We start from the raw sequence: 57,671 nt of genomic DNA, 5'->3' as shown, positions 1-57,671 counted from the left end.
CCGCGCAGCACCATGACCAGGTCGCTGGGGTCGGGAAACTGGCGCCGTGCCTCTAGCAACAGCCACTCTAGGGATTTGCCGGCTTGCCCGGCCAACGCTTGAATGCCCAGTGCCTTGGGCAGGACGTTCTCCTCCAGCACCCGGTCAAAGCTGTCCGACAGGCTGTCGGCCTTTTCATTGAGCTCATTGCGCCTGCGAAACTGCGAGCGCAACGCAGCAGCCATTTCGTCACTGGTTTCTACAAAACGTGCGACTTGCGACGCTGGGCTACGATCAACTTGGCTGTCGTCCTCCACTGCCTGCTGCTGGCGCTCCTGGGCATTGAGTTCAGGCGCTCTGAACCTGCCCATGGCCTGTGCCCCTATGCCGTTGATGGCCATCTCAGTGCTCCAGCGCCCGGTAGACGGCTTTTTCAGGTTCGGTCAGGCTACGTGCGTTGAACAGGTCTTCGGCCAGCCGGCCACCGCCTTCGGGCTGGCTGCCGAAGATTTCACGGGGTTGAATCAAAAAGATCCGAGCGGTATTGCCCTTGCGGGTCTGCTTGTAACTAAAGAGCCTGCCCAAGTAAGGAATGCGCCCAAGTACAGGAATGCGCCGTACTTGCTCACTGCTTTCATCGCGAGTGAACCCTCCTACCAGCAGGCTCTTGCCGTGAGGTACGCGGGCAACTGTGCTGATGCGGGTTCGCCCCACCGTCGGTAGCAGGCTGGCTTCAGAATCGTCGTCGCGGGCCCTGGCGCTGTCGATCTCGCTGCCATCTTCGATGTTGAGCACCATCTCGATATCGTTGGCCGGCCCGATACGGGGCAGCACGCTGACCAATGTGCCGTAGGTCACCTCTTGGAGGTCCACCGCGCGCTCTCCCACCAGCGAGGCGTAGAACGTGCGACTGTTGTCAAAAATCGCCGGTACGTTTTCCTGGGTCAGTACCACGGGGCGGGACACCACATTAGCACGGTCCTTCTGCTCCAGTGCTGACACGGCCGCCAGGAACGACATCGTGTCCTGCGTGCTTACCGACCCGCGGTTGAGCGATACCTCGAACTTCCCGCCTACACCGACGCCACCCTGCCAGTTCACACCCAATTGGTTCAGGTCGTCCTGGCTGACGTCGATGATCCACAGGGACAGCTCCACATGGCGCTTGGATTCATCCAGGGCAGCCACTAGGTTTTCAATGAAACGCACCTGCTCCGGCAAGCCTTTGACCAGCAGGCTGTTGGTGTCCGGGTAGGCGACGATGCGGATGTTCCCCGCGCCTAGTTGCGACTCGACATTGGCGGCCAGCGACGGCGCCAGGTTGGCAGCCGCTTCTCCGGGAAATGCCGGCATCGCCAAAGGGCGGTCCTGGCGTACCGAGGGCGTTGCCCGATCTACCTGCACGTCGACACCCTGCTTTTCGCCGCTCAGCAATTGCTCAATGACAGTGGCCATGCCAGGGACTTTAACCACCTGATCACGCATGCTGAATTCGCGGTCGCCTACGAACGTATTGCGTACCTGAACCACACCAATACGTTGCTGGCCCAGTTGCAGCGCAGCCCCCTGGTTGTCCATGAAGGTGGCCGCCTGGGCAACGATGTCAACGAAAATAGGTGGCCCGGCCACATAGAGCGTGCGCAGGCCATCACCTCGCAAGGGATAGCGCGCATCAAGGAGCCCGGAACGCCGCAGGAAAGACTCCAGCCGAGGCACCGTCAGGGTCTTAAGCGATATGACAGCCTGCTTGGACTCATTGGCTTCATACAGGTAAATCGCCTGCCCGTCGCTGTACCAGATCAGGCCCAGCTGGCGTGCTAGGCGCTCTAGGGTCTTGCGGGGATTTTCAAGGGAAAAATTGCCATTGACTGTACGCTTGGCAGCCGCCTTGCTCACGATAATGGGCTGGCCGAGCGGTGCTGCCAGCACCTCGAAAAAGGTACGCAGGCTCTCTTGGCGAGCCACATAGCCTTCACCAGGCTGAGCAGGTGGGTTGGATTGCGAGAAGGCAACAGGCGGCAAGGCCACCCCCAGCAGCGTCACAAACAGACAGGTTCGCAGGGTAATCATTTTACGGTTTCTCATAAGCCAGGCAGACGGGTGATATCGTTCAAGCGACTGGGTACAACGCCCACCAGCTCTTTGATTTCCTTGGAAAAATGGGAGGAAGAGGCATAGCCCAGGCTAAGGGCAAGGTCGGTCAACGAGGTACCCCCTTCAGTAATGGCCAACAGCGCCCTGGCCGCGCGCCAGGCCCGAAGTTCGGTTTTCACCGTAGCGCCCATGGCCTGGCGACAGAGCCTTCGGAAATGCGAGACCGACACGCCATACCGCGCGGCCAGTTCATGGAGCTTGAGGTGTGAATTGGCTTCGTCATGGAGGAACGTCACCACACGGTAGCTTTCCAGGCTTCGCAAGGTGCAGGCAAAGCTCACGTAGTCGGCGTCGCCACGCATGGCGCGCTCCAGGTACCAGCGCTGGAGCTGCTTTTTACCGTTCGCTGAAAATGTGGGCTCGGCTAGCCCAGGGCAGGCAGCCGCCTGCTGGTAGGCCGTAGGCCAGGCCTTGTCCAGGAAATATTGCAGCCTGGCCAGGCCAGCATCGCGAATCGCAATGACTTGCGCGTCGCCTGTCATCACATGCCAACCCGCGGTCAGCATCACAAGGCCTTTCCAACCCTGCTCGACTGCCCACTGCGCGCCGGTTGTACGACAATGCATCTGGAGTTCGCCATTGACCTCGTACAGCCAGAATGCTTGCTCTGGCGGTCGCATGCCTTCGCACCAATGCGACAGGCCACTAAGGACGGATAACGATGACATGTGGGACACGCCTTACGCCGGTAATAATCTGCCAGCTATGATGCGTGCCGAGGCTGGGCCAATCCTGATGGAAACCTGATGACGACCTTGCAAGTACATAAAATGTAGCGATAGGGAAGCGTACCGATTCGAACCCATTGGGTGCTATGACACTCGTCACCTACTTCTACAACTGTCCAACCCGTGTGGTAGGCACTTGGAACATGCGGCCAAGTGCCTTGGCGTTGAGCAGACAACCGAGCGGCGATATTCGTCGGGGGGGCACTGCTGATATCACATCAGGGTGGTCTGTTCGGTGCGCTCGCTCAATAGGCATCTGGGGCCTCCCGCATCTTTCTTAAAAGCGCAGACCCTAGCGGTTGTTGGCCTTGAGTGCCTATCAAAAAGCGCTTTTTATTTTCATGGGTTTTTTGTGAGCGGTTTATGGAGGTATGGCCAGCAGACAAAGCTTTTAATCCGCACCGGCCTTCGTCGCACCCACGCCTAAATGCGTATACCCTTGGAGATAAAAATGTTTTTACATGTAGCCTTTAGATCGCTAATACATACAGTAATACCGAACGCTATGGAAATTTCTGGATCTTAGATTGCAAAGAAATTTACTAGCGCAAAAAATAGCGTAAACCCATTTGAAATTTTAGCCCATGAGACCAGCCAAAAATTACACGCATTCTCGCTCAGCTACGAAACACAACTATTTTAATTTCAAAAATATAGATAAGAATAGCTCCTTGGATATAGATGATAATATCGCCGCTTCGCGCGGACGATTATTCTATTTATTAAGCCCCAGCAAAATACCTGACAGAACCAAAGTACCAGGTAGTGATGAATCAGAAAAAAACCCAATACAGCCTTTGAAATATAACGCTCTGCACTCAAAGGACGCAAACGGTCCCGAGCGCAATATTCACGGCCTGGGATATAGCTATCAAAAATTGGATACCCTTTATTAAAATATTTGCGAATCGCTAAAGCCCAATAATATAGAGCCAACTAAAAAATGCACAGCCATGATATACAGCAGCACTCGTGAAGATACGATGAGCTACTCGCACTTAAAGCAGGTGCCCAATCCATAAGCGCTAAAATGCCAGCGAAATAATCTTAACCTGGCCAGAAACCGTTACAGCGAATTTCTATAAACCGTATCATATTCAACAGCCTTAAGTTTAATTATAGCGCGCTATTCTGCGGTCGATCTTTAATTAACCTAAAAATACTGGAAAATCATGGATATCAGTCCAGCTTCATTCCTCAAGCCCACCCAAATTGTAAGACTGGATGACATTATCCGCTTCCGCGCAGATAATAACGTGATACTTACAGCATTCAAAAAAACTGGCAACACACCAAATCAACCATCCTTGCAAGCACATCAGCCTGCTAAGGCCGGGCACTGTATTAGAAGATATATTTCCAGGCTTCTAGATCAAGTGATAGCTCATTCATCGGCAAGGACGCTGGACTGCTTCAATTTTCTAGATAGCGCGCCTTACAGCATAACCCCGCCCGACCAACCAAGTGCCAAATTGGACTACACTTGCAGCTTGATAAAAAAAGTAGAAGAATGCCTAAAAAGCCTGTCCAACGAACAGATCAGCGACTTGGTTATTGAGGTTAACGGCTCAGTAAAAGCCAATATAGGCCTAGGCTGCCCTGGTCTGTTTGACTTGATGACGCGCTGTGTCGCTGACCCTAATAAAACTTATAATGCTCTTCGATTTTATGAGGCCAAACTAGGGTCAAATGAGGCTTTAAAAATTACTAGCCTTGAGATTTTTAGAGAATGGAGTAAGCGCAAGGCTGTCTCCAGTTCAAATAACAGGACTGATTGATACCCGTTAAAAACCACGAGATTACACGTTTGTAAGCCATCGATTGGCCTTGTAAAAAGCTTTAGATACCTACTAACGACTTCTTTCAAATAGAAACTGACGAAAGAAAAAAACAAGCGAGGCAGCGGTTCAACCGCCGCCTCACATCGCTGCTTACTTCTGAGCGCGCGCCTGGTCACGCAAGGCCTTGACCTCGTCGTGGGTGCGCATTACGCCGTCGAATTGCTTCTGGATCAATGCACGGGCTTCGGTGGAGATTTCAGTGTTCTCCAGTGCTTTTTTGTAGCTCTTTTTCGCGACGTCTTCACCGCGCTCGGCTTCGTTGAGCAGGGCCGCGTCGTCCTTGCCAGTGATGGCGGACTTCAGGTCTACCCAGCGGCGGTGCAGGTCGCCGGCAACGCTGGTGGTAGTTTCCGGATCGCCGCCCAGGCTACGCACGTGTGCTTGCAGTTCAGCAGCAGCGCTGGCGGTTTCACCCGCCGCTTTGGTGAAGACTGCTTTGAGGTGGGCGTTGTTGGTGTTTTCAGCCAGGTCCTTGAAACCCGCTTCGCCGTCTTTGGAGGTTTCGATCAGGTCGTTCAGTACGCTAATGGTTTCTTTGTTCACGTCAGTCATCGTGTATCTCCTGAATGGACGGCCCTTAAGGGCCCTAGAGGCAGCCGTGTGCAAGCGCTTTTAAAGTACTCGTCAGGTTAGGGCGTACCGCTTGGCGCTGGTTCAGTTTTTTATAAGCACGATGGATGAAAAGAGTTACATCAGGCCGCAGGGGCCTGACCAGCTTCGGGATGGAAGGCCAGGGTGGCGTCCTCTTCCCCATGCAGGGAAATGCGGTAGGTTTCCGGCAAGGCCAGGCCGCCTGCCAGCGCCAGCAAGGCAATGGCTACCAGGTAGAACGCAGGGGCCAGGCTGCTGCCCGTGACATCGATAAGCCAGGTAGCAACCAGCGGCGCCGTACCGCCGAACAAGGTATAGGCCATGTTGTAGGTAATGGCCGAGGCCGTGTAGCGAGTGCGGGTGGGGAAGGTCTCAGCCAGCAGCGCCGCCGTTACCACGCCACACAGCAAAGCCCCCACAGCCAGCATCAGCACACCGGCAATGGCCGGGGCGACGGCACCCGAACCGGCCAGCCAGTAGGCCGGAAACACTGTGACCATGACCCACAAACAGGTGAAACCAACGGTTTTGCGCCGGCCCACACGGTCTGAAAAGGCGCCCGCCAATGGGCAAGCGGCAGCGGCGAATAACAGGGCAACGGTAGAGACCAGCAACGCTTGTGCACGACTCAGGTGGCCAGCTACTTGAAGGTAGGTGGCGAAGTACGTAGTGAACATGTAGAACGATAACGCGGTAAGTGAAATGAACGCCCCCAGGCAGCCAATCGCGCGGCCGTGGTGGCGCAAGGTGGCCTTGAGTGGCGAATGGGCATGCCCCTTGCCCTCCACTTGAACGGCTTTGAACGCTGGGGTTTCCTCCATGCGCCAGCGCAGGAACAAGCCCACGATGCCCAGAGGCGCCGCCACCAGGAACGGCACTCGCCAGCCCCAGCTTGCCATGGCATCGGGCGACAGGCTGGCCTCCAAGGCATAGGCCAATACCGCCGCCACGGCAAAAGCGGAAAAGGTAGACACCGGCACGAAGCTGCCGTACCAGGCCCGTTTATGCCGTGGGGCGTGTTCCATCAGGTAGGCCACAGCACCGGCGTACTCCCCACCGGCCGAGAACCCCTGGACACAGCGCGCCAGGGTTAGCAGCACCGGCGCCATTACCCCGATGCTGGCATAGGTGGGTAGCAGCCCGATCAAGGTTGTGGCGCCTGCCATCATCAAAATAGTGATCGACAGTATGCGCTTTCGCCCCAGCCGGTCGCCTAAGGCGCCGAATACAATGCCGCCCAAGGGGCGCAGGGCAAAAGCGACCGCAAACACCGCAAAGGTTTTCAGCAGGCCTACACTGGGGCTGCTCCCCGTAAAAAACTGGTTGGCTATGAGGGTGGCCAGAAAGCCATAGACGGCAAAGTCGAACCATTCCACAAAGTTGCCAATGGCCGCTGCCGCGATGACCTTGCGAAGCGTTGCGGGGGAAACCTGCTCAGGGGTTTGAGTGACCATGCACGCGCTCCAGATCATTGATCTGTAGGATTATCACCAACGAAGCGCACACGGCCCTGTTCAAGAAACGTCACCGGCATAGCCAGAAACGCGAAAACCGCTCTACACCGGCCCACAGGTCGCCTTTCGATACCCTCAGCCCAAAGGACACCGACGACTATGATCCATGGCACTACAGGTTTGGTTGCCATCGTGGGGAGCCCCATTGCCCAGGTCCAGTCCCCTACCAACTTCAACCGGTGGTTTCAGGCCCAGGGGCTGGACCTGGCCATGCTGCCTATTGATCTGCAGGCCGAGGCCATACCCGCCTTGATGTCTACCCTGCGAGGCTGGAACAACCTGCGCGGTTGCGTAATCACCGTACCCTATAAGCAGGCCGTGGTACCCCTGCTCGACGAAGTGAGTGCACGGGCGCGGCTGTTGCAGTCCGTGAACGTGATTCGGCGAACGGCACAAGGCCAGCTGCTGGGTGACAATGTAGACGGCGAAGGTTTCATAAAGGCTGCGGCGAGTCATGGCTTCAACCCTGCCGGCAAGCGTGCCCTGCTGCTGGGGGCCGGCGGCGCAGGCGCGGCTATTGCCTATAGCTTGCTAAGCGGGGGCCTGGCGGTGCTGGACATCATAGACCCTGACGCCGCCCGTGTTGCTCATCTGTCATCGGCTTTGGGCGAAGCCTTTGGCGAGGCAGTGCTAGATGCACAGGTGCAGCACCTGGCAACCTATGACCTGGTGATCAATGCCTCGGCCGTTGGCATGGGCGACACTGGAGAAACGCCTTTGCCGGCCGAACAGCTGGCTGACCTTGCTCCTCACACGCTAGTGGCGGACGTGGTCACCAAGCCCGCGAACACGGCGCTGTTGAAGCTCGCCAAGGCCAAAGGGTGCCGGGTTCAGGCAGGGCCTGAGATGGCCCTGGCCCAGATGGAAGACTTAGGCATGTTCATGGGCGTGATGCCCGAGCCGATGGCCGCAGGCGCCAACAGTGATTGAAACCCTGGTGGCCTGGTGAATCCAACGTTTTACCAATGCCTGCCTGTCAACACAGACTCACTGCACAGGAGCCCTTGCCGCCATGAATGGCTCGATGAAGCACTTATGGTTTGCCACGTTGTTCATGGCCGCTACTGCCCCCGTATGGGCCGAGAACGAGATTGAGGCGGTTACGGAAGAAATGCCGCCGTACAACATGACTGAGGACGGTGGCGTTACCGGTTTCAGCACTGAAATCGTCCGGGCGGTGATGAAGGAAGCCGGGATGGAAGTGCCGATTCAGGTCATGCCGTGGGCACGCGCCTACGATCGGGCGTTGAGCGTGCCGAACGTGCTGATCTACTCGATTGCACGTACGCCTGAGCGCGAGCAACGCTTTCAATGGATCGGCCCTATTGCCCCGACCAATTGGTATCTCTATAGCTTGGCCGAACGGCCTGTCCACTTGGACAGCCTGGAGCAGGCACACGGCCATCAGATCGCAACGGTCAACATGGACGTAGGCCAGCAATATCTGTTGGCCCACGGCTTCAAGCCTGGGGTTGAGCTGCAATCGAGCAACCGGTACGAGCACAACTACCGCATGCTCAAAGTGGAGCATGTGGAGCTGTGGATCTCCAACGAGCTCAATGCCAACTACCTGATGCGCAAGAACGGCGATGACCCTGCCAAGGCCTTGGTACGTTCGCTACCCCTGCCCGCCTTGAGCAGCCCCGTCGGGCTCAACATGGCCTTTAGCAACGGCACGCCTGCACCTACCGTGGCGCGCTTCCAGGCAGCACTGGCCCGGGTACGGGAAAATGGTACTTACGAGGCTGTGATGCGCAAATGGCTGGCCCCGGGCACGTGATGGAACCGCTTTTTAGCCCAGCCGCTGTTCCTTGGAGGGCGGGTGGCCGAAGAACGCGGTATAGCACTTGCTGAAATGGCTGGGCGACACGAATCCGCAGGCCACCGCGACTTGCACCACGCTCAGGCTGGAGTGCTGTAAAAGGCGACGGCCTTCGGTCACGCGCAGCTCCAGGTAATACCGCAAGGGTGTGGTATTGAGTTGCTGCTGGAACAGCCGCTCGATCTGCCGCCGCGAGCGGGTCACATAGGCAGCGATCTGGGTGAGGTCCAGGGGTTCTTCCAGATTGGCTTCCATCAGCTTGACCACTTCGCGCAGGGGAGCCGTAAGCTTGAGTTGCAGCTTGGGGTTAACCCGTTTGTAACGCGAAGCTTCAAAGGCCAGGATGTCCACGATGCCATCTACCAGTGCGGCGCCACTGCTCTGGCCGATCCATTCCAGCACCATGTTGAACGCGCCATTGGGGCTGGCGGCGGTGTAGCGGTTGCGGTCGGCGATGTAGCTTTCGCTGGTGACCTGGCTGTGCTGGGCAATTTCTGCCAGGGCCGGCCTGTGCTCGGGGTGAATCGCGCAGCGGTAACCGTCCAGCAGGCCGGCCTGCCCCAGGAACCAGGCACCGTTCCATAGCCCCGCCAAGGCTACACCTTTCTCGCAAGCGCGTTTAAGCGCGGCCCTAAGCGCAGCATCGCTCTGCAACAACGTGCGAAAGCCGCCACACACCACCAGCAGGTTCAGCGCTTCCAGGCGACACTGGGCCAAGCTGCTGTCCGGCCGGATCACCAGCCCTAAGTCGCTCACCACCTCCTCGCCTGTGAGCGTGAGGGTGCACGTGCTGAAGGCTTCGGGCTGCAGCAGGTTGGCCGTGACCAGCGTATCCAGCGCCTGGGTGAACGCAGGCAGTGAAAAATGCTCCAGCAGAATAAAGCCCACACGGGACTGCACCGGCTTGGCATTTCTGCTGTGCTGCACGTAGCGGAAATTCTTGCCTTGCATGGCGCCGCTGAAAAGCCGTCTGTCGCTCATTCGATGCTCGGTCAGGTGCTTCCGGGAAAGTGTGGGGCCAAGGGTAGGTGCTTACCTGCCACGTTTGCGCCTATTCATTACCCTGAGTGCGCGCCTTTGTATACACCTTGAGCACGCCATGCTGGGTGCGCGTGGCCAATAGGCCTTGTCAGGGGCATCGCTTCTCTCTATATTGTTACTGTATAACATTATGGAGAAAGGCATGAAACCTGACATTCACCCAGTCTACCGCCCCGTCCTGTTCCACGACGTCGGTGCCGACGCCTTTTGGCTCATCGGCTCCACCGTCAGCACGGACAAGACCTTCACTCATACCGATGGCAACACCTACCCCTATGTCACCCTGGACGTCTCCAGTGCTTCACATCCGGTGTATACCGGCCAGGAACGCAAGGCGAAAACCGAGGGCCGTGTGGCAGGGTTCAACAAGCGCTTCGCTGGCTTCGCCGGCCAACCCAAGTAAACGCTGATCACCTAGGTGGGGCAGGCACCGGTATGCACACATCGTTTATTGCCCGTTCTGCAGTGGAACGGGTACTGCTGGCCGGCGGCGTGCTGCTTGCGTTGTGGATGGTGGTCGGGTGGGCGGTGGCCGTCCCATGACGCCTCCAGCCGTTGTACTGTCCGACCTCACGTTGGCCTATGATCGCCATGCCGCCGTGCAAGGGCTTAGCGGTAGCTTCGCAATGGGCAGCCTCACTGCAATCGTTGGGCCCAATGGCGCTGGAAAATCCACCTTGGCCAAGGCCTTGGTGGGCCTGCTCCGCCCTGCCCGTGGCTGCATCAGCCTGGGTACGCTTAGCGCGCAGGCCATTGGCTACCTGCCCCAGGCGGCTGAAATAGACCGAGGGTTTCCACTCACCGTGGCCGATCTGGTGGCCATGGGTGCCTGGCGTACCTCAGGCGCCCTGCGTCGGCACAGCCGTGCTCAAGCACAGCAGGTGACCGACTGCCTGGCCACCGTAGGCCTGCCGGGTTTCGAACAGCGCAGCATCGCGGCTTTGTCTTCGGGGCAGCTGCAACGGGTATTGTTTGCCCGCCTGTTGCTGCAGGAGGCGCCCCTGATCGTACTGGACGAGCCATTCAACGCCATGGATGCGCGCACCACCGAGGACCTGCTACGTCTGGTGCAACAATGGCACCAACAAGGCCGTACTGTGATTGCCGTACTGCACGACCTGGAACAGGTTCGGCAGCATTTTCCCTCTACCCTGTTAATGGCGGGCCGCCTGGTAGCCTGGGGGCCAACCTCTACTGTGCTGGTTGCCGACCACCTGCGCCAGGCGCGCCACCTGGCCGCCGCCAGCACAGATAACGGCCCGTGGGTGTACTGCCCTGCCGGTGTAGCACCATGACGTTCTACAGCGTTGCCATTCAACCGTTCGTGGAGTTCGGCTTTATGCGGCGCGCGCTGGCGGCCTGCCTGGCCATGGGCGTAGGGTCTGGCCCGGTGGGCGTGCTGCTGGTACTGCGTCGCATGAGCCTGGTGGGCGATGCCATGAGCCATGCGGTGTTGCCGGGCGCGGCTGTGGGGTTCCTGTTGGGCGGGCTGTCCTTGCCCGCCATGGGCCTGGGCGGCCTGGTCGCCGGCTTGACTGTCGCCCTGCTCGCCGGGCTGGTGAGCCGCTTCACGCCCCTGCACGAAGACGCCAGCTTTGCCAGCTTCTACCTGACGTCGCTGGCGGCAGGGGTGATGATCGTGTCGCTGCACGGGTCCAGCGTGGACCTGCTCCACGTACTGTTCGGCACCATTCTGGCCATCGATGCACCTGCGCTAGTGCTGGTGGCCGGTATCGCCTCCTTCACGTTGCTGTTGCTGGCTGTGATCTACCGCCCGCTGGTATTCGAGTGCGTTGACCCGGCCTTCATGCGCGCGGTCGGCGGGCGTGGGTCGCTGTACCACGTGCTCTTCCTGCTGCTGGTGGTGATCAACCTGGTAGCAGGCTTTCAGACATTGGGCACCCTGATGGCCGTGGGCCTCATGATGCTGCCCGCCACCGCCGCCCGCTTCTGGGCCCGCTCCTTGGTCGGGTTGATGGCGGTCGCGACCTTGATTGCCAGCTTGTCGGGGTTTGTAGGCCTGGTCGTGTCCTATCACCTGGGCGTGGCCTCGGGCCCGGCCATCGTGTTGTCGGCCAGCGGGTGCTATGGCCTGTCTTTGCTCTGCGGCCCACGGGGCCTTCTGCGCCGCACACCTTCCCTTCCTGCATCACACCTGGAGCTTCACTGATGACGCTGACTGTTCTATGGCGGGGCCTGGTGGCCCTGATGGCCGGCCTGGGCGCCGTGACCGCGCACGCTCAACCCTTGCAGGCTGTGGCGTCCTTTACGGTGATTGCAGACATGGTGCGCACCGTGGGGGGCGATCATGTGGCGGTAACGTCGCTGATAGGGCCTGACGGTGACCCCCATGTGTACGAGCCCTCCCCAGCCGACGCCCAGGCGCTGCATGGCGCAGACATCGTATTCGTAAGCGGCTTGCACCTGGAGGGCTGGATGGACCGCCTGATTCAGGCCTCCGGCTATTCGAAGCCGCCGGTAGTGCTGTCCCAGGGTATTCATACCCGAGCCTTGCAGGAAGACGGTGTGACCGTTGTGGACCCCCATGCCTGGAACAGTGCCGTCAACGCGCAGGTGTACGTGACAAACATCATCACCGCCCTGCAACACCAAGACCCCACCCATGCCTCAGACTACGCCCGCAATGGCCAGGCCTACCTCACACAGCTCAAGGCGTTGGATGCCTACGCCCGCAGCCGGATCCAGGCCATACCCGCAGCCAGGCGCAAGGTGCTGACCTCCCACGACGCCTTCGGCTACTTTGGGGACGCCTATGGGGTGACGTTCCTCTCACCCCTGGGCTTTTCCACCGAGAACGAGGCCTCCGCAGCCGATGTGGCGGCGCTGATACAACAGATCAAGCGCGAACACGTGGCAGCCTATTTCTTCGAAAACGCCGCCGACCCGCGGCTGGTGCAGCAGATCGCCGCGGCCAGTGGCGCACGGCCCGGTGGTGCGCTCTATGTGGAGGCGCTGAGTGCTCCCAACGGCCCCGCGCCAACCTATGCCCGCATGTTCCGCTACAACGTGGACCACCTGGTGTCGGCCATGGGCACGCCACCGCCTGACGCTCGCTGATATCACGCCGGGCCCGCTAGCAGGCCTAGGCTACTGGCCAGAGCGCGCAACTGGTCTTTCTCTTCCTGCAGCATCAATGCGTGGTCGGCCCGCTTGAGCAGCAAGGCCGTATGGGCCCGGCACACCGAGGCGAAGGTGGACGGATCGATCTGCGCCAAGCTGGCTAAAGCCTTGACCAGGCGTATGTCGATTTCCAACAAACCCGCGCCGTCGCGAGCGATAAGGGTAAAGAAATCATCGAACAGGTCCGCCACCTTCAGCGGGTGCAGGTACACCCCTCGGCACTGCTCCTGGGGCGGCTGAGCATCGCCTTTGAGCATTGACCACTGGGTGAAACACCGCACGCCTCGGCCGATCACATCAATGGCCGTCCCTGAATCATTGGTGGCGGGTGACAAGGCTCGGGAGGCAATTTCGCCCAGCACCACCAGGCCAAAGCGAGGGTCCTGCTCAAACGTGCGGCGTACCGCAAGGCTGAGGGCCTCCAGAAGCTGAGTGCCCAGTGCTTCGACGTCTACGCGCGTGCCGGGCTTGCGGGGCGTGACCTGGGCGATGAGGGCGCCAACGTGCAGGAACGTGCCAGGCAATACGTCCATGTACAGGCTCACGTCGTGGGCCTGAGCGAGGGCACCCAGGGCTTCCACATCCATATGCTGCACATAGCCGGTAGTGGGGCTGGTGATCGTAAGCGTGCCTGGCGGCAACTGCACGTGTGTAGGGTAGTGCTCTCCCCCCAGGCAGGGCCAGTGGGCACGGCGCTCCATGGCCTGAAGGGCGGCGGCTTCGACGCGGTCGATGGTTTCGCCTACCCGCCCCAGCCGCGACAGGTGGTCGATCCAGCGCAGCAGGGTATACACGATCAGGATGACCATGATGATCGTCACAGCAAACAGCACGACCCTGCCCTGCGCCCCGTACGCGCCTGTGCTAAGCGCGATGATGCCCACCAGGCTGAACAGGAAGGACCCGATGAAGGTGGCCAAGGCGTTCTGAGTGGTGGTGTCCTCCATCACCAAGGTCGTCGCACGCGGGGTCACGCCACTGCTGGCCGCGCTGTAGGCGCTCACCATGGTGCTTAGGGAAAAGGTCGTGACGGCCAGCATACTGGAGGCAATGATGGACAGGATGTCGTCGACCGAATCCGCCCCTACCTTGGCTGGGAGGGACGGAGGTACGAAGTCCCTGAACAGGATCGCCAGCAGCGCAGTCGCCACCCCGACCAGGGAAAACAGGCTGGCCCGGAACCACAGCCGCTTGGTCAGTTGACGCGCGGCCCAGCGCCATCGAGCAATCATGAAGCGTACCTTGGTGTGGGGAGGCAGACACAGCAGGCAGGCATTGCGCCTTGAGCCGCTACCTGCCCATTGGGTACGCGCCGTGCAGGAAAGTTTCAGGCCCTGGTGATCACCCGCTTGAGCACCTGGCCAAGTTCCTCAGTGGAGTAAGGCTTGTGCAGCAGCTCGATGCCTTGAGCGCCACCTAGGGCCAGCGCATGGCTGTACCCGGTGGCCAGCACCACAGGGAGCTGTGGTAGGTTCAACGCCAGCCATTTGGCCAGCTCGATGCCGCCCATACCCGGCATCACCACATCGGAGAACACCACATCGAAGCCGGCACCGTTCTGCCCCAGTAGAGCCACTGCGTCTTCGGCATTCACGGCCCACGTAGGGCGGTACCCCAGGTCTTCAAGCATCTGAGTGGCAAAGCGGCCTACCTCGATATTGTCCTCCACCACGAGCACGCGCTGCCCTGTGCCCAGAGCCGCTTGCGTTACATTTGGCACATCGGTATACGGCGCCACCTGCGCCTGCACTTCCGGCAGGTACAGGCTGAACCGTGCCCCCTTGCCCACAGCGCTGGTCACCGTTACATCGCCGCCAGACTGTTTGGCGAACCCGAACACTTGGGAAAGGCCCAACCCAGTTCCCTTACCGACCTGCTTAGTGGTGAAAAACGGCTCGAAAATGCGTGCCACCGTATCGTCCGAAATGCCCTCACCCGTGTCCGTGAGGGCGATTTCGGCAAAGGGGCCGGCGGCCGGGGCATGGCCACGAATCGCCGGCAACGGAATGCCGTGGCGCAATTCCACAATAAGCGTACCCGCACCGTCCATGGCATCTCGGGCGTTGACCGCCAGGTTGATAAGGGCCGTTTCGAACTGATTGGTATCGGCCTCAATGAAACAGGCCGTGCCGGGCAGCTCAGTGATAACGGAAATACGGGCACCCATCAGGGTATTGAGCATGTCTGCCAAGGCACGCAACTTGGCGCCAACCTCGAACACTTCAGGTTTAAGCGCCTGCCGCCTGGCGAAGGCCAGCAACTGGGCCGTGAGCTTGCTGGCACGGTCAACGGTATCGGACACAGCGGTAAGGTAGCGCTGTCGCCGTTCTTCGCTCAACGCAGGGCGTTTGAGAAAGTCCACCGACGACCGAATAATGGTCAGCAGGTTGTTGAAGTCATGGGCTACACCACCGGTCAACTGGCCTACGGCTTCCATTTTCTGTGACTGCCGCATAGCGTCTTCGGCGGCGGCCAAGGCTTCGATGCGTTGCTTGTCCTGGGTGATGTCGCGGCCTACGGCGTTGATCACGCCATCACCCGCTCGGCTTGACCAACTGATCCAGCGGTAGCTGCCATCCTTATGCCAGTAGCGGTTGTCCAGGCGCGAGTATTCCATGCCATTGCCCAAGTCACGGGCTTCCTGGGCCGTGCTCACCTGGTCCAGGTCATGGATAAAGGCGAACAGGGTGTTGCCCAGCAGCTCGGCCTCTGTCCAGCCCAGCAGTTGGGTCCAGGCTGGGTTGACCGCCGTGATCACGCCCTCTACGGTGCAGCGCAGCATCAGGTCCTGGGACAGCTGCCACAAAGCGTTGCGGTCTTCGGTGCGTTCGGCCACCACCCCTTCAAGGTGAGCGTTCAGCTCCTTGAGGCGCCGCTCGGCCAGAATACCCCGTGTAGTTTCGGTCACTACCAGAAAGATGCCGGCGACCTTGCCGTTGTCATCCCACAGGGGGCTGTGGCAATGCGTGAAGAACGCCTCTTCGGCCACGCCGTCGCGGTCGGGCGTGTAGCGCGCGTCCTCCACATAAAACGCTTGCCCACCTAATACCTGGTCAAAAATGGGGGTGAGCTGGTCCCACATCTCGGCCCACCATTCCCGGGCGGGCTGCCCTAGGTGGCCAGGGTGCTTATGGCCCAGGCTGGGCGCGTAGGCGTCGTTGTAGAACGTAATAAGCGAAGGTCCCCAATGCACCATCATGGGAAACTGCGAGCTGAGCACGATCTGCACAGCCGTTTTCAGGGACAGCGGCCATTGAGCCACCGGGCCTAAGGCACTGTGTGCCCAGTCCAGGGCGCGCAGCCGCTCGCCACATTCCCCGCCGCCCTCAAGGCAGAAGTGCTGATGCATAACCGTCACTACCCTCATGCTTAATGCGTGCCGATATCGGCTGGGCCATGATACCGGTTTGGCCTCGGCTTTGTATGACCATTGGCCTCGCCGGGTTGCCAATACACCGCAATGGTTTACTATCCCCGCGCCGGTTTCCGAAAGGAACTAACAGGGAATCCGAAGGGCTCAGGCCCCAAACGGAACTGCCCCCGCAACTGTAGGCGCCGAGCCTGCTCCATACGTGCCACTGGGCTTTGCCTGGGAAGGCTGGGGCGGTGGGGACGCGCCAGTCAGGAGACCTGCCGGCCTTAGGCGCTGTATGAACACCGGCTACGCTCGCCGACTTTTCATCCAAACCCTAGTCAACCACTTACCGGCGGGGTGTCCGGAAAAGGCATCCCGTGCGCCAGGCCCTGGCCAGGCAGCGCTTGCGGGCAGGTCTTTTCTGCGCTGCGCCACCCTGCCCTTGCTGGAGCGTTCGCCTGTGAAACTGCCCCTCTACCCTGCCCTTGCCTTGTTGGTAAGCGTTGCCACATCCGCCCTGGCAGCCCCCACCCAGTACCCGCTTACTGTGCAGAACTGCGGCAAGGCCCTGACCTTCGAACAGGCACCGCAGCGCGTTGTCACCATTGGCCAGGCCGGTACGGAGATGTTCTACGCCTTGGGCCTGGGCGACCGTTTGGCGGCCACTTCCCTGTGGTTCGATGCAGTCAAGCCCGAATACGCCGCCCAGAATGCCAAGGTGGAACGCCTGGCCAACAACGAGCCCAGCTTCGAAGCCGTCATTGGCAAACGCCCCCAACTGGTAGCGGTTCAGTTCGAATGGATGGTAGGCCCGCAAGGCGCGGTAGGTACGCGGGAGCAGTTCCACGACCTCAATATCCCCACCTACCTGATGCCCTCCGACTGTGTAGGCAAGGACAACCTCACAGGGGCAGACGGCACGCGCCTGCAAGCCTTCGATATCAACACGCTCTACACCGGCGTGCTTGAGCTGGCAAAAATCTTTGACGTGGACGACCGTGGCCAAGCCTTGGTGGCGGACTACAAGGCACGCCTTGCGCGTGCGGCGGCGCGGGCCCAAGCCAGCCCGGTCAAGGCACCTACGGCGGTGGTGTGGTTCTCCAGCGCAGCCCTGGCCACCGACCCCTTCGTGGCAGGCCGGCAAGGCGTGGCCGATTACCTGCTCAATGCCGTGGGGATACGCAATGTGGTCACGTCCACTGAAGAATGGCCAACCGTGGGTTGGGAAACCCTGGCCAAGGCCAACCCTGACTTTATCGTGATCGCACGCATGGAGCGCCGGCGCTTCCCGGCAGACGATTACCAGAAGAAGCTGGCGTTTCTCCAAAGCGACCCGGTCACACGCAACATGGATGCGGTAAAGCATGGCCGCATCCTGATCGTAGACGCCGATGCGTTGCAGGCCAGCACCCGCCTGTTCGAGGGTATCGAACAACTGGCTGAGGCCCGGGAGCACTACCGCCCATGAGGCCAGGTTGGGGGTGGAGCCTTCTGCTGCTGGCCGGGGCGTTGCTGGCCGCCACGGCCATAGGCGAAACGGCCCTGCCTTTGGGCCAGGTGCTGAAAGTACTGGCCAATCAGTTGGCTGGGGCTCACTACCCGCTGGACCCCATCGACGTGGGCATTGTGTGGAATTACCGCCTGCCACGCGCCCTGGTAGCGGCCGCCTGTGGCGCAGGCCTGGCGATCTGCGGGCTGATCCTGCAAGCGCTGTTACGCAACCCCCTGGCCGAGCCCTACCTGCTGGGCATTTCGGCCGGTGCGTCTACCGGCGCGGTGCTGGTATCGGTGCTAGGGATCGGCGGCGGCTTGATCTCGCTGTCAGTGGGGTCGTTTTTGGGGGCGCTGCTGGCCTTTACCCTCGTCATCGTGCTGGCACGCGCTTCGCGCGCCAGTGGCAGCGCAGGGCTGATCATCCTGGCGGGCATCGCCAGTTCCCAGTTGTTCAACGCCCTCACGGCGTTTGTGATCGCCCGTTCAGCCAATGCCGAGCAAGCACGGGGCATTCTGTTCTGGCTGATGGGCAACCTGAGCGGAGTACGCTGGCCGGCAGTGGCACTGGCGGTGCCCGTCGCGCTGCTGGGGCTGGGTGTGTGCTGGTGGCAGCGGCGAGCACTGGATGCCTTCACCTTCGGCGCTGACTCGGCCGCGTCATTGGGCGTGTCGGTGCGACAACTGCAGGTGCTGTTGATGACCTGCGCCGCGCTGGTCACCGCAGTGATGGTGTCGCTGGTGGGGTCCATCGGGTTTGTGGGCCTGGTGATTCCCCATGCTGTGCGCTTGCGGGTAGGCCCAGGGCATGGCCGGCTGGTTCCGCTGTCTGCCTTGGCCGGTGCGGTGTTTCTAATGGCCGCAGACGTGCTGTCACGCCTATTGATCAAAGGCCAGGCATTGCCGATCGGCGTCATCACCGCACTGGTGGGTGCGCCCGTCTTCGCGGCCCTGCTGTTGCACGGGAGCCACCGCCGATGAACACCCCGGCACCGCTCCTGGCCTGTCACAACCTGGGGTTGACGGTGCGGGGGGCCTGCTTGCTCCAAGGGGTAAGCCTGGCCCTTCAGCCGGGTGAAAAGCTGGGCATTGTGGGCCCCAACGGGTCGGGCAAATCCACGCTGCTCAAGCTGTTGGCCGGTATCGCTTCACCTACGCAGGGCCGGGTTGAATTGGAAGGGCGCGACCTGCACCGTTTAAGCCGTCGGGACGTGGCCCGTACTCTGGCCGTGGTCCAGCAACAGGCCGATACCAGCGACCGCTTGCGAGTACACGACGCCGTGGCGCTAGGCCGTACCCCGTGGCTATCGCCCATGGCGCCGTGGCGCCCCGTGGATGAACAGCGGGTGCGCGAGGCGCTTGCAGCCGTGAGCCTGGAAAATCTGAGTGAACGCCTCTGGCACAGCCTGTCTGGGGGAGAACGCCAGCGCGCGCATATCGCCCGTGCGCTGGCCCAGCAGCCGCGCCTGCTGTTGCTGGACGAGCCCACCAACCACCTGGACATCCGCCAGCAGCTGGCGCTGTTGCGGCTGATCAACCAATTGCCGGTGACCACTGTGATTGCCTTGCACGACCTGAACCAGGCACTGACCTGCGACCGCCTGGCGGTGCTGGACAATGGCCGCCTGGTTGCGCTGGGCGTACCGGCACAGGTGCTGACCGACGAGTGCCTGGCTGACACCTTCGGTGTAAAAGGCCGCTGGTTGCAGGACCTGGAAGATGGGACCAGGGCGCTGGTGTTCAGCCCTCTCTAGGGCCTGTCTGAAATAAGCTGTGCATCGGTGATGCTGTGTTGAAAGCAGACTCGGAATGCTCATTTACAACCAGTAAACTCCGCTTCCTCGTCTGCTTTCGCCTTGCCTCGCCTTCGCACAGCTTATTTCAGCCAGACCCTAAGTCTCTTAAGCACAGTCACAACGTCCATTTAAGGCTGAACATTACATTGCGCGGGTCCCCATATACCCCTGCCCCGGTGGCCACAGGAATGCCCTGCCAGTAACGCTGGTCGAACACGTTGTTGAGGTTCACGCGGCCATCCCAGTGGTCGTTGAAGCGGTACCCTGCCATTAGCCCTACCACCGCATAGCGGTCCTGCACCGAATGGCTGCCATTGCCCAGCTTGTTATAGGTTTCGCTTTGCGCCAGCACATCCCCGCCTACACGCCATTGGCTCAAGGCACCGCTCAGCTGGTAGTTGGTGGCCACCTTGAACAGGTGCCGTGGCTGGTTGGGGGCGAACAGTTCGCCGTCGCGGTGGCTGGGGTCTTTCACGAACTGGCTCAACACCAACGTGTAAGACGCGCTCAGGTTCCAGTTGGGGGTAAGGGCGCCGGTGACTTCGGTGTCGATACCACGGCTGCGCACTTCACCCGCCGCCTCATAGCAACTACGGTTCTGGCTGGCGCAGCTGGTGGGCTGGTTTTCCAAAAGGTAGGCGCGGTTTTCCTGGGTCATGTCAAACAATGCCACCGAGGCGTTCAGGTCGCCTTCGAAATATTCTGCCTTAAGGCCAAGCTCGTAACTCTTTCCTGTGGTGGGCTGCAGCGCGCTACCGGCAGTGTCCTGTTCCGTCTGCGGCTTGAAGATTTCCGTATAGCTGGCGTACACCGAATAGGTGTCGTTCAGGTCGTAGACCACGCCGGCATAGGGCGTGACTTCCCGCGTGACCTTGTAGTCCCCCTCGCCGGACCGGTTGTCGTAGTCATACCAGCTCACCCGGCTGCCCAGGATCACGTGCAGTGGGTCGATGGGGTTGAAGCGCGCGGCGGCATAGACCGCTTCTTCCGTGGCCGTGAAGGTGCTTCGGTAAGGCTGGCGGGTGCCCAGCGAAGGCCGGGGAATCAGGTGCGGGTCGAATGTGGCCAGGTTGATCGGGGTATCGGGCCAGTAGCCACCGTCCTGGTCGAATTTCTCCTGGCGGCGGCTCACACCGAAGGTGAAGTCATGCTCACGCCCTAACAGTTGAAACGGGCCAGATAATTGGCCGTCCAGGTTGGTTTGCACATCGGTGGTGTTGTATTCGCCGGTGCCCTGGCCGAGCGCGCCTGTCCTGCTACGTGTGGGGTAGCTGGAGAACATGTCCGACTCGGCCCAGATACGGGCGGCGGATAGCTTGCCGGTCCAGCCGTTGTTGAACCGGTGAGTCACGTCGGTAAACGTCGTAACCACGTCCTTGTCCCAGTAGGCCCAGTCGTTGCTGAGGAAGGTCGAGCGCGGCAGGTGCAGGTCTTCACCGTTTACGCCGGACGGCAGTGCGCCCCAGTCCGAGGTGGCATCGTCGCGCTGCTTGGACGCGCCCACGCTCCAGGTGGTGGACTCATTCAGGTCCGCTTCCAGCACGCCATAGAAGGTTTGGCGCTCCTTGTCGCGTTCGTCGATGAAACTGTTGCCTTTCTCGTAGGCGGTCACCACGCGCCCGCGCAGGGTGCCGCTTTCGTTCAGCCGGTTGGAGGCGTCCACCTCGGTACGGTAGCGGTCCCAACTGCCAGCGCTGGTGGTCACACTTACCTGGGGCGTGGCGGTGGGGCGTTTGCGCACCAGGTTGAGGGTGGCAGACGGGCTGCCGGCACCTGTCATCAGGCCCGTTGCGCCGCGTACCACTTCCACGCGATCGTACAGTGCCAGGTCCGCCCCAGTGATGGTGTCCAACGTGAAGGTACTGACCATGGTCGGCAAGCCGTCGTACATGAGGTTGTCGATCACGAAGCCGCGTGCAAGGAACTGCTGGCGGTCCGTGCCGAACTTGCGCAATTGCACGCCGGGGGCGTACTTCACGATGTCGTTGAGGTCGTTCATGCCTTGGTCGTCCATGCGCTGCCGAGTGATGACGCTGACCGATTGCGGCGTCTCGCGGATGGACAAGGGCAGCCCTGCTGCCGTACTCATGCTGTGGGTGGTGTAGGCGCCACTGCCCTCGGTGGCCGCTGCGTCGGTTGTACGCTGGCCTGAGCCTTGGGCGGACACTTCGGTGGTACCCAATTCGACCGTTGCGCTGGTCGTCACCGGCGCGTCCGCCAGGGCCCAGCCTGCCGTAAGGGATGAAAGCGACAGTGCGAAGGCGCGCAGGGGAACGTGGTGCATGGAGCAATCCTCAGGCACACGCAAGCGCCCGTACCCCGGCGGCACGGTATCAGTTCAGGTAAAAGGCTGAGGCTTGCGAGGCTCGCCGTAGAGCGGGCGGCTCAGAGGCTATGAGAATGGTTAATTATTGTAAATAATAATTTATCTTATCTGATGCTAATTCGTAACTGAATCTTACACAGCCAAGGTGAGTGCTTCAGTGCGCCGCTTTGGACAAGGGCAGTGCCGTCGTGTGCTTGATACGCTCCATGGCAAAGCTGGAGCTGACGTCCGCAATACCGGGAATCTGTATCAACTGTTTATACACCGTGTCGTAGCCGGCGATATCCGGCACCGCAAGGCGCAATAGGTAGTCCGTAACGCCCGCCATGCGGTAGAACTCCACCACCTCCTCGATTTCACCTACCCGCCGGTGGAAGTCTGCCAGCCACTCCACGTTGTGCTGGCTGGTACGCACAAAGGCGAACACGGTGACAGGAAGGCCGATGCGTTGAGGGTTGAGCAACGCCACCCGCGCCGTGATCACGCCCTGCTCTTCCAACTTCTGAATCCGCCGCCAGCAGGCGGTATTGCTCAGCCCCACACGTTCCGCCACCACGCCCAGCGCCACGGTGCAGTCTTGCTGCAGCACCTCCAGGATGCCGCGGTCGAATTTGTCCATTAACCAGTGCCTTTTAGAAGCTGACGTTATAAAGAAAGCAGAAAGCGGACTAGGTTTGGAAATATATTCCTAAACACAACCCATAAAAGAAATTATTTTTACAATTAGGCCAAATTAGCTATGCATATATCAATATTTTTCACCTGCAAGTGCCATAACATTTTCACCACCTCAACTGCCTGCTCTGGATGTGCCCATGGCCGAGATATATTTTGATTACGCCGCCACTACCCCCATCGATGACCGCGTGATCACTGCCATGCTTGCGCACATGGGCCGCACGGCTCAGTTCGGCAACCCCGCCTCCAGCTCCCACGGCTTTGGCCAGGCGGCTCGCATTACCGTTGAACAGGCCCGTGAACAGGTGGCCGCCTTGGTAGGGGCCACGGCAGAAACGATCATATGGACCTCCGGCGCCACGGAATCCAACAACCTGGCCCTCAAAGGGGTTGCTGCCTGTGCTCCGGCTAACCGGCGGCATATCATCACCAGCCTGATCGAACACAAGGCCGTACTGGATACGGCCCGTCAGCTGGAAACTGAAGGCTTCGACGTCACGTGGCTGGCACCCCAAGCCGATGGCACCGTATCGCCTGCCGCCGTGTCAGCAGCGTTGCGAGAAGACACGCTGCTGGTGACCTTGATGTTGGTGAACAATGAGCTAGGCACCGTAACGGACGTGGCGGCCATTGGTGAAGCGGTATGTGGGCGGGGGGCGCTGCTGCATGTGGACGCTGCCCAGGCCACGGGCAAGGTGGCCATTGACCTGGCTCGCTGGCCGGTAGACCTGATGTCCTTTTCCGCCCACAAAACCTACGGCCCCAAAGGCATTGGCGCGCTGTACGTAGGCGAGCGCGCCTACCCGGTGCTAAAGGCGCAGATTCACGGCGGAGGTCACGAACGTGGGCTGCGCTCCGGCACCTTGGCCCCGCACCAGATCGCCGGCATGGGCAGTGCTTTCGCCCTGGCCAGCGAGCTGCAGGCCACGGAGCTGGCGCGCATTGCGGCCCTGTCCACACAGTTGCGCACCGCCCTGCTGGACTTGCCCGGCGTGACCCTCAATGGCCACACGAGCCAACGCATCCCTCACACCCTGAACCTGTGTATCGACCAACCTGGCTTCAATGCCGCACGGCTGGCCGGTACGTTGGCGTTGTCGTCCACCTCGGCCTGCAATTCGGCCAGCGCCTCGGCGTCCCATGTACTGCTGGCACTGGGGCTGGACACCACCCAGGCCCAGCGCTCCATTCGCTTGAGCCTTGGGCGGTATACCACCGAGGCAGACGTGGAGGCTGCGATAAAAGCCATTCGGGATTGCGTACTGGCGCCCGTGGCGGCTTTTGGATTGCCGGCTTGGTAAAACTACGGACGTTACAGCTGGCCACCTGAGCATTCGCCTGCTTGGGTAGCCAACGCCTAGACAGCGGTCAGGTTTTTTTGAACAGTTTGCCTAGGTTACTTAATGCGCCCAAGCCGCTTTTCGACGGCTTGACCGCTTTGCGAATGTGCTGCCCAGACCACTCCCCAACGCGCGCCTGCCCCTCCTCCAATACCTGAGCAAGCTCCCCTCTGGACCAACCATCCAGCCTGTTGGGGTCTTCAAACATGGTCAGAGGCAGCTTGTCGCGGGCCAGCAAATGATTGAGCAGCAGGATTGAAAACGTTCGCGCATTGGCGTCGGGAAACGGATGCAACTGCTCAAGGTTTTGGCATAACTCAATCGCCTGTGCCTGACGCTGCGCCGGGGTGGCCTTAGGTGTTTTGTTGCGTTGGGCCTGGTATTGCTGGAGAAAAACACTGATGTGTTCGCGCATGACTGAAAACGGTACCTCAGAGCGCACCAGCAGAGCATGCTCGGTGAATACGTCGTCGGGCTGCGAATCGGGCTGGCGTTTAAGCGTCTCGATAAACGCTTTATAGGCCTGTTCAGATGTCACCACGGCGTACCCAGGCAGCGTTTTGCGCAACGTTTTGGCGAACGCCCGAAGCTCCTTGGCCCCAGCAGGTGTCATGTTGGAACCCTTGTGCAACGGAAATTGGCAATTGAACGTTTGACGCTCGTAAGGTCGATCGGAGGCATAACACGCCCGATGCAGCGCACAGATCAGCCCTACGCTCAACCGGCTATTAAGGTTGGTCATGGAGGTTTGCCAGCCGTTGAGCACGCCGTGCAGGTACCCCGGCGTGCTGTCGAACATGAACGGCAACAGCGGGTTATCCCGGGCCCCCACTACATGGGTTTCCATAAAAGCCACTTTGTCGGGATCCAGGCACATGCGCCAGCGCTGGTGACGGGGGACATTCACGAACGGTGAGATCGGGTTATTGCTCAACCGATTTTGCAGGTGCTCGATGTCTTGAAGGTGCAGGCTCATCTGCGCAGGGTCAAAACTGTACTTCTCCGGCGGGATAGTGATTCCGCTCTGAGCAGGGCCGCCCTCAAGAATATGGTATCGATTACCAAGCTTGGCCAAGGTCATGGCCGCCGTGCGCTTGATAAGCTCCTCGACCCCAGCCGGCATGGCCTGGCGCTCTGACAGATGAATACCGGCTTCTTTGAGCGCGCCATTGGCTGCCTGAAGCGTGGCGACCATGCAGGCATTGGCCTCGCTGATACGCTGAGCGACCTTGCCCTCCTGCTGCAGTTGGGTGAACGTGGTTTCCATGTCCTGATCGAGCCGCTTGGTCACCCGCTGCATCAGGCTATCGACGCTGTGGCCGTTGATCTTGGTATCGGAAGGCCCTGCGCCGTGTACCGGCGGCGGCTCCACGCCCGGAGAAGATACAAGCGATGCAGTGGAGGAAGAAACGCTGATCATGCAGGCTCCAGGGGCAGAGGGCGAGAGGAAGATGCACGGCAAGGCGTGACGAGGTTCGTGGTGAGTGGCTTGCTGGGCGTGTGGGTTCCGCAAGGGTAGGGAGCGTTGAGCATTGGCCTGCTGTGTGGCGGGCTCTGTCAGCATCAGGGGGTGGCGTTCGCGCCTTCCTTATCAAGGCATCCGCTACTGGGGCGTTCGAGGGGTATCGGCTTAAGGGGGTCTCTGCTGCAGACGTCAAAAGCTCGACATTGACGGAGTTGAAGTCGAAAATACTCAGTGGAAACCCAATCAAGGAAGAGCCATGCAGTCTTCACTCAATCGCCTGATGCTCTACGTTAGAGATCTACAAACCGCCAGCGTGTTCTATGAGCGCCATTTTGGTTTTGTACCTACACACGATCCTGATGATCGTGTTGTCGAGCTTTTGCCATCTCACGGCGGAGTGACCTTGATGCTGCACCAAGCAGCCAAAAGCGTTAAGACCGGCCAGGTCACCGTCAAGCTTGTGTTTGATGTTGAAGAAATAGAGGAATTCAAGAACCAATGCTCCGCAAACGGGCTTGAGTTTGGGCCTACTCATCAAGCAGACGGCTACTGCTTTGCAAATGCCAAGGACCCTGACGGGAACTCAATCTCGATTTCCAATCGGGCATTTAGACAATGACAGATCGAGTTCGGCCTTAGCCTGCCTATGGGTTATATAGGGACGCGCTCAGAAGATATATGCAGCTCGTCAGCGGGGTGTATCAATAGGGTTTATCAACGATCTCAAAACGTGATCCTCCCATACGCCTGCAATGTTCAGGTAAGCGCGTGCGTACCCTTCCTTTTCAAAACCTAGCGATTCTAGCAAGCGTTCGCTACGCCTATTACGTGGCAGGTGGTTGGCCATGATCCGGTGAAGACCGATTTGCTCAAAGGAGTAGGCATTAGTGATCTTTAAAGCTTCCCCCATTATGCGTTTGCCTTGGGCAGGTGCTGCCAGCGAGAAACCAAGATTGCACGCCCAGAAGGCACCTTTCACTATATTTGTATAATTACACCGCCCAAGCACTTCTTCATTTTCAGGATTGAGTATCAGAAAAAACATGGAGCGCCCGGCTTCCATGTCTCCTACCTGCCGTGCAACCCTATCCCTGGCGTCGCCCAACGTGAAATAGTGGTCGTTTCGAAAAGGCTCCCATGGCTCAAGATGTAGACGGTTTGTGTTTTCATACACGCTAACAATCTCAAAGTCTTTGCGTACGAGCGGCCGAAGCAAAAAATCTTTGCACAGGTATTTCATATAGGGCCCCACCTTTGCCATTACTCATTGGCGCGAGCAGCAGCAACATGTTCGCAAACTGAAAACGGTAACCAGTCGCCGCTGCTCGACACCTACAATAGAAGGTTCAGCGTTCGCCCAGCCACTCACTCCGCGTTATCTCCCATAGCTCTACCTGCATGGGCCCCGAGACAAAATGCCCGTCTCGCACACCTACCCTGCGCATGCCTTCATGCTCTGACAGTCTGCGTGAAGCCTGGTTGGCTAAGGCTTTTGGAACCTGCATAACCGGGCGTGACAATACCTCGAACCAGTAGGCGTTGACGGCGGTGCACGCTTCACGCATGTAGCCCCTTCCCCACCACTTCGGCGCGAGCCAGAAGCCCCGGTTGTTGCCCTGCTGCTCATACAGGCTGATGCTTCCGATGCAGCACTCGGGCTCGCCCTTCAGGCGGATCATCCAATGCCATTCAGTACCCGCTGCCATGGCAGGTAGCGCCATATCGCGCACATATACCAATGCCCCATCAGCAGGATACGGCCAGGGCACGCGGTGGTCGAGGTAACGCACCACCTCCCATTGAGGGAACAGTTCCTGGATGGCAGGCACGTCTGCCAGTTGGAGAGGGGTGAGCACCAAGCGGTCTGTAACGAATGTAGGACGGCAATCCATGGCATTGGCTCCTGAGGCCTCATTGGGAAGATCTCAATGGTCTTCGATTGGCTTGCTAACGTCGAGCGCGCTTTGCTGGCCGAAACATTGCAATCTTAGGTGTCTGAGCGGTCCTAGCCTGGATAGGTCCACTTGGCCCAGTTTGCTATCCGCCACTCTCTGCTTAGCCCTGACATGCCGCCATTGCTTTCTGCAGGCAGATAAACCCCACCAACCCCTGATAATTGCATCGCAGGCCTAGCCTATTGGGCCTAAAGCGGAAGCCGGTACGACCGACATAGTGAAAACCTGGCCTGGAAAAGTGGTGCTAACAATGTGCTCGCTGAAATAGCAAGCCAACCTATTCAGGCCAGGATTATCTGCGCTACTACGGAAGAGCCTTAAGTGAAAAAGCGTTACCCCTTGATTTTCATTGCCCTCGCGCTGAGCGCCTGTACGGCGCAAGCACCTGATCCTGCGGCAGGCTCCCCGGCGATAGCTGACCAGGCAGCCCTATTGGGCATATGGGCGATGATTCCCTTACGTAACGGCATCGCTAACGTAGTGGAATACTCACCCGATGGGAAAGCTGCCCTTCACCCCTTCAACTGCGCCGAACCAGGCCCAACGCAAGAGGTTGAAATGTCCAGCTACACCCTTGCCAAAGACGGTAAGTCAATTCACATCGAGTCCCCGAAAAACGCCTTCGATCTTCAAGTGGTGACGGCCAAGCCCAACGCTATGGCCTTGGCGATGACGTTATCTGGTCAACAATTGGCATTCATTTACCTGAAGGTGAAAAAAGTCGTACCCTTGTGCTTTATGTACACACCGGCTGGAGAAGAACAAAAAAAGTCACCCTACCAGACAACAGACTTCGTTCCCGCCCCATCTGTGCCTTCCCATGCTGATCTGGGCCGATATCTTGGTCAGTGGGCAGACGACAAAGGGGAGGTTCAATTCGAAGTCCGCCAAGACAAGATGGGCAATGCCTATCTTTACCATTCAAGAGGCGAGAATTGGGTCTACATGTTCAACACTGTAGCGTGGGAGCAGGACGGGTTGCATTTCACCACCTTCGCCTACAGTGATAAACCAAATCTTTACAAGCACCCTTATCACAAGTCGAAAACACCGGCAGTCATTTCGGTGAATGAAGATGGAACGCTCAAGCATGTTTACTTCATTTTAGGACAACGCTTCGAGAGCACACTATTCCGTAAGCCGGATCAGTAGCCAGGCCTGTGTCTGAAGGCGGGCAGGTACAGGCATGGCCAAGGTACGTGCCGATGCCGAGCGGCTGCACCAGTACTCCGACTGAGGCAACGTGAGGGTCGTAATCCATGGCGGGTGTCTGTTTGAACGCTCTGCGGCCAACCCTAGCTAGGGCGCAGGTTTAATTGCGCCCATTGTTCCGCGCTGGTCACGGGTAATTCGTGCAGTGCGTTGAAGGTTATCGCCACCTCCCATGCCACACCGCGGCCCAAAGCAAAAACGGCCCGGTATTTTCGCAAGTTATCGTCAGGCTTTTCAGCAAGGTCTTCGAGCAACTGCGGCACGCTAAGCACTCGGCGCTCGACTTTGCGCCCAATGACGCGCTCAACCACATCAGCCAAAGCACCATAGGTGAGGGTGTCGCCAGCGGTGTATACCACCTGATTAACAAAGCGCGGGCTGTGTAGAACAATGGCGGCTGTAACTGCGCCAATGTCTTGCGGTGTTGTCACCGTGACCCTGGTTTCAAGGCTGCCCAACGCATTGACCTGCCCAGCGGTGAGGTCAACAACGCCGAACGCGGGATCGAATAGGAAGCTGGTGAACATGCCGGTAGAAATAATCACCCATTCAGTCCTGGACTGGGCACGTAACAGGTCGCGGACATCCAACTGCTCATCGAACAAGTCTTGAGGGCTGCCGCGACCAATCACGTCATAATCAACGCCAAATTGCCACGGAATATAGCGTTTCACGCCAGCCATGAGCGCGGCTTCAGTCAGCTTAAGCTGCGTGCCACGGCCTGCGGAAAACCCTACGCAACTGATCACCGTATCGAAGCGCCCTAGTACCGCTGCAAGCGTTTCGATGGATGCCTGGATAATGTCGACTACCTCGATGGCAACCCCAAGCTTCTCGATCGCCTGAATGTCCTGTTGTTTTTCCGCTGACGTACTACGCACAGTGGCCTGGCGCAACAACACCGTTACGCTCGCCAGTTGGCTTGTTTGGTCGGCCAGGCCTCGTAACACAGCAAGCCCTAGTTCACCGGCCCCCAATACCAAAATTCGCTGTTTGACGTTTGAACTATCGGCCTGCATGGTGCACTCCTGTTTAGTCTACTTAATGTGAAGCCAGGATCTTGTCATGGACATTAATAGGCAAAAAGTAGGTACATCGGTGATACCGAGTGGGCTGGACGCCCAAGAAATCGTGCGACTTTCCCAGCATGCCTGCCGCGCATTGAGCGAAGACGAGGATGGGCTCAAGCGCGATATCCTCGGCCATTCTGGGAACCGGTGGTCACTGGGCGTGGTGCATGCGCTGGGTGTGAGCAGCCCCTTGCGCCACGCTGAATTACGCCGCCGGTTGCACGGTGTCACTCAGCGCATGCTCACTCACACACTGCGCCAGTTGGAGCGCGATGGGCTGATCTCTCGTCACGATTTTGGCGAGAAGCCCCTGCGTGTCGAATATGCGTTGACTGAACTTGGCATGGGATTATTGGTGCAGATGATTCCGCTGTGGACGTGGGTGATCGAGCAGGCGGAGGGTTTCACTGAGGCTCGCAAGCGTTTTGACGAACGTTAGACGAACGTTAGACGAACGTTAAAGGTAGGCCGCCCTTAAAGGCCGGTTTTATACCCACGGCGCCCGCAGCCCTGCCCCCAAAGGCAACGTTTAGCGGCGCGCCACTGCTTCCAATACGCTTACACCTGAAGCGGTGGCCGCCGAAGGTTTACCCACGCTTGTACGCTGGGGCGTGCCCACTGGCGCTGCGCGTATTCAACCAGGCTGGAAGGCACGGGATCGCCACCCACTATGAGCCGGTTAAGCATCAGCGCCAGATCCACATCCGCTATCGACCAGCGATCAAATAAATACTCCGCGTTGTTCTTGAGGAGCGCGTGGGCAGCGTAAAACAGCTTCTCGGCTGCCAACCCCGCAGCAGAAGACAATGGGGCGGATTGCGCACCATAGAACACCCCAAGCGTGGAGCGCTCCTGCCGAATGGAAAGCAGGTCGCTGCGAAGCCAGGCTTGAACCTGCCGGGCTAAAGAGTGAAATCGACGATTTTCATGGGGGTATTCTTGGTTGGAATGCGCCTGTCGCGCTTGCCCTGCAGGGTGACTGCAGATCAGCAATAAAGTAGAAAGGCCCACACCGGTGTACCTGCTGAACCCAACCCGCTAATTTCAGTCTGATGGCTTCTGACTTCCCTCCGCTCAGTAAAGTAGTCGTGCGGCAATCCCTACTTATTTTAGGAGCTGAGCATGGCCACTACCTTCAACGTGCTGGACTACGGCGCCAAAGGCGACGGCGTTACCGACGACACCCAAGCGATTCAAAAAGCCATCGATGCCGCCGCCAAGGCCGGCGGCGGTGAAGTGTTCGTGCCCAAAGGGACTTACATCGTCAGCGGTACTGGCAGTGACGGCGGCTGCCTGACGCTCAAGAGCAACGTGACCCTTAACGGCGAGCGTCTGGGCGACACCACGCTCAAGCTCGCTGACGACTCGTCCAAGGATGTGGCGGGGTTGATACACACGTCTGCGAAGGCCAATACCGTCAACGCCACTGTCAGCAACCTGACGCTGGACGGTAACAAAGCCCATACCCAAGGCACCGTCGATGGCATTGTTACGGGCAGTACAGCAAACGGTACCGCACACACGGTAGGGTTCACTGTTGCTGGTGTGGAACTGCAGAACTTCAGTGGCAATGGCTTACTCGCGCAAACATTGACCACCGGTTCCCAAGTGACGGACAGCATCGCCCACGACAATGACGGCGATGGGTTCGCAACCCAGTTTGAAGCACATCAGAGCGGCTATGATGACGCCATTAGTTTCACGGATAACCAGGCGTACCGTAACGGTGACGACGGCTTTGACGTAAGCGCCGCAGTTGGAGCACCGAACGCTCCCGTCTTCGCTAACAACCAGTCCCACGATAATGAAGGCAACGGCTTCAGACTTACAGGGGTTGAGCAAGTCCCTGGCGTTGATCAGTATCAGCAGTTCGGCATCATCGGCGGACAGTACTACAACAATGGCGGGGCTGGGGTTGTCATTCGCGACTACTCAACCAGTACACTCCGTAACGCAGACATTCATGGTAACGGCCAGGAAGGTCTGGCCTTACTGGGCACCACCAGCGCGTCGGTCTATCGCAATTACATCCATGACAACGCCCAGAACGGCCCAGCTGCCGAGATACGGGTAGGTGAATACCTCACGGCCGATGGCAGCCTAATCGCGGCCGACAGCCAGCTGAACCTGACCAACAACACCATCACCGGATCAAACCAGTCCACCTATGGCCTGGACGAGCGCCAAACCCCGCCTAGCGACGATTACCGGCTCTTCTATGGCAACGTGATCAGCCACACACAACAAGGCCAGGTCGCCGGTAATGCGGACTACACACACACCTACGACTACGCGGCGCTACCCGCCTACACGCTGCTGGGCACCGACGGCGTTGATCGCCTGACCGGCGTGGGCGCTGACGAGGTGCTACAAGGCGGCCGCGGGCGCGATGTGCTCGACGGTGGGGCCGGCGATGATCGCCTGGAGGGCGGCCAGGGGGCCGACCGGCTGACTGGCGGCGCCGGAGACGATGTATTCGTCTACAGCCGCCGCCAGGACAGCTACGCTAGCAGCGCTGGCGACACCCACGATCGGATTCTGGATTTCGATACGGCCCACGACCAGCTGGACCTGGCGGCCCTTCGCCTCACGGGGCTTGGAGACGGCCATAACGGTACGCTGTTGATGACCTATAACAGTGGCAACGACACCACCTACCTCCAGAGCCTGGACGCGGACGCCGATGGCTACCGCTTCAAGCTAGCCTTGAGCGGCAATTACGAAGACACGCTTACAGACGCCAACTTCTTTGGTCGCCAGGCCGGCACCCCGCGTGCTGACGTGATCACCACTTACCGCGAAGGCGGCGCGTTGCTAGTAGGGCTCGGCGGCGACGACACCCTCACAGGTGGCGCTGCCAATGATCGTCTTGAAGGCGACGAAGGCGCTGACCGCCTCAGCGGTGGTGCGGGCAGCGATATCTTCGTCTACAGAAAAATGACGGACAGTTACGTCGATGATGCTAGCGGCACCGCAAAGCAAGACCTGCTGCTGGATTTCAATGAAGACCAAAGTGATCGCATCGATGTGTCGGCGCTGGGCTTCACCAGTCTTGGCAACGGCCATGGCACCACATTGACCTGGAGCTCCGATGAGCAAACCGGCCTTGTCACGATCGAGTCCCTCGACGCGGACGCCGCTGGGCATCGTTTTTCAATCACCACCCTAGGCAACCATTTTCTGACCGATCTCTACGGGCTAGACGCAGATAACGCGTTCATCTTCGCCCCATCGATACCCGACCCTCACAACACTGGAAACAACCTTGATTTCCGAAGCGCATTGGCTGACCGCCTGGTGGGGGATGAAGGTTACGATGGCTTGTATGGTGAGGAAGGCGATGATGTGTTGATCGGCAATGGCGGTGCCGATGTGCTGAGTGGGGGGTCCGGGGCTGACACTTTTGTGTACAACCGCATCTCCGATAGCTACCACGGTGCGGCTGACATCATTTCTGATCTGCTGATTTCGGCAGACCGCATCGACGTGTCAGCACTAGGGTTTACCGGTCTTGGAAATGGGACGGGGGACACGCTCGCCGTGACGTACAACAGCTCGACACAGCGGACGGTAGTGCAGTCCAAACAGGCGGATGCTGATGGCCACCGGTTCGAAGTCTCGCTGTCCGGTGACTATACGCACACCTTGTCGGCAGGCAATTTTGTATTCGCAGAGCCATCGGCAGAAGTGGCTGTCCTGGGCGTGAGCCACCACGACCTGGGATAACCCAGGGCGTTGCAATCAAGGTGCAGGGGGTGCCGCTTATGGGTGGCGCCCCCTGCACCGGGCTACTTGTGGGAAATGCCTTCGCAACACTGATTTACTGAACAAGGCCAGGCAACTGGCTCAAGAAACTATCCCTCACTCTTACGCCAGCCGGAACGCTATGGGCCTGGTTATCTTGCTCCAAGGTGACGCCGGGGAGACGCAAAGCCTCCCACGTATCAGCCAATCGGCAATTCACCCGTCACAATAGCGGTAACCAGGAAAATCCCGAACATGGGCAGCGACCATTTGAAAAACTCGCGCTGGTACGCCCCAAAGCTCATTTCCGTACGGTTCATCAACAGGAACAGCCAGGCCACCGTGGGGCTTGCGTAGCGCAGTGCCTGGCCCATGAACGACGCTACACCAATTTCAGTAGGCGTTATGCCAAAGCTGTAGGCGATGGGCGCCACCACGGGCAGAATGCCGAAATAGTAGGCGTCCACAGGCAGCGCATAGCAGGCCAGTGCGCCGAGGAATGCAAACATCAGCGCCGTGTGGCTGCCCATGGATTCAGGAATCAGGCCAGCAATGTGTACGGCCACGGCGTTGGCCATGCCGCTGCCATTGAAAATCCCGAGAAAGCACCCCGCTGCCAGAATGATCGAGGCCACGGCTACGGCGTCGCCGCCATTGGCGGTGATGCGTTCTCGCTGCTCCACGGCGGTGTAGTTAACGGTCAGTGCCAATGCCGTGCCGATCATGAACACCACCGCCCCGCTCGCCCACCCGGCAATCAGGATCACCAGCATGGCCACGGTCAAGGCCAGGTTGAAGAGAAACAGCCTGGGACGCTTGAGGGCCTTGTCGTGGTCTTCTATCACCGTGACCATCTGAGCGATTTGCTCCGGGGTCACAATGGCCTTCTCCCCCGCCACGAAACCCAAGCGTTTGCGCTCGCCAATCCCCATCAGGTAGGCCATGACGAACACGTAAATGAACGAAATGCCTAGGATCGGCAGGATCGCCACGAACAGGGTGTTCACCTCCACGTTGAGCACGGCCGCCGCCCGTGCCAGTGGCCCACCCCAGGGCAAGCAGTTGCCCAGCCCGCACGGCAGGATTATCAGCATTGCCAGGTTCGACAGCTTCATGCCCATCTGCTTGTACAGCGGCAGGAACGCGGTGGTGATGATCAGGATGGTGGTGGTGCCGTCGCCATCCAGTGTCACCACCGCCGAGGTAAACGCGGTGACCAGAATGATCTTGAGCGGGTCACCGTTGGCCTTGCGGATCAGGTAGGTGCACAGCGGATCGAACAAGCCCACGTTCATCATCAGGCTGAAATACAGCACCGCAAAGAGGATCATCACCGTGGGGTTGACGGTGCCCAAGGCGATCTTTCCGTCGCTTCCTTGTGAATAGAACAGGCCTTCCTTGATCCAGCCGATGATTATGCTGAGCGGCGCCCCAGTGAGCAGGCATACCTGTACGCCCACGGCCAGCGAAACAACGATCAACCCGGTGAACGGCGAGAGTTTCTGCTTGATCACCAGCAGCAGAAACGCTGCGATTAACACGTAGCCCAGAAGGGTCAGCATCTGAACATCTCCACCTATTATTTTTATTTAGAGTGCAGCAGGTGTTGCTGGGGCTGGGCGTATACACCGAGCCCGTAAGTAAGTTACTGGCCTTGTAGCAACTGCGTGACCCAATCAGGTGCCAGCGCTGGCAACGGCTCGCCGCTGTTGCGGCAGCGAATGTACTCGTCGATCACGTGGCGGCGCTGGGCTTCGTAGGTGCTTTTCTTCTCCGAGGCCTCAAGCACTTCCAGCAAACGCGCGCGCGGCACTACGGTAACGCCGTCATAATCACCGAACACCAGGTCACCTGCAGCCACTTCTACCCCCGCGCAGTTGACCGTGGTGTTGATTTTGCCAGGGCCTTGCTTGCCTGGGCTGCGCTGCATAAAGCCTTTGGCGTAGACCGGTATGTCCAGTTCAGCCAGAGGCACTTTGTCCCTGACACAGCCGTCAATGACCAGGCCCGCAAGGCCCACCGCTTGGGCGGCGCCGGCCATCAGGTCACCAATGTACGCGCGGCCAGGGTAGCTTTTTCCAGCCACCACCAGCACGTAGCCGGGCTGGCCCTGGTACACCGCCACATGGATGGGAAAGTTGTCCCCGTCTTCCGTGTCCACGGTGCAGGCTGTGCCCAGCATCACCTTGCGTTCATCCAGCGGCATCAGGTCGGCGTCCATTGCACCATTGCGAGCAATGCCCAGCTTCGCCATGCCGTCGCACAGCTGTGCCGGGCTGAGTTTGCGAAAGCGTGCCAGCACGGCATCGGGAATAAGTTCAGGCAGTGGCAGATAGTGTTCAGTGTTCATTGGCAGTGCCCTCGGAATGTTTGACCAGGTGCTGGATGGCGGTGCGATAGTCCATTTCGCTGGCGTTCGGGCCAAGGACCGTGCCCCAATCCCTGGCAGCCTGTTTCTCCAGTTGAGCCTGACAAGCCCTGGACATGGCAGCGTCCACACCCGCGCTTTCGAGGGTAGCAACCACATCGTCCATTTCGTCACTGCGCCGCTTGGCGTGAATCAACGTCCGCGCGGTAAAGGTGTTGGCCAGTTGCTCGACGGTCTTACCGTTGAGCGACTCCCCAAGAGACTCGACCAGGGTGTCCAGCACGTGAAAGGTCTCAGCCGCCTGAAAAGCCTCCAGCAGCAATTGCGGCAGGCCTTTCATCACAATGCTTTTAAGCATCTTGATGGCCGAGGCGGCACCCGCTTCACCTGGCAAAACACGTAGGCGCATACCATAAGGGGCAAAGGCGGCGTTGAAGGCCTCAGCGCCATCGCCCGCCAGCAGCATGGGCACACGGTGGTTATTGCCAGGCACAGTGCCCATGACAGCAGCGTCACAGAAGCTGACGCCCGCAGCCCTGGGCAGCGCGTTGATAGCGTGCTTGACGGTGGGCGCAGCTGAGTTCATGTCCACGTAGGTTTGCCCAGCCTTTAGCAAAGGCATAACCCGCTCAGCCAGGCCCAGCGCGCTGCTGGCACTGGTCAGGCAAACCACGAAACGGGCGCTTTGGCAGGCCGCTTCCAAGGAAGCGAATACCATGACCTGGGTCTGTGTGGCACGTTCGTGAATAAGGGCACCGCGCTGGGGATCGTCAACGTTAGCATCAAAGGTGCCGATGCTTAGCGTGCTCTGGGTACGCAACCCCAGCGAAAGGTGGAAGGCGGCCTCACCAAACCCGATAAATACGAGGTCCATGCATGGTTTTCCTTGTTCGTGTTGTTGTAGCCAAGGAAGTGGCAAGGTCTGTGCCAGACAGGAGGAGCCTATAAAAACGCTTTACAGTCATAGGCTTGCAGAGGCGCTCAGCCAGCCACCATAGACTGTGAAGTGTCATTACCTTTCAACTCATTGCAAAAGCTTTCAATTCTGCCTAGCGTGAAAGTCACCCCCGTGTGAACTCAAGGCCTTCCCATGCTAGGTAAGCTCGCGATCATTTCCCCTTCCACCACCCTGACCACCGTGATGAACCAGGCGCTATCGGTGCGTGGCTTGAGCGTATCCGTCGTAGAGGCGACCCAGCATGAAGCAGTGGTAATGGCCAAACGGCTTATCGCGGATGGCGCCAGCGTGCTTATCAGCCGCGGCAAAACGGCCAGTGTGTTGCGCGAACAGCTGCAGGTGCCCATCGTTGAAGTACGTCACACGTTCTTCGATTGCGTGAACGCTTACCACAAGGCACAGGCGCTGTCGGACAAGATCGCCTTCCTCGCGACGTCTGATGGCTACGCCACGATCCTGAAGAAGGCGCGGGCCTTTATGCCGACGGTGGCCATCTACCCCATCGACCCTTTTGGCAGTGCGCAGGCCACAGAGGCCCAACTGGATCAGGTACGCGCCGATGGCATTGAAGTAGCCATCGGGGGGCTGTCCCTTGAGCGCGCGGTCAAATGCCGAGGCGTGCAGTACGTGATGTCCGAGGCGGACGCCGATGCCGCGCTCGATGCCATTGACGAAGCGCTACACCTGCTGCGCATCGAGGAAGAGCGGCTGCACAAACGCCTGGAACTCCAGCGCCGCTACGAGATGATCCAGTCGATCCTCAACTGCGTGTCCGAAGGGATCTTCAGCATCGACAGCGCAGGCATCATCACCAACATGAACAGCGTTGCCACGCAGTACCTGGGCGGGCTGGCCTGTGGCGATACCCTGGCCGGCCGGCTGCCGCAGGATTACTTCGAGCGCGTTCTGGGAAAAGCCTGCACGGTGCGCGGGGCCTTGACCAAAGTGGGCCGCTTGTCATTGACCCTGAGCATCGCGCCCATCACCTTGGGCGAGGACGTGATCGGCGCGGTCGCCACCTTGCAGAAACAGACCGAAATCCAGGCGATGGAGCAGAAAATGCGACGCCAGCAGGCCCGCCAGCATGTTGCCGAAAACACCTTTGACGCCATCATTGGCAACAGCCCGGCGCTGCTCAAGGCCAAGCAGCTGGCACAGACCTTCGCATCGGTTGACAGCACCGTCATGATCGAAGGCGAGACCGGCACTGGGAAGGAGTTGTTCGCACAGAGCATCCACAACGCTTCTCGGCGTCGGCTTGGCCCGTTCGTAGCGATCAACTGCGCAGCCTTCGCACCTGGGGTGCTGGAGAGCGAGCTGTTCGGTTATGTGAAAGGCGCCTTCACCGGGGCGCTGAGTGAGGGTAAGGCCGGGGTGTTTGAAATGGCCCATACGGGCACGATCTTTCTCGACGAGATCAGCGAAACATCGGCCGACATTCAGCTCAAATTGCTGCGTACGCTGCAGGAACGCAAGGTGGTACGCATAGGCGATGACAAAGTCACGCCGGTAGACATCCGCATCATCACCGCGAGCAACAAGCGGCTCACGCACTTGGTAGCGCAAGGGTTGTTCCGTGAGGATTTCTTCTACCGTATCTGCGTACTGAAACTGCAATTGCCCGCGCTGCGTGAACGCCCCCATGACATCCCCGTACTTACAGCGCACCTGTTCAAACAGTTTGGCCTGCCACCCGCCATGCTCAGTGACACTTTGCTGGCCCGGCTGACCGCCAGCCAGTGGCCGGGGAACATTCGCCAACTGAGCAACATTGTCGAGCGCCTGGCCGTAATGAGTCAGGGCCGAGCCTTCACGGGCGCCTGGTTGGAAGAGGCGCTGGAAGACCTGCCTGGCCCAGGTGCCTCAACCCTGCTTGATAACAATGGCGCCAGTGAGCGGGAGGTGCTATTCAGGACCTTGGCGAGCGTGCGTGGCAACCGCGAAGAAGCTGCCAGGCTACTGAAGATCAGCACCACCACCTTGTGGCGGCGGATGAAAAAGTACCAGGCCCAGGACCCGGAGGCGTTCACGGGGGCTAAATACTCGGCTTGACGATTTCCCTGTGATGCGTGCATCCAGGGTCAGCCAACCGCCTCCGATAAACATTGATCTTCCCTTCGGTAACGCTTACAACCTTCTCTCGATCTTTCTCTTCCAAGGGGCAGTGGATGTTGAACCTACGTACCGGTGGCTTGAGCTTTCGCACCCTGGTGGAGGCCGACTGGCCCTTGTTCCTGCGGCTTCATCGCGAGCCCAAGACCATGGAGTACGTGTTCGGTGACATCGACGAAGCACGCATACGCCAGGGGTTCGACCATCGTCTGCCCGCCTGGTCGCCGGCGTCGGACCACTGGTTGTGCCTGGTGGCTACCGATACGGCCACGGGCCAGGACATAGGCGTAACCGGCTTTTGCATCCTGCGCCCCGGCCATGCCGAGGTGGGCACCCTGCTGCTGCCCGAACATCAAGGCAAAGGTTATGGCACGGTCTGCCGCCAGGCGATCATGGACTACGCCGCATCCATCGGGCTTGAGACCCTTGAGTCCACGGTCACCGACGGCAATGTGGCGTCCTGTCGTGTGCTGGAAAAGTGCGGTTTCGTGTTCCACCACCGCGAGCCCCACGCCTACCAGATCGGTGACCAGTGGTTCGACGACCTGATCTATCACTACCACCTGGGCACGCACCGCGCCTGACTCCCCACCGGCCGCCCGGCGCGAGGTTCGATGACTCAGCTTTCCCCTTCCGGCACCTGGAGTAGCGTGCGTGCCCTGCCCCATTCCACCCTGCGGCTGCTCGTGGCCATGGCTATAGCGCGTACCGCGTCGTTCATGATCTGGCCCTTCATTGCTGTGTCCATGCATACGCGCTTCGGCACGCCGCTCACCGACATCGGCGCCCAGGTCGCACTGGGTGCCGTACTGTCTATCGCACTGGCGCCGCTCAGCGGCGTGCTGGGTGACCGCCTCAACGTGCGCCACTTGATGCTGGCCGGGTGCGCACTGTGCATGGGCGGCTATGGGCTGATGGGCTTGCAGCCCAGCCAGGCCAGTTATTTTATGGCGATCATCATTTTTGCCTTGGCGCAAAGCGTGCTCGAACCGCTGTTAAGAGTGCTGTTAAGCGACACCCTTAACACGGATGCACAGCGTACCTTCGTGTTCCATGTCCGCTATTACCTGATCAACTGTGCGGCCGCCATCGGGCCACTGGCGGGGCTGTGGTTTGCCAACCACGCCAATGACGGTGTCTTTGCCATTGCCGTATGTGCCAACGCGGTGTTGGCCTGTGCGATCTTCAGTGCAACGCGGCGACGTCACGGCCAGCCTGCCAAAGCCGCCTCTGCCCCCTTGGCGCAGGTGCTGAGGGCCGTTTTAGGTAGCCGCTTGTTGTTGGCCATCATCGCCCTGAATTTCTTCCTGGTGCTGCTGTACGCGCAGTTGGACGAGCCACTCACCTTTCATCTGCTGCAACTTAAAGCCCCTGACATCAACCACCTGATTGCCCTGATGAGCATGACCAATGCGGGGGTGGTGCTGGTGGTTCACGTGTGGCTAATGCCACGGTTGATTGCCCTGGCAGACAAAACGGCCTACGTGATCGCCCTGGCCTGCATGATGGTCGCCCATGGGTTGATCGCTGCGAACATGGAGGCCTGGTGGGCAGGCCTGATGCTCGCGGTGGTGTTTGCCACCATGGCGGAGATCGTGGTGATGCCTTTGTTCGGCACCTTGATCGACCGCTTGGCGCCCGCCGGCATGCGCGGGAGCTTTATCGGGATTTCGATGCTGGCCGGCTTGGGGGCAGCCCTCTCACCTTGGCTGGGGGCCTTGGCCATCACCCACGTTGGCGGCATGGCCTGGTTCTCGCTGCTGGCATTAGCCTGCGTACCTATTGGGGTGCTGGGCTACCGGGTGCTTAGAGGCAGCGCAGCCACTCCGGAAACGGTCCCAGCCCCTTGACGCAACAGGCGCTCAGGCCATAGGGCGGGTGCCCAGCACCGTCACCCGCTCGCCATAACGCGAATGCGGGAAATAGTCCCAGACCGCATGGTGCTGGGTACAGCGGTTGTCCCACATCACCAAGGTGTTGGGCGCCCACCGCACACGGCAATGCAGCACCGGTTCATGGGCGACCGCGTCGAACAGCAGCTTGAGCAGCGCCTGGCTTTCGACGGGTGCCAACTGAACGATGCGGGACGTAAAGCCCGAATTCACGAACAGCAGCGGGCGGCCGGTTTCCGGGTGTTTTACGACCACCGGGTGCTCGGTCTTGGGCAAACCCGGCGGGGGTGTAAAGCCCTTCCACGGCAGCTCACCATCGTGAATCGCCGTCAGCCCCTGTAGAAACCCCTGCAACGCGGGTGACAGCATGTCCAGTGCCAGGTGCATGTTGGCGAACAGGGTATCGCCGCCGCACCCAATGGCCGGTGTTTCCTTCACGTACAGCAAGGACCCCATGGAGGGCTCCAGGTCGGCCGTGCCGTCGGTGTGCCAGGCCTCCCCAGCCACGTGGCGTGAATGGGCATTGGCGCGGATCACAACCAGCTCCGGGTCCTCCCCGTCAATGTCCTCCAACGGTAGCGCCCGCAGGGTGCCGAACCGTCGGCTGAAGGCCTTGTGCTGCTCCACCGTGAGGTGCTGGTCCCGGAACACCAGCACGTGGTTTTCGAGCAACGCCCGGTGAACCTCGGCAAACTGCGCCTCGCTCAGGGGCTGGGACAGGTCAATACCGGTGACCTCGGCGCCAATGACGGGGGTCAGCCGCTCAATGCCCAGGCTGTGGTAGGGCGCACGCGGCGCTCCGGCGATACGTTCGATGGCTGCAAGGGCTGATGGGTCCATGGTGGCTTACCTGTGGGAATGGAAAATAGAGTTGCCACTAAACGGGCGTTCTTGAACAGGTGTGTCGACGAGGTGCTGGCGGCTGATGGCCTGGGCGATGCGCTGTACCCAGGGGCCTGCCACGATGCCGTAGTGGTCGGTGGCCATGGGCTGCCAGCCCTCCAGGCGCGGCAGCAACGCTTGCCAGGCGGCCTTGAGTGCCTCCGGTGCCCACGCCGTACCGATGCCATAGGGGTTGGGTTGAGAGGCCATGAACACCTGTACCGGCGTGGTCGCCAGCCGTGGCGGCACGAAGCCTGCCATGCTGGCGATGTTGTTGCGGCAGCACTGGGTCAGCCGCGCCAGGTACGCCTGCAGGTCCGCGGGCAAGGTGCTCTCGCCCGTGCCCGGCCAGCGCAGCGCGAATTCGCGCTGGAACACCTGTTCGATGCTGTGTTCATCAATGGTAGCCAGTTCCTTACCAGCGTCCGGTGCGGGTGGGTCGATCAGGTACAGGCCCGACGGCGTGAACCCTGCCTCGGCTGCCTGGGCACACAGCGCCTGGGCCACCCAAGCGCCGAAGGACCACCCTGCCACTTGCCAGGTGGCCCCCTGGGGATGGCGGGCCTGGATAGCAGCCAAGTAAACCCGCGCCCGTTCCTCCAGGCTGATTGCGGGCAGCTCGGGCAAGCGCAGCGCCGGGTCAGCGATCACGCATACGCCAAGGGCAGGGTCCAGGTTGGCTACCAGCTCCCGGTAGGCCTGCACATCACCGCCTACCGGGTGCACCAGGTACAGCCACTGCCGGCCGTCTCCGGCCTGCCAAGGGTCGAGCAGTACCGCATGATCCCAGCCCTCCTGTACCGTGGGCGCCACCTGCCCATGGGCGGCGGAGACCAGCGCTAGCACTTCACCTAGGCTGACCTGGGGGCTGAACTGGGACAACTGGAACGTTTCCCCCGTGGCGCTCTGAAGTTCGTCGATCAGGTCCAGCAAGGTCAGCGAATCGGCCCCCAGCTCATACAGGTTGGCGTCCTCGGCCAAATCGTCCACGCCCAGCCACTGGCACAGGCACCCGTGCAACCGGAGCGCCACTGCGTCGCCCTGGCTAGGCTGTGAAGGCTCAGCGTCGCTGGCAGCGCCGGGTAGACCCTGCTCGACCTGCGCCGGTGCAGCCATGGACACTGGCCGCGAAGGATAGAACCGCCGTGCTACTTCCAAGGCTGTGGTGGACACCAGCACCTGGGGCAGCCCCGCAGCCATCGCCCGCTCGAACACCTCACACCCCTCTTCCACCGACAGCCCCACCGTCAGGTGTTGCTGGTGGGCGGCATCGCTAGTGCTGGCGCCCACGGCCATGCCCACCTCGCGCCAGATGTCCCAGTCAATGCACAGCCGATGGGAGCCTGCATCCTCCGGTGCCTGGTAATGGGCGAAGCCGTCGAGCAGCGCATTGGTGGCGGCGTAGTCCAGGTGCCCCACCCCACCCAACAGCGCGGACATGGACGAGCAGTACACCACGGCCTGGGGCGCAAACCGTGCAATCAAAGCCTCCACGGCCAGCACGCCGTGCGTCTTGGCCGCCATGGCATTGCGCATATGCACCGGGTCCCGCAGGCGGATAAGGCTGCCCGCACCTACGCCCGCCGCATGGATCACGGCAGCCAGGGTTTCCTCACGCTGCCCCAGGGTGTCCAGCACCTGAGGCCAGCGTGCAAGGTCGCCCAGGTCAGCCTTCAACGCCTCTACGCGCGACCCATGGCACACCAGAGCCGCCGGAACCTGGCCCTCGCGGGACAGCAGGATCACGCGCCGGCCGGGCTCGCGAAGCAGGTACTGGCACAAGCTCATGCCGATACCCCCACTGCCACCGAGCACCAGGAAGGTGCCCGCCTGAGGCAACGCGTGGGCAGAAGGCGCACCGGCAGGTAACGGGCTAGGCACTAGGCGTGGCTGCCACAGGTAACCGTTACGCACTGCCATGCGGCGCGGCCGTGATTCAGGGGCCGACAGCAGCGTGGCCAGTGCCGGGCCGTGGTCTGCGAGGTGCTCGGTGGGCCAGTCCACCCAGTGGCAGCGTACCGCGTATTCCTGGGGGATCACTTCGTTGGGGCCCGCCAGGGCGGCCAGCTCCGGCCGAGCGACCTGCCCGTCCACCGGGCAGGCCTGCCAGGACATGAACCACAGGCGCAGGTGTGCTTGCCGAGCCTGCTGGCCCCAGCTTTGAAGCAGCGCACTCGGCGTATCCAGGCACGCCCACTGAGCGGCGGCCAGGCTGGTTTCGCCTACCGCACCGGTCACACACATGGGCAAGGCATGCAGCCAATCCAGAGGAGTACCGGGCGTCAGCGCCAGGGCATCGAGCAGGTCAGTCACCGCCTGCGGGTTCGCGGGATCGAAGCGATAGTCATCGGCGTCGACCGCCTCGAAGGTAGCGCCAGGGCAGGCCTGCACCACACGTTGATACACCGCCTGTAGTTCAACCCTGAGTGAAGGCGCCAGGGGTTCAGCCGCGCACACCACCAGCAGCGGTCGCCGGCCCTCAGGGGCCTGGGGAGCCAGGCGACATACCCGTTGCCACTGGCGCTGGTAGAACCAGGCCGACAGCGGTAACCGGCTGGGTGCGCCATCCGTTGACACAGGCTCGCCCGGCTCAGACGCGGCCGATGCCTTGAAGCGGTAGTCCTCCAGGTCAAAGCTTGAGGGCGGCAGGTCCCAGGGCGGCGGCGCCGCATGCCCAGGCCACTCGATGCTGGCCCCGGCGTACCAGGCGGCGACCAGTTCAGCCGGGGTGAAATCGGTGCTGTTCACCCGTGTGCCCGTGGGCATCACCTCGCGCACGTCCGTGAACTGAGGCCAGGGGTGCCCTGGTATATGCTCGGCCGCCACACGCCAGCGCTGGGCAGGTCGGCCTTTGTGCAAGTACTGCATCAGCGCGCCCTGGCACTCCGGGTGGGCACGTACATAGGCCTCCAATGCATCGAGGTCGCGCAGCAACGCTGTGCGGCTATGGGCTGACACCACCAGGCAGGGCACTACATCCAGTGAAGCAGCCATGGGTGTAGCTTCGGGAGGCTGCCCCACAATGGCATGGGCGTTGGTGCCGCCGATGCCGAAACTGCTGACACCCGCCAGGCGCCGCTGGGTGCCCGCCCATGCCCGTGCCTCGGTCGGCACATAAAACGGCGAGCCGTCCATGTCCACCTGGGGGTTGAGCCGCGAGAACCCCAGGTTGGGCGGTATCAGGCCGTGATACACAGCCAGCGTGGCACGGATCAGCCCTACCACGCCGGCCGCCGCCCCCAAGTGGCCGATCTGGCTCTTCACAGACGCCAGGGCGCAGTGCCCCACCGGTGCAGCGCCGAAGGCTGAACGCAGCGCCGCCACCTCTACGGGGTCGCCCAACAAGGTGCCGGTGCCGTGGGCTTCTACATAGCCGATGTCGGCACCGCTCACACCCGCACGGTGCAGCGCCTCGCGGATCACCCCGCGCTGGCCGGCCACGGAGGGGGCGGTGTAGCTCATCTTGCCGTGCCCATCGTTGTTCAGTGCAGTGGCTTCCAGCACACCGTACACCCGGTCTCCATCAGCCTGGGCCTGGGCCAGTGGCTTGAGCACCACTACCCCGTAGCCGCTGGCGCCGATGGTGCCGCTGGCGTCTTCGCTGAACGGCCGACACAGCCCATCCTTGGAGAAAATATGCTGAGGCCGGTAACGGTAGCCGTCTACCAGCGTGGGGTCGATCAGCACCCCGGCGGCCAGCATCACATCGGCATCGCCCTGGCGCAGGAGCGCGCTGGCCAGGTGGGTGGCGATCAGGGAACCGCCGCAGGCCGCCTGTACGCTCATGGCCGGCCCGGTCAGCCCCAGGTGGTAGGCGGCCTTGGTGGCCAGGTAGTCCTTGTCGTGGTGCAAGGCCATCTGAAAACCATCGGGCAAATCCCCGGGGCCGGCCTGCTTCAGCATCTGCTGGAAATAGGTGGCTTCGCCGCCGCTGGCGATCAGGCCGATGCGCTGCGCGTCCCCTGGCACCATACCGGCGTGTTCCAGGGCCTGCACGCAGGCCATGAGCAGGTGCCGCTGCTGAGGGTCCATCAACCGGGCTTCCTGGCGGCTGATGCCAAAGTACTCAGGGTCGAAGGCCAACATTCCGTCCAGTTGGCTGCGGGCACCCACATAGCCTTCTGGGGCGGTGAAGTGCTCGATACCCAGCGTACCCGAGCGCACCATGTCCCAGAACGCGGCCAGGTTTGGCGCACCGGCCACGTTAACCGCCATGCCGATAATGGCCAGCGGTTGCGCGCCGGGCACAGCCTGCGCAGCAGCGGGCTGCTCGGCCAGGCTGGGCGCCTGGGTAGCGTTCAGGTGAGCAGCCAGGCGCCGTATGGTCACGTGTTCGAACAGGTCGGCCATGGCCACGGGTGTGAGCAGTACCTGGTTGCAGCGCGCTTGCAGGCGCATCAGGCCCAGGCTGGTGGCACCGGCTTCGAAGAAGGTCTCGTGCAGGCCGATGTCACGGCCCACCACATCCTGGAACAGCGCGATCAACTGTTGTTCCAAGGCTGTCGCGTTCGTGGGCGGCGAGGCAACGCGGCCTTGGGCCGGGTCGTGTGCCATCACCTCACCCAGCCCTGCCAAGGCCTTGCGGTCCACCTTGCCGCTGGGTGTGCGGGGCCAGTGTGCCAGTCGCCGGTACTGATCAATGCGTACCTGGGCCGGCAGGTGCCGAGCCACATGAAGGTCTAGCGCCTGTGCTGTGGTGGCGTCATTCTCCACTTGCAGGTAGGCCGTGAGCCGGGCCGGCTCGCCGTACAGGGCCACCACGGCGTTAACCACGCCTGGGGCGTGCATCAACGCAGCTTCCACCTGCCCCAGCTCCAGGCGGTGGCCACTGAGCTTGATCTGCTGATCATCACGGCCCACGTAGTGCAAGCACCCGTGGGCATCGGCCCAGGCCAGGTCGCCGGTGCGGTAGTACAGGCTATCCACCCCGTCACGCCCCTCCCGCCTGATGAAACGGCTGGCGTTGAGGTCAGGGGCATTCAGATAACAGGCGGACACCATGGGGCCCGAAACCAGCAACTGCCCACGCCTCCCGGGTGGCACGGGGCGGTCCTTGGCATCCACCAGGATCAGGCGCGCGTTAGCCACGGCCTGCCCGATGGGCGCGCGCAGGGGCCAGTCACGGGCTGGGCCGGTTAGGCGCCAGGCGCTGATCACATGGGTTTCCGTGGGGCCGTAATGGTTGAACAGCCTGGCGTGCGGCAGGCCGCTGAACCACGTGCGCAGCGGTTCGTTGCACAGCAGTTGCTCGCCCGCGGTGATGACCTCACGCAAGGCTGTGGGGTATAGGCCGCGCCTCACGGCGGTCTGGGCCAGGTGCTGCAAGGCCACGCACGGCAGGAAGAGGCGCTCGATACGGGCCTCTACCAAGTACGTGAGCAACGCCTCGGCGTCTTGCCGCCAGCGCGGGGTAATGAGGTGGTAGCACCCGCCGCCGCACAGGGTGCTGAACACCTCTTGGAACGACACGTCGAACGAGAGCATGGAGAACTGCAAGGTGGCCGCTGCGGCGCCCAGCCCGCCCTCGCCCTGCTGCCAGTGCAACAGGTTGCACAGGGTGTAGTGGGCCACTTGCACCCCTTTGGGGGTGCCGGTGGAGCCGGAGGTGAACAGGGTATACAGGGGCCGAGTGGCACCCTCACCCGAACGCTGGAACGCCTCGGCCGGGGCGCTCAGGTCCACGGACAGGCTTGGGCAGGGTACGGGGCCCAGGGCGGCCAAGGCGGCCTCAGTGGCGGCGCTATAGAGCACGCAACACGCCTGCGCCTGCGCCAGCACTTGCCGCTGGGCGGCCACTGGGTAGGCCGGGTCCAGGGGCACGGCCGTCAGGTTGAGCCGGGCCAGGGCCAACAGCGTGACTACATGTTCCAAGGACGCTTCCAGCAGCACCACCACAGGGGCAGGTGCAGCGGCGTCGGACGGCAATGGGCATTGGCGCAGCAATCGCGCAGCCAAGGTGTCTGCCAACTGGTCAAGGCGCGCGTAGGTGACCTGCTCGGTACGGCTGACGATAGCCAGCGCGTGCGGGGTGGCCTGGGCCTGGTAGGCAAACCAATCGGCCACATGGCTGAAGGGGGCGGCCTGCGCCTTGCCTTCGCTGGCCGCTGGCAGCCCCTGGCGGTACGGGCCTATCAGGTCGCCCAGGCGGCTGTGGGGCGCGTGTAGCAACTGGTCCAGCCCGTGGTGTAACTGGGCGTCCAAGGCCTGTACTTGGGCGGCATCAAAGTAGCTGCACTGGTACTCCCACCAGCTTTCCAGGTGAGTGCCCTGCCCAACCACGGTGAGCGTCAGCGGGCACTTGGCATGCAGCGCAGCGGGAAATGCCAAGGTAGCACCAAGGCTGGAACTGCCCGCGTCCAACACGGCGTAGTCAGTGTTCTCCATTACGAACATGAAGTCGAACAGCGGCTCGCTGGCGCCCGCCCGGGTGTCACCGGCCAGGTCCTCGACCAGGTCCCCCAGCATCACGTCCTGCAAGGCCATCACCTGGCGCGATGTGGCGACGCCGCGGCGCAACTGCTCGCTCAAGGCCAGCTCAGGGTCCAGGTCATGGGGCACCAGCACGGTATTGGCCAGCATGCCCACCACGGGTTCGAATGCGGCCAACGGCCGGTTCGCCACGGGGCTGGCCACACGTGGGCGCCGGGTACCGGCCACGGCATAAAGGCTCCAGGAAAACACAGCCAGCAGCACTTCGTAGCGGGTCATGCGGTGGCGGGCACAGAACCCTTCCAGCGCAGCACTGCGTGACGCCCCCAGCGGCTGGCGCAGCAGCACCGCCGTAGGGCCGTCGCCGTGCAGGGGTATCAAGGCAGGCGAAGGTGCCGGTTGCCGCCGTTGCCACTGAGCCAAGGCCTGACGCTGCGTCTGATAAGTCTCAGTGGCCTGCCAGCGCTGTTGCCACTGGGCAAATTCCAGGGTGCTAAGTGATGGCGCGGGGCGAGGCGACAGGTGCGGACGGCCAGCCAGCACCTGCTGATACACGCCTGCCAGCGCCTCGAACAGTAGGTTCAAAGACCAGCCGTCCACCAGGATATGGTGCACGTGCAACAGCAGCACAGGGCGGCCGTCAGCCACGGGTAACAGGTAGGCTTGGAACAGGGTGGGTTGGGCCAGATCGAAGGGCGTGCCAAACACCAGGCGGGCAAAGGCCGGCCAATTGCTCTCGGTAAACCGCCCAGCGGCCAGACGCTGGCACACGGCGCCCTGCTCGGCCACCACTTGGTCCAGCCCCTCCTCACCTTGCGCAAAATACGTACGCAGCGCGGGCTGGGTCTGTACCAACAGGTTGAGGGCCTGTTCCAGGGCTATCAGGTCGAGGTTGGCGCACAAGCGCAAGGCCAAAGGCACGTGATAGGCCGTAGAGTCGGGGTAACGCTGCTGGATCAGCCACAGGCGCCGTTGCTCGGCACTGGCCGGTGCTAGGGTGGCGCCCTGTGCCACGGGTGGTGGTGGGTAGCCCGTTTCCCGTATGTCAGCCTGAGGTGCCAGGCGAGCGGCCAAGGCGGTGAAGGGTTCGCTCAGCAGGGCGGTGATGGGCAGGTCCCGCTCCCAGCGATCGCGAATGGCTGAGCGCAGGCGCAAGGCGCTGAGCGAGTCCCCACCGCTGCCCAGCCAGTCGTCCTCAGGCCCCAACGCGGGCTGTGACAGGCGCTGTTGTGCCTGGTCAAGCAACCAGCCAAGCGGAAAGGTCAGGTCCAGCGACACTGCCGCCACGCCTGGGCCGGCCGTGTGTTCGTGCCAGGGCGTTACCGCCTGTGCCAGCAAAGCGGTACGGTCTACCTTGCCATTGGCGGTCAAGGGCAGGCTCGCCAGCGTGTACACCCGGTGAGGCCGCATGTAGGGCGCCAGGTGCGCACGCACGTGGGCCGTAAAACTGGCATAGGTCAATGCCTCCTCGTTGGGCACCACAAAGGCCAGCACGTGATGATCCTCGGCCGCCTGGCGCTGGGTGCACACATACGCCTGTGCCACACCTGGGCACGCCTCCAGGCACTGCTCGATTTCCCCAGGTTCGATACGGAACCCGCGTACTTTCACCTGGCGGTCCAGCCGGCCCACATAGTGCACCGCACCGTCGTCGCCTATGCGCACCTGGTCACCGGTGCGGTACAGCCGCTCGGCATCACCGCCAGGAGTTGCCCGCTCAACGAAGGCCTGGGCGGTTTCCGCCGGGCGCAAGCGGTAGCCGCGTGCAAGGCCGCTACCTGACAGGTACAGCTCGCCTGCCTCACCCGGTGCCACGGGCTGCCCGTGGGTGTCCAGCACCTGCAGCCCCGTTTCAGGGAGCGGCCAGCCGATGGGCACGGTGCTGCCGTTGAAGGCACGGGGGATGGGGTAGCACAGGGCGAAGGTGGTGCATTCAGTGGGGCCGTAAGCGTTGAACAGCTGGCACGTGCTGTGGGGGTTGGCCGCGTACCACGCCTTGACGGCAGCAGCGCTCACTTGCTCGCCCCCGATCAGCACCTGCCGCTGGCCCGCAAAACAACCCGGCCACTCAGCCGTGAGGGTATTGAACAGTGCAACCGTCACAAACAAGGTGTGCACGCCGTGGGCGTTCAGGGTATCGGCCAGGCAATGGGCGTCCAGCAGGGCCTGTTCGGTGATGATCACGCACGCACCGCCATTGAGCAGCGGCGCCCACAGCTCGAAGCTGCACGCATCGAAAGCAGGGTTGGACACGCAGGCGAAACGGTCGCCCGGGTTGATCTGGATATACCCCGCTGGGGCGGCCAGCCGAAGCAGGCCACGCTCGCCCACCTCCACGGCCTTGGGCGTGCCAGTGCTGCCGGAGGTGTAGAACAGGAACATTACCTCGGCAAACCCTTCTGGCACCGGCACAGGCGGGTCCGCCGGAGCGTCCAACAAAGCGTCCATGCCCAGGTACCAGACACCCGGCGGCAAGGGCTCGGTGGGCACCTCGTCAAGGCCAAGCAGCCCGATACAGGCGGCATCGGCCAGCATCCGTTCACGGCGTTCCGGAGGGCTGGCGGTGTCCAGCGGCACCACCGTGGCGCCCGCCTTGAGGGCCCCTAGAATGGCAGCTACCCACTGCCAGCTCCGCGGCAGTGCCAGGGCAATGGCCTGGCCACGGGTCACGCCCTGCGCTTGAAGGTTGCGGGCAATACGGTCGCTGCTTTGGGCCAACTGGCCATAGGTGAGGTTACCTGCCGGATCGATCACCGCCAGGGCGTCGGGCTGGTGCCTGACCTGCTCGGCGAAACGCCCCAGCAGGTTAGCGTGCGAGCGTGAGGGTGCAGCGTGCAAGCCTGTCATACGGCCTCCTGGGGCTGGGTCTGGAAGGCCGCCAGGCGGTGCAGCTCGGCGCCGATGATCGTGGATACCCGCTGGATTTCGCTGCTTTCAAGCATGTCCCAATGGCCGCCATTGACCAGCTTGGCCACGTAGGTGCGGGCATGCCGGCGCCAGAAGCCGCGCAGCGTTTTAAGCTGCGCGCGGCTGAAATCTTCCTTGGCCTGTATCAGCACTACTCGCCCGGCCTGGGGCTGGCATGGGTAGGCGGCCATGGCCAGGCGGTTATGGTTGTAGAGCTGGAAATAACGCTCGATCTGGGCATCTTCGATACCGGGGTACATCCCGTTGAAGCGCACCAGCTTGTCCCGGAACTCGGCCATGTCCACGGTGCCGATCTGGTCGCGGAACCCAGGGTCGTCCGACCCCCGCGTGTCGAGGAGCACCAGGCTGACGTGAGCCTGGCCCGCCGCCTCCAGCCGCCGTGCCATTTCATAGGCCACCAACCCGCCGAACGACAGCCCAGTGAGCACCACGGGGCGGTGCAGCAGCGGCTCGATCAGGCGCAGGTAAGCCTCGGCCATGGCCTCGACGGTAGGTTCGGCAGCCTCGCCAGGGTTGAGGCCAGGGGCTTGCACGCCATACACCCCGGTATGAGCAGGCAGCACCTTGGCCAACGACAGGTAGCAGAACGCGGTGCCGCCCGCGGGATGAATGCACACCACAGAGGGGGCCTCGGTGGCGGCCCGGAATTCGATCAGGTTGCTCTGTACCGCAGGCAAACGGGCGCCCGTGCGCAGCCACCCGCCCAGGGCTTCGATGGTGGGATGGCTGAACACCACCCGCACCGGCACCTCCACACCAAACGTTTCGGCCATCTGGTGGGCCATCTTGATGGCGGCGATGGAGGTGCCCCCCACGCTGAAGAAGTTATCGCCAATGCCGATCTGCGGCGCCAGCAGCAGGTCGCGCCAGATGCCATAGAGGGTGAGCTCCACATGGTCCCGGGGGCTGGCCAGGTTGACCGGGCGGTTGGCCAGGTCATCTTCGGCCAGCACCGCCAGGGCGCTGCGGTCAACCTTGCCGTTGGCGGTCAGCGGCAAGGTGTCGAGCCACAGGTAACGCTGAGGCAGTACAGCCATGGGCAGGGTGAGCGCCAGGTGCGCCTGAACGGCCGCCGGGTCTACGGCGGTTGGGGTGGCGCAGCAGGCCACCAGGCGCTGGTCCATGGCCGTCTCCCCCAGCATCAGCACCACCGCTGCACGAACACCTGGGAAGGCCTCCAGGCGCGCTTCGATTTCACCTAGTTCCAGGCGCACACCTCGCAGCTTGACCTGGAAGTCGTTACGGCCCAGGAACACCAGTTGGCCGTCTGGCAGGTAACGGGCCAGGTCACCGCTGCGGTACAACCGGTCACCCGGTACAAAGGGGTTGTCGATAAACCGCTCGGCGGTGAGTTGCGTCAGCCCCAGGTAACCTCGGGCCACCCCAACACCGCCAATGTGCAAGTGCCCCGCCACGCCCGGTGGCAACGGCGCACCCTGCTCGTCCAGTACGTAAAAACGGTTGTTGGGAATGGGCCGGCCAATGGGCACTTGCCAGGCGGGCACCGGTGCGCCGGGTTCCAGTGTCCATACGCTGTTGATGACCGTGGTTTCAGTAGGCCCATAGACATTGTGCAGTCGCGCCTGGGGCAGCTGTTCGCGGAACCGCCGTGCCAGTGCAGGAGACAGCTCACCCCCGCCGCTGAATACGTTGCGCAGTGCCGTGCAGTGGCTGACCTCGGGCTCCTCCAGAAACAGCTGCAACATGGCCGGCACGAACACCAGTGTGGTCACGTTGTGTTCGCGTACGGTGTTGGCCAGGTAGGCCGGCTCCATATGGCCCCCAGGGCGGGCGATCACCAGGCGGCCGCCGGTAGCCAGGGGCCAGAAGGTTTCCCAGGCGGAGGCATCGAAGCCGAAGGGGATCTTGTGCAGCATGGCGCCGGCTTCGCCGCACTGGCGCAGGCACCACAGCAGCAGGTTGCTCAGGCCACGGTGGGCCACCATCACGCCCTTGGGCACGCCGGTGGTGCCAGAGGTGTAAATCACATAAACCAAGTGATCGGGGCCTACCGGGGCTTCGCTGGGGTCTAGGTCATGGCAAGGCAGTTCGGCCCAGGCGGCCGCGTCCCGAACCAAATGCAGTACTGGCGCGGTAACGCCTGCTCCGTCCAGCGCCGCGTTCAGCACCGGCTCGGCGCTGCCCAGGGTCAAGACCACCGCCGGGGCACTGTCCGTGAGCATGTGGCGCAGGCGGGCCGCCGGATAGTCCGGGTCCAGGGGCACATAGGCCCCGCCCGCCTTGAGTACCGCCAGCAACGCCACGGGCAAGGCCAGTGACCGCTCAATGCACACGGCCACGCGAACGTCCGGGCCAACGCCTAATGTTGTGAGGTAGCGGGCCAGTCGGTTGGCTTGGGTGTTCAGTGCCTCATAGCTAAGGGCCTGGCCTTCATACTGCACGGCTATGGCAGCAGGCACGCGGGCGGCCTGGGTTTCGACCAGGCGGTGCACGCAACCGGCAGGCTGTGACAGGGGCGTAGTGTGGTTCCAGCCCACCAGCATCTGCTCGCGTTCGGCAGGCGATAGCACCGAGAGCGCCCCAATGGGCCGCTTGGGGTCGGTCACGATGTCGGCCAGCAACTGGCTGTAATGCCGGGCCAGCCGCTCGACCGTGGGGGCGTCGTACAGGTCGGTGTTGTACTCCACCAGCAGATTGAGGCCCCCCTCGCGCGGAGCCCACTCGAAGGCCAGGTCAAACTTGGCCGTGGCGCTGCCAGTGAGGTGCGGTGCCATGTGCACCCCGGGGAGCGTCACATCCCCACCTGGGGTGTTCTGCAGCACCATCATCACCTGGAACAGCGGCGAGTAGCCCGGGTCCCTCGGTGGGTTCACCGCTTCCACCACCCGTTCCAGGGGTACTTCCTGGTGGCTGTGCACCTCCAGCATCTGCTGGCGCAAGGCACGCAGCACCTCGGTGAAGGCCTGCTCCGGTGCCAGGCGCTGGCGAATCACCAGGGTATTCACGAAATGCCCGATCAGCGGCTCCAGCTCGGCACGGCCGCGGTTGGCAAAGGGCGTGCCGATACACAGGTCCGCCTGGCCGCTGTACCGCCACAGCAGCACAGCCAATGCCCCCATCAACACGGTGAACAGGGTGCCTTGGGTGTTAAAAGCCAGGGCATTGAGGTCACGCAGCAGGCTGGGGCTCAGGCTGCTGCTGAAGGTGGCGCCAGCGTACCCCTGCACTTGTGGCCGCGGGCGGTCACTGGGCACCGTGGACAGCGCGGGCGCGTCGGCCAGGGCCTGGCGCCAGTACGCCAGGTGCAGTTCCAACGCGGGGCCGCGCAGCCGTTGCTGCTGCCAGGTGGCGTAATCGGCGTACTGTACCGGCAAGGTTGGCAGCTGGGGGGCGGTGCCAGCGGCCAGCGCGCTGTATACCTGAGCAGTTTCCTGCAACAGCAGGCCCATGGACCAGCCATCGGCAATGATGTGGTGAACCGTGTACAGCCACAGGTACTGGGTGTCCGCCAGCCATAGCAGTGAGGCGCGCAACAGCGGGCCGGTGGCCAGGTCGAACGGCGCCTTGGCTGCCTGGCTGACCCGGCGTGCCACCGCCTGTTCTCGTTCGGCGGGTGGTAGGTCGCGCAGGTCGATCACGGGCATGGCCAATGGCAACTGCGCATGCACCACTTGGCAGGGTTCCCCGCCCACCGCCTGGAACGTGGTGCGCAGGCTTTCGTGCCGGCTCACCAAGGTGTTGAGGGCACGGGCCAGCAACGGCGCGTCCAGTGCGCCTTCGAGCTTCACAGCGGTGGGCACGTTATAGAACGGGTTGCCCGGCTCCAGCTGATCCAGGAACCATAACTGCCGTTGTGAGAATGACAGCGGGTAAGGCCCTGGCCCTTCACGGGGCGTAATCACGTGCTCATGCTGAGCGGTGAGCAACGCCATCAGGGCAGCCTTGTGGGTTTTGAGCAAGGCGCGGGTGGCGTCGTCCAGGAAGCCTTTGTGGGCCTTGCAGCGCAAGGTGTCACCATCCACCTGCAAGGTAGCGCCGTGTTGGGCAAAACGTTCCAGCAATTGCGTGGGGTTCATAGCTCGATCTCCTCCATCTCGCTGTCGTCGCTGGGCAGGGTCGGGGCCGGCGTTGTGGTTGGGGTGGATGGCATGAAGGTTTCTATCCGGGTTGCCGTTGGCGGCTCGGTGCCGCGCACGCCCCCCACCATCGAGTAGATCAACTGGTGGCTGGGGCTCAGGGCGAACAGTGGCGCCAGGCTGCCCTCCTCCAGGCTACCGATGCCGCAAAGCCCCAAGCCCTGGTCGGCGGCGGCCATGATGAGCAACTGGGTCATGGCCCCGGCCTCGATGTGGCAGAAGTCACGGCTGCGTGCGCCGTACAGGGGGCTGATCGCGGCCATGTCGGCGATCAGGAACAGCGCGAAGGCGGCACCGTCATACACCGGGCGGTTGACGAAATAGTCGTACACATCAGGGTCAAGGGTGCCGGGGTTCACGGCCATCAGCCGGTGGCCGCAGGGGTCGTAGTAGTACGCACCGCCTTCGATGCCTTCCACCCGCCCCGGCTTGAGGTACAGGTACGCCTGTAAGGGGTACAACCCACCGGCAGACGGGAACTGATACTTCACCGCCTCGTTCAGGCGGCCTTGGGCCAGCGGCGCCAGCAGCCCGGCCAAGGCCTGGGGGGCTACGGGCTGTTGTGCGTACTGGCGCACGGAGCGGTAGTGGCTGTAACGCTGAGCGAAGTCCGCCGTAGCGGGCAACCCCAAGGCTATCCCCTCCGGGCTCCCCTCGAACCGGCGTCGGCCGCGCTGCTCGGCCTTGAAGGTGGCACGCTGCTGGGGGTCTTCGATCACGGTGTCGACGATGGGCAAGGCTGCCGGCGTAGCCCCGGCTGCGGCCTCCTGTAGCGGGCGTGCCCGGTACAGCGCCAGCAGGTGGTGCAGAGTGGGTTGGGCCAGCAGTTGGGCCACGTGGGGCCGGAACCCCAACGCGCTGGACAGGGCGTTGCTGATGCGCACGATGTCGATGGAAGTGGCGCCTAGGCTGAGGAGGTTGGCATCCGCTGCAATAGCGGCTTGCTTGAGCACCGACTGCACAATAGCCACCAGTTGCTGCTCGTCCTCGCCCTCCACGGCCAGCGCAGTACCGCCCTGCTCAGCCTCGAACGCCGCCGCGGCCGGTTCGGGCAGGCGTTTCTTGTCTACCTTGCCATTGGCTGACAGGGGCCAGGCCTCCACGAAGGTGAAGGCGCGCGGCACCATGTAAGGCGCCAAGGTGGCCCGCAGGTACTGGGTCAGGTCCGTGGCCTGCAACAACGGGTCGGCCCTGAGCACATAACCGGCCAGGCGTTTTTCTTCCAAGGCCTGGCCCAGTACCCGTACCACAGCGCTGTCCACCCCAGGGTGGCGGTTGAGCGCCGCTTCGATCTCGCCCAATTCGATGCGGTACCCCTGCACCTTCACCTGGTTGTCCTCGCGGCCCAGGAACTCGATATTGCCATCGGGCAGCAGGCGCCCTAGGTCACCGGTGCGGTACAGGCGTTCCCCGGTCAATGGGTGAGGGAAGAAGCTGGCCGCACTGAGCGCCTCGTCTCGCCAGTACCCTTGGGCCAGGCCGATACCCCCGATATACAGCTGCCCAGGTACCCAGGTTGGCCGGGCCTGTAGCGCGTCGTCCAGCACGTAGAAGCGCTGATGGTCGAGGGCCTTGCCATAGGGGACGCTGCGCCACGAGGGGTCCATACGCTGGAGGGGGTAATAGATGGACCAGATCGACGCCTCGGTGGCACCACCCAGGCTGATCAGCTGCCATTGAGGGTTCAGGGCCCAGGCGCGCGGTGGCAAGGCCAGGGGAATCCAGTCACCGGACATCATCACCAGGCGCACGCTGGGCGGCGGCGTAGCGCCCTCGCTTTCAAGGTACTCCAGCCACATGCCGAACAGGGCGGGCACCGAGTTCCACAGTGTCACCCCGTGCTGCTGAATCAACGCGTGCCAATGGGCGGGGTCCAGCGCCAGTTGAGGGTCTAGCAGCACCACGGCCGCGCCGGTTGCCAGGGTGCCGAAAAAGTCATACACCGACAGGTCAAAGCTAAGGGAAGAAATGGCCAGCACACGGTCCGTAGGCCCCACGGCAAACCGCCGGTTGATGTCCAGCAGGGTATTGACCGCGCCCCGGTGGTCGATGGCCACGCCTTTGGGCTGGCCAGTGGAGCCCGAGGTGTAGATCACATAGGCCAAGGCCTCCGGCGTCAGGCAGACCGGCTGCAAGGCCGGCCCTTGAACGTCGTCGTGGCCCCCACTCAGCGGAGTGACGGCCATGACCGACACCGCCTCCAACCCGTCCCGCTCGTCCAGTAACCACGGCTGCGTCACCACCCAACGTACCCCAGCCCGCTCGCAGATCTGGTGCTTGCGTTGTGCCGGCAACGTAGGGTCCAGCGGCAGGTAGGCGGCACCGGCATAGAGAATTCCCAGTGTGCCTGCGACCTGTTCCCACCCCCGTACCATGGTCACGGCCACCGGGTCACCTGGCGCCACACCTGCAGCCTGCAAACGGGCCCCCAGGTGCCGGGCCTCCTGGCGCAACTGGGCATAGGTCAACAGCCGCAGAGGGTCTGCCACTGCCAGCGCTTCAGGCGTGCGCAGGGCCTGTTGCTCGAACAGGTCATGCATCAACGGGCCGGCAGCCGGGAGTGCTTCAGGCTCAGGCAGCCGTGCCACCGGCAACAGGTGAGGCGTGCTGGCCGACCAGTTGGTCGGATCGGCCAGTTGATCGAGCACCTGGTTGTAGGCGCAGAACATCGCGTCCATCAGGCCGTGAGGCAAGAGTTCGTCGATGCTGTCCCAGTTGAACAACAGGCGCCCTTCCAGCTCCAGCAAGGTATGGTCCAGCCA

General features: G+C 61.6%; 40 protein-coding genes, 1 pseudogene and 1 riboswitch (2 of these 42 running past the window's edge). Of the genes and pseudogenes, 18 read left to right on the top strand and 23 right to left on the bottom strand.

The window, feature by feature from the left end:
* The 3 genes in view from sctW to HBH25_RS01460 are tightly spaced (at most 11 nt apart) and all read right to left on the bottom strand, a layout consistent with a single transcriptional unit that may run on beyond the window.
* Positions 1–380, bottom strand: partial view of a type III secretion system gatekeeper subunit SctW gene (gene sctW / locus HBH25_RS01470; RefSeq protein WP_168080779.1) — the 5' end (the start) only. It extends 748 nt beyond the left edge of the window; 380 of the gene's 1,128 nt are visible here — the first part of the coding sequence; its start codon is at positions 378–380; its stop codon lies off the left edge, out of view.
* A 1-nt stretch (position 381) separates the two neighbouring features.
* Positions 382–2,049, bottom strand: coding sequence for a type III secretion system outer membrane ring subunit SctC (sctC, locus tag HBH25_RS01465; RefSeq protein ID WP_168080777.1), 1,668 nt, complete (start codon positions 2,047–2,049; stop codon positions 382–384).
* A gap of 11 nt (positions 2,050–2,060) precedes the next feature.
* Positions 2,061–2,801: a helix-turn-helix domain-containing protein gene (locus tag HBH25_RS01460; protein WP_229631774.1), complete on the bottom strand. Its 741-nt coding sequence runs from the start codon at positions 2,799–2,801 to the stop codon at positions 2,061–2,063.
* Positions 2,802–4,033: 1,232 nt separating this feature from the next.
* Between HBH25_RS01460 and HBH25_RS01455 the strand changes: the two genes are divergently transcribed.
* Positions 4,034–4,639 (top strand): hypothetical protein, encoded by a 606-nt coding sequence (locus tag HBH25_RS01455; RefSeq protein WP_168080775.1) that lies wholly within the window; start codon positions 4,034–4,036, stop codon positions 4,637–4,639.
* Between the two features lie 153 nt (positions 4,640–4,792).
* On the opposite strand, the gene HBH25_RS01450 is transcribed toward HBH25_RS01455, so the two are convergent.
* Positions 4,793–5,254: a PA2169 family four-helix-bundle protein gene (locus tag HBH25_RS01450; RefSeq protein ID WP_168080773.1), complete on the bottom strand. Its 462-nt coding sequence runs from the start codon at positions 5,252–5,254 to the stop codon at positions 4,793–4,795.
* A gap of 140 nt (positions 5,255–5,394) precedes the next feature.
* Positions 5,395–6,747: an MFS transporter gene (locus HBH25_RS01445; protein ID WP_168080771.1), complete on the bottom strand. Its 1,353-nt coding sequence runs from the start codon at positions 6,745–6,747 to the stop codon at positions 5,395–5,397.
* A gap of 159 nt (positions 6,748–6,906) precedes the next feature.
* On the opposite strand from HBH25_RS01445, the gene HBH25_RS01440 reads away from it, so the two are divergent.
* Both HBH25_RS01440 and HBH25_RS01435 read left to right on the top strand, forming a co-directional pair.
* Complete coding sequence (locus HBH25_RS01440) at positions 6,907–7,737, top strand: shikimate dehydrogenase family protein (RefSeq protein ID WP_168080769.1); 831 nt, start codon at positions 6,907–6,909, stop codon at positions 7,735–7,737.
* 82 nt (positions 7,738–7,819) lie between these two features.
* The gene (locus HBH25_RS01435; protein WP_168080767.1) at positions 7,820–8,587 is read left to right on the top strand and encodes a substrate-binding periplasmic protein; all 768 of its coding nucleotides are present in this window, start codon (positions 7,820–7,822) and stop codon (positions 8,585–8,587) included.
* Positions 8,588–8,599: 12 nt separating this feature from the next.
* On the opposite strand, the gene HBH25_RS01430 is transcribed toward HBH25_RS01435, so the two are convergent.
* Positions 8,600–9,610 (bottom strand): GlxA family transcriptional regulator, encoded by a 1,011-nt coding sequence (locus HBH25_RS01430; protein WP_168080765.1) that lies wholly within the window; start codon positions 9,608–9,610, stop codon positions 8,600–8,602.
* A gap of 202 nt (positions 9,611–9,812) precedes the next feature.
* On the opposite strand from HBH25_RS01430, the gene HBH25_RS01425 reads away from it, so the two are divergent.
* From HBH25_RS01425 to HBH25_RS01410, 4 genes are all read left to right on the top strand, one after another.
* Positions 9,813–10,073, top strand: coding sequence for a type B 50S ribosomal protein L31 (locus HBH25_RS01425; protein WP_168080763.1), 261 nt, complete (start codon positions 9,813–9,815; stop codon positions 10,071–10,073).
* Between the two features lie 136 nt (positions 10,074–10,209).
* Positions 10,210–10,965: a metal ABC transporter ATP-binding protein gene (locus HBH25_RS01420; protein WP_168080761.1), complete on the top strand. Its 756-nt coding sequence runs from the start codon at positions 10,210–10,212 to the stop codon at positions 10,963–10,965.
* Positions 10,962–11,840 carry a metal ABC transporter permease gene (locus HBH25_RS01415; protein ID WP_168080759.1) on the top strand — a complete coding sequence of 293 codons (879 nt, stop codon included), beginning with the start codon at positions 10,962–10,964 and terminating at the stop codon, positions 11,838–11,840. The genes HBH25_RS01420 and HBH25_RS01415 overlap by 4 nt, the downstream gene beginning before the upstream one ends.
* Positions 11,840–12,748, top strand: a complete 909-nt coding sequence (locus HBH25_RS01410; RefSeq protein WP_168080757.1) for a metal ABC transporter substrate-binding protein — start codon at positions 11,840–11,842, stop codon at positions 12,746–12,748. Before HBH25_RS01415 ends, HBH25_RS01410 begins: the two co-directional genes overlap by 1 nt.
* Before the next feature lie 2 nt (positions 12,749–12,750).
* Here HBH25_RS01410 and HBH25_RS01405 read toward each other — a convergent pair whose 3' ends face one another.
* Positions 12,751–14,043 carry a DUF2254 domain-containing protein gene (locus HBH25_RS01405; protein ID WP_168080755.1) on the bottom strand — a complete coding sequence of 431 codons (1,293 nt, stop codon included), beginning with the start codon at positions 14,041–14,043 and terminating at the stop codon, positions 12,751–12,753.
* 95 nt (positions 14,044–14,138) lie between these two features.
* Positions 14,139–16,160, bottom strand: a complete 2,022-nt coding sequence (locus HBH25_RS01400) for a hybrid sensor histidine kinase/response regulator (protein ID WP_218585484.1) — start codon at positions 16,158–16,160, stop codon at positions 14,139–14,141.
* Positions 16,161–16,274: 114 nt separating this feature from the next.
* Positions 16,275–16,463: riboswitch (cobalamin riboswitch) on the top strand.
* Between the two features lie 163 nt (positions 16,464–16,626).
* Between HBH25_RS01400 and HBH25_RS01395 the strand changes: the two genes are divergently transcribed.
* The 3 genes from HBH25_RS01395 to HBH25_RS01385 are packed head-to-tail and all read left to right on the top strand — an operon-like array spanning position 16,627 to position 19,411.
* Positions 16,627–17,634: an ABC transporter substrate-binding protein gene (locus HBH25_RS01395; protein WP_420708410.1), complete on the top strand. Its 1,008-nt coding sequence runs from the start codon at positions 16,627–16,629 to the stop codon at positions 17,632–17,634.
* The gene (locus HBH25_RS01390; protein ID WP_168080749.1) at positions 17,631–18,638 is read left to right on the top strand and encodes a FecCD family ABC transporter permease; all 1,008 of its coding nucleotides are present in this window, start codon (positions 17,631–17,633) and stop codon (positions 18,636–18,638) included. The genes HBH25_RS01395 and HBH25_RS01390 overlap by 4 nt, the downstream gene beginning before the upstream one ends.
* Positions 18,635–19,411 (top strand): ABC transporter ATP-binding protein, encoded by a 777-nt coding sequence (locus HBH25_RS01385; protein WP_168080747.1) that lies wholly within the window; start codon positions 18,635–18,637, stop codon positions 19,409–19,411. The genes HBH25_RS01390 and HBH25_RS01385 overlap by 4 nt, the downstream gene beginning before the upstream one ends.
* A gap of 157 nt (positions 19,412–19,568) precedes the next feature.
* On the opposite strand, the gene HBH25_RS01380 is transcribed toward HBH25_RS01385, so the two are convergent.
* A complete protein-coding gene (locus tag HBH25_RS01380; protein WP_168080745.1) occupies positions 19,569–21,737 on the bottom strand; it encodes a TonB-dependent siderophore receptor in 2,169 nt (722 codons plus the stop codon).
* Between the two features lie 196 nt (positions 21,738–21,933).
* Positions 21,934–22,398: an Lrp/AsnC family transcriptional regulator gene (locus HBH25_RS01375; protein WP_168080743.1), complete on the bottom strand. Its 465-nt coding sequence runs from the start codon at positions 22,396–22,398 to the stop codon at positions 21,934–21,936.
* Between the two features lie 190 nt (positions 22,399–22,588).
* On the opposite strand from HBH25_RS01375, the gene HBH25_RS01370 reads away from it, so the two are divergent.
* Positions 22,589–23,758 carry a cysteine desulfurase family protein gene (locus tag HBH25_RS01370; protein WP_168080741.1) on the top strand — a complete coding sequence of 390 codons (1,170 nt, stop codon included), beginning with the start codon at positions 22,589–22,591 and terminating at the stop codon, positions 23,756–23,758.
* Between the two features lie 67 nt (positions 23,759–23,825).
* On the opposite strand, the gene HBH25_RS01365 is transcribed toward HBH25_RS01370, so the two are convergent.
* The gene (locus tag HBH25_RS01365) at positions 23,826–25,217 is read right to left on the bottom strand and encodes a Fic family protein (RefSeq protein ID WP_168080739.1); all 1,392 of its coding nucleotides are present in this window, start codon (positions 25,215–25,217) and stop codon (positions 23,826–23,828) included.
* A gap of 301 nt (positions 25,218–25,518) precedes the next feature.
* Between HBH25_RS01365 and HBH25_RS01360 the strand changes: the two genes are divergently transcribed.
* On the top strand, positions 25,519–25,881 hold the full coding sequence (locus HBH25_RS01360; protein WP_168080737.1) for a VOC family protein: 363 nt from the start codon (positions 25,519–25,521) through the stop codon (positions 25,879–25,881).
* 69 nt (positions 25,882–25,950) lie between these two features.
* On the opposite strand, the gene HBH25_RS01355 is transcribed toward HBH25_RS01360, so the two are convergent.
* From HBH25_RS01355 to imm45, 3 genes are all read right to left on the bottom strand, one after another.
* Positions 25,951–26,502: a GNAT family N-acetyltransferase gene (locus HBH25_RS01355; protein WP_168080735.1), complete on the bottom strand. Its 552-nt coding sequence runs from the start codon at positions 26,500–26,502 to the stop codon at positions 25,951–25,953.
* 106 nt (positions 26,503–26,608) lie between these two features.
* Positions 26,609–27,154 (bottom strand): GNAT family N-acetyltransferase, encoded by a 546-nt coding sequence (locus HBH25_RS01350; protein ID WP_168080733.1) that lies wholly within the window; start codon positions 27,152–27,154, stop codon positions 26,609–26,611.
* A gap of 113 nt (positions 27,155–27,267) precedes the next feature.
* Positions 27,268–27,384, bottom strand: a complete 117-nt coding sequence (imm45, locus tag HBH25_RS23635; RefSeq protein ID WP_168080731.1) for an Imm45 family immunity protein — start codon at positions 27,382–27,384, stop codon at positions 27,268–27,270.
* 154 nt (positions 27,385–27,538) lie between these two features.
* Here imm45 and HBH25_RS01340 point away from each other — a divergent pair, with 154 nt between their 5' ends.
* Positions 27,539–28,369, top strand: a complete 831-nt coding sequence (locus HBH25_RS01340; RefSeq protein ID WP_168080729.1) for a hypothetical protein — start codon at positions 27,539–27,541, stop codon at positions 28,367–28,369.
* Between the two features lie 143 nt (positions 28,370–28,512).
* Here HBH25_RS01340 and HBH25_RS01335 read toward each other — a convergent pair whose 3' ends face one another.
* Entirely contained in the window at positions 28,513–29,448 is a 936-nt protein-coding gene (locus HBH25_RS01335) for an aromatic alcohol reductase (protein ID WP_168080727.1), read from the bottom strand.
* 46 nt (positions 29,449–29,494) lie between these two features.
* On the opposite strand from HBH25_RS01335, the gene HBH25_RS01330 reads away from it, so the two are divergent.
* Complete coding sequence (locus HBH25_RS01330) at positions 29,495–29,938, top strand: winged helix-turn-helix transcriptional regulator (RefSeq protein WP_168080725.1); 444 nt, start codon at positions 29,495–29,497, stop codon at positions 29,936–29,938.
* Between the two features lie 119 nt (positions 29,939–30,057).
* Here the strand turns inward: HBH25_RS01330 and yfcF are convergent.
* Positions 30,058–30,435, bottom strand: a pseudogene (gene yfcF / locus HBH25_RS01325) (glutathione transferase); the annotation flags it as partial.
* Positions 30,436–30,621: 186 nt separating this feature from the next.
* On the opposite strand from yfcF, the gene HBH25_RS23475 reads away from it, so the two are divergent.
* The gene (locus tag HBH25_RS23475; RefSeq protein WP_168080721.1) at positions 30,622–33,225 is read left to right on the top strand and encodes a M10 family metallopeptidase C-terminal domain-containing protein; all 2,604 of its coding nucleotides are present in this window, start codon (positions 30,622–30,624) and stop codon (positions 33,223–33,225) included.
* A 218-nt stretch (positions 33,226–33,443) separates the two neighbouring features.
* On the opposite strand, the gene HBH25_RS01315 is transcribed toward HBH25_RS23475, so the two are convergent.
* The 3 genes from HBH25_RS01315 to HBH25_RS01305 all read right to left on the bottom strand — a co-directional run bounded on the left by HBH25_RS01315 (position 33,444) and on the right by HBH25_RS01305 (position 36,485).
* Positions 33,444–34,805, bottom strand: a complete 1,362-nt coding sequence (locus tag HBH25_RS01315) for a CitMHS family transporter (RefSeq protein ID WP_168080719.1) — start codon at positions 34,803–34,805, stop codon at positions 33,444–33,446.
* A gap of 83 nt (positions 34,806–34,888) precedes the next feature.
* Complete coding sequence (locus tag HBH25_RS01310) at positions 34,889–35,593, bottom strand: RraA family protein (protein ID WP_168080717.1); 705 nt, start codon at positions 35,591–35,593, stop codon at positions 34,889–34,891.
* Positions 35,583–36,485, bottom strand: coding sequence for a DUF1932 domain-containing protein (locus tag HBH25_RS01305; protein WP_168080715.1), 903 nt, complete (start codon positions 36,483–36,485; stop codon positions 35,583–35,585). The genes HBH25_RS01310 and HBH25_RS01305 overlap by 11 nt, the downstream gene beginning before the upstream one ends.
* Positions 36,486–36,701: 216 nt before the next feature.
* Between HBH25_RS01305 and HBH25_RS01300 the strand changes: the two genes are divergently transcribed.
* The 3 genes from HBH25_RS01300 (at position 36,702) to HBH25_RS01290 (ending at position 40,531) form a co-directional block, all read left to right on the top strand.
* On the top strand, positions 36,702–38,621 hold the full coding sequence (locus HBH25_RS01300; protein WP_168080713.1) for a sigma 54-interacting transcriptional regulator: 1,920 nt from the start codon (positions 36,702–36,704) through the stop codon (positions 38,619–38,621).
* Positions 38,622–38,737: 116 nt separating this feature from the next.
* Entirely contained in the window at positions 38,738–39,265 is a 528-nt protein-coding gene (locus HBH25_RS01295; RefSeq protein ID WP_168080711.1) for a GNAT family N-acetyltransferase, read from the top strand.
* Positions 39,266–39,295: 30 nt separating this feature from the next.
* Entirely contained in the window at positions 39,296–40,531 is a 1,236-nt protein-coding gene (locus tag HBH25_RS01290; RefSeq protein ID WP_168080709.1) for an MFS transporter, read from the top strand.
* 12 nt (positions 40,532–40,543) lie between these two features.
* On the opposite strand, the gene HBH25_RS01285 is transcribed toward HBH25_RS01290, so the two are convergent.
* The 4 genes in view from HBH25_RS01285 to HBH25_RS01270 are tightly spaced (at most 6 nt apart) and all read right to left on the bottom strand, a layout consistent with a single transcriptional unit that may run on beyond the window.
* A complete protein-coding gene (locus HBH25_RS01285) occupies positions 40,544–41,413 on the bottom strand; it encodes a TauD/TfdA dioxygenase family protein (protein ID WP_168080707.1) in 870 nt (289 codons plus the stop codon).
* 6 nt (positions 41,414–41,419) lie between these two features.
* A complete protein-coding gene (locus HBH25_RS01280; RefSeq protein ID WP_168080705.1) occupies positions 41,420–50,731 on the bottom strand; it encodes a hybrid non-ribosomal peptide synthetase/type I polyketide synthase in 9,312 nt (3,103 codons plus the stop codon).
* Positions 50,728–54,849 (bottom strand): non-ribosomal peptide synthetase, encoded by a 4,122-nt coding sequence (locus HBH25_RS01275; protein WP_168080703.1) that lies wholly within the window; start codon positions 54,847–54,849, stop codon positions 50,728–50,730. The genes HBH25_RS01280 and HBH25_RS01275 overlap by 4 nt, the downstream gene beginning before the upstream one ends.
* Positions 54,846–57,671, bottom strand: the 3' portion of a protein-coding gene (locus tag HBH25_RS01270) for a non-ribosomal peptide synthetase (protein ID WP_168080701.1). It continues 7,011 nt past the right edge of the window; the window shows 2,826 of its 9,837 coding nt (coding positions 7,012–9,837); its start codon lies beyond the right edge, outside the window; the stop codon is at positions 54,846–54,848. Before HBH25_RS01270 ends, HBH25_RS01275 begins: the two co-directional genes overlap by 4 nt.

Origin of the sequence: Pseudomonas quercus (genome assembly GCF_012033695.1) — a bacterium.
GTDB lineage: Bacteria > Pseudomonadota > Gammaproteobacteria > Pseudomonadales > Pseudomonadaceae > Aquipseudomonas > Aquipseudomonas quercus.
This window is presented reverse-complemented; position numbering and strand designations above follow the sequence as displayed.

Excerpts from the sequence above, each read along its gene's own strand:
- HBH25_RS23475 (WP_168080721.1), top strand. The coding sequence starts at position 30,622 with ATGGCCACTACCTTCAACGTGCTGGACTACGGCGCCAAAGGCGACGGC.
- HBH25_RS01400 (WP_218585484.1), bottom strand. The coding sequence starts at position 16,160 with ATGCATCAGCACTTCTGCCTTGAGGGCGGCGGGGAATGTGGCGAGCGG.
- HBH25_RS01315 (WP_168080719.1), bottom strand. The coding sequence starts at position 34,805 with ATGCTGACCCTTCTGGGCTACGTGTTAATCGCAGCGTTTCTGCTGCTG.
- HBH25_RS01310 (WP_168080717.1), bottom strand. The coding sequence starts at position 35,593 with ATGAACACTGAACACTATCTGCCACTGCCTGAACTTATTCCCGATGCC.
- HBH25_RS01420 (WP_168080761.1), top strand. The coding sequence starts at position 10,210 with ATGACGCCTCCAGCCGTTGTACTGTCCGACCTCACGTTGGCCTATGAT.
- HBH25_RS01445 (WP_168080771.1), bottom strand. The coding sequence starts at position 6,747 with ATGGTCACTCAAACCCCTGAGCAGGTTTCCCCCGCAACGCTTCGCAAG.
- HBH25_RS01285 (WP_168080707.1), bottom strand. The coding sequence starts at position 41,413 with ATGGACCCATCAGCCCTTGCAGCCATCGAACGTATCGCCGGAGCGCCG.
- HBH25_RS01275 (WP_168080703.1), bottom strand. The coding sequence starts at position 54,849 with ATGAACCCCACGCAATTGCTGGAACGTTTTGCCCAACACGGCGCTACC.
- HBH25_RS01405 (WP_168080755.1), bottom strand. The coding sequence starts at position 14,043 with ATGATTGCTCGATGGCGCTGGGCCGCGCGTCAACTGACCAAGCGGCTG.
- HBH25_RS01360 (WP_168080737.1), top strand. The coding sequence starts at position 25,519 with ATGCAGTCTTCACTCAATCGCCTGATGCTCTACGTTAGAGATCTACAA.
- HBH25_RS01380 (WP_168080745.1), bottom strand. The coding sequence starts at position 21,737 with ATGCACCACGTTCCCCTGCGCGCCTTCGCACTGTCGCTTTCATCCCTT.
- HBH25_RS01375 (WP_168080743.1), bottom strand. The coding sequence starts at position 22,398 with ATGGACAAATTCGACCGCGGCATCCTGGAGGTGCTGCAGCAAGACTGC.
- HBH25_RS01430 (WP_168080765.1), bottom strand. The coding sequence starts at position 9,610 with ATGAGCGACAGACGGCTTTTCAGCGGCGCCATGCAAGGCAAGAATTTC.
- HBH25_RS01295 (WP_168080711.1), top strand. The coding sequence starts at position 38,738 with ATGTTGAACCTACGTACCGGTGGCTTGAGCTTTCGCACCCTGGTGGAG.
- HBH25_RS01365 (WP_168080739.1), bottom strand. The coding sequence starts at position 25,217 with ATGATCAGCGTTTCTTCCTCCACTGCATCGCTTGTATCTTCTCCGGGC.
- HBH25_RS01425 (WP_168080763.1), top strand. The coding sequence starts at position 9,813 with ATGAAACCTGACATTCACCCAGTCTACCGCCCCGTCCTGTTCCACGAC.
- HBH25_RS01440 (WP_168080769.1), top strand. The coding sequence starts at position 6,907 with ATGATCCATGGCACTACAGGTTTGGTTGCCATCGTGGGGAGCCCCATT.
- HBH25_RS01305 (WP_168080715.1), bottom strand. The coding sequence starts at position 36,485 with ATGGACCTCGTATTTATCGGGTTTGGTGAGGCCGCCTTCCACCTTTCG.
- HBH25_RS01415 (WP_168080759.1), top strand. The coding sequence starts at position 10,962 with ATGACGTTCTACAGCGTTGCCATTCAACCGTTCGTGGAGTTCGGCTTT.
- HBH25_RS01355 (WP_168080735.1), bottom strand. The coding sequence starts at position 26,502 with ATGAAATACCTGTGCAAAGATTTTTTGCTTCGGCCGCTCGTACGCAAA.
- HBH25_RS01350 (WP_168080733.1), bottom strand. The coding sequence starts at position 27,154 with ATGGATTGCCGTCCTACATTCGTTACAGACCGCTTGGTGCTCACCCCT.
- HBH25_RS01410 (WP_168080757.1), top strand. The coding sequence starts at position 11,840 with ATGACGCTGACTGTTCTATGGCGGGGCCTGGTGGCCCTGATGGCCGGC.
- HBH25_RS01460 (WP_229631774.1), bottom strand. The coding sequence starts at position 2,801 with ATGTCATCGTTATCCGTCCTTAGTGGCCTGTCGCATTGGTGCGAAGGC.
- HBH25_RS01390 (WP_168080749.1), top strand. The coding sequence starts at position 17,631 with ATGAGGCCAGGTTGGGGGTGGAGCCTTCTGCTGCTGGCCGGGGCGTTG.
- HBH25_RS01280 (WP_168080705.1), bottom strand. The coding sequence starts at position 50,731 with ATGACAGGCTTGCACGCTGCACCCTCACGCTCGCACGCTAACCTGCTG.
- HBH25_RS01330 (WP_168080725.1), top strand. The coding sequence starts at position 29,495 with ATGGACATTAATAGGCAAAAAGTAGGTACATCGGTGATACCGAGTGGG.
- HBH25_RS01335 (WP_168080727.1), bottom strand. The coding sequence starts at position 29,448 with ATGCAGGCCGATAGTTCAAACGTCAAACAGCGAATTTTGGTATTGGGG.
- imm45 (WP_168080731.1), bottom strand. The coding sequence starts at position 27,384 with ATGCAATTATCAGGGGTTGGTGGGGTTTATCTGCCTGCAGAAAGCAAT.
- HBH25_RS01435 (WP_168080767.1), top strand. The coding sequence starts at position 7,820 with ATGAATGGCTCGATGAAGCACTTATGGTTTGCCACGTTGTTCATGGCC.
- HBH25_RS01450 (WP_168080773.1), bottom strand. The coding sequence starts at position 5,254 with ATGACTGACGTGAACAAAGAAACCATTAGCGTACTGAACGACCTGATC.
- HBH25_RS01300 (WP_168080713.1), top strand. The coding sequence starts at position 36,702 with ATGCTAGGTAAGCTCGCGATCATTTCCCCTTCCACCACCCTGACCACC.
- HBH25_RS01455 (WP_168080775.1), top strand. The coding sequence starts at position 4,034 with ATGGATATCAGTCCAGCTTCATTCCTCAAGCCCACCCAAATTGTAAGA.
- HBH25_RS01385 (WP_168080747.1), top strand. The coding sequence starts at position 18,635 with ATGAACACCCCGGCACCGCTCCTGGCCTGTCACAACCTGGGGTTGACG.
- HBH25_RS01290 (WP_168080709.1), top strand. The coding sequence starts at position 39,296 with ATGACTCAGCTTTCCCCTTCCGGCACCTGGAGTAGCGTGCGTGCCCTG.
- sctC (WP_168080777.1), bottom strand. The coding sequence starts at position 2,049 with ATGATTACCCTGCGAACCTGTCTGTTTGTGACGCTGCTGGGGGTGGCC.